This is a genomic window from Ensifer sp., from assembly GCF_035999135.1.
Lineage (GTDB): Bacteria > Pseudomonadota > Alphaproteobacteria > Rhizobiales > Rhizobiaceae > Ensifer.
The window spans coordinates 1-57,671 of the sequence record NZ_DASYGZ010000148.1 but is presented as its reverse complement, the minus strand read 5'-3'; the positions used below and the strand labels follow the sequence as shown (position 1 = coordinate 57,671).

The 57,671-nt window shown below is 63.0% G+C and carries 48 protein-coding genes (1 of these 48 running past the window's edge); 20 read left to right on the top strand and 28 right to left on the bottom strand.

The window, feature by feature from the left end; genetic code table 11:
* From VGO12_RS19630 to VGO12_RS19605, 6 genes are all read right to left on the bottom strand, one after another.
* Positions 1-1,950, bottom strand: the 5' portion of a protein-coding gene (locus tag VGO12_RS19630; RefSeq protein WP_327514435.1) for a beta-N-acetylhexosaminidase. 75 nt of this gene lie to the left of the window's left edge; only the first 1,950 of its 2,025 coding nucleotides appear in the window; its start codon is at positions 1,948-1,950; its stop codon lies beyond the left edge, outside the window.
* 79 nt (positions 1,951-2,029) lie between these two features.
* Entirely contained in the window at positions 2,030-2,968 is a 939-nt protein-coding gene (locus VGO12_RS19625) for an ABC transporter ATP-binding protein (protein WP_327514510.1), read from the bottom strand.
* Between the two features lie 5 nt (positions 2,969-2,973).
* Complete coding sequence (locus VGO12_RS19620; RefSeq protein WP_327514434.1) at positions 2,974-3,789, bottom strand: ABC transporter ATP-binding protein; 816 nt, start codon at positions 3,787-3,789, stop codon at positions 2,974-2,976.
* A complete protein-coding gene (locus tag VGO12_RS19615; RefSeq protein WP_327514433.1) occupies positions 3,786-4,688 on the bottom strand; it encodes an ABC transporter permease in 903 nt (300 codons plus the stop codon). Before VGO12_RS19615 ends, VGO12_RS19620 begins: the two co-directional genes overlap by 4 nt.
* A complete protein-coding gene (locus VGO12_RS19610; RefSeq protein ID WP_327514432.1) occupies positions 4,685-5,668 on the bottom strand; it encodes an ABC transporter permease in 984 nt (327 codons plus the stop codon). Before VGO12_RS19610 ends, VGO12_RS19615 begins: the two co-directional genes overlap by 4 nt.
* A gap of 19 nt (positions 5,669-5,687) precedes the next feature.
* A complete protein-coding gene (locus VGO12_RS19605; RefSeq protein ID WP_327514509.1) occupies positions 5,688-7,301 on the bottom strand; it encodes an ABC transporter substrate-binding protein in 1,614 nt (537 codons plus the stop codon).
* Between the two features lie 482 nt (positions 7,302-7,783).
* Here VGO12_RS19605 and VGO12_RS19600 point away from each other — a divergent pair, with 482 nt between their 5' ends.
* On the top strand, positions 7,784-8,929 hold the full coding sequence (locus tag VGO12_RS19600; RefSeq protein WP_327514431.1) for a serine hydrolase domain-containing protein: 1,146 nt from the start codon (positions 7,784-7,786) through the stop codon (positions 8,927-8,929).
* 99 nt (positions 8,930-9,028) lie between these two features.
* Here the strand turns inward: VGO12_RS19600 and VGO12_RS19595 are convergent, their stop codons facing one another.
* The 3 genes from VGO12_RS19595 to VGO12_RS19585 are packed head-to-tail and all read right to left on the bottom strand — an operon-like array spanning position 9,029 to position 14,044.
* A complete protein-coding gene (locus tag VGO12_RS19595; RefSeq protein ID WP_327514430.1) occupies positions 9,029-12,190 on the bottom strand; it encodes an efflux RND transporter permease subunit in 3,162 nt (1,053 codons plus the stop codon).
* A 26-nt stretch (positions 12,191-12,216) separates the two neighbouring features.
* Entirely contained in the window at positions 12,217-13,377 is a 1,161-nt protein-coding gene (locus VGO12_RS19590) for an efflux RND transporter periplasmic adaptor subunit (RefSeq protein WP_327514429.1), read from the bottom strand.
* A gap of 58 nt (positions 13,378-13,435) precedes the next feature.
* Positions 13,436-14,044, bottom strand: a complete 609-nt coding sequence (locus tag VGO12_RS19585; RefSeq protein ID WP_327514428.1) for a TetR family transcriptional regulator — start codon at positions 14,042-14,044, stop codon at positions 13,436-13,438.
* A gap of 410 nt (positions 14,045-14,454) precedes the next feature.
* Here VGO12_RS19585 and VGO12_RS19580 point away from each other — a divergent pair, with 410 nt between their 5' ends.
* On the top strand, positions 14,455-15,423 hold the full coding sequence (locus VGO12_RS19580; RefSeq protein ID WP_327514427.1) for a DUF808 domain-containing protein: 969 nt from the start codon (positions 14,455-14,457) through the stop codon (positions 15,421-15,423).
* Positions 15,424-15,485: 62 nt separating this feature from the next.
* On the opposite strand, the gene speB is transcribed toward VGO12_RS19580, so the two are convergent.
* On the bottom strand, positions 15,486-16,439 hold the full coding sequence (speB, locus tag VGO12_RS19575) for an agmatinase (RefSeq protein WP_327514426.1): 954 nt from the start codon (positions 16,437-16,439) through the stop codon (positions 15,486-15,488).
* Between the two features lie 240 nt (positions 16,440-16,679).
* Between speB and VGO12_RS19570 the strand changes: the two genes are divergently transcribed.
* Genes VGO12_RS19570 through VGO12_RS19555 form a run of 4 tightly spaced genes read left to right on the top strand, consistent with a single transcriptional unit; the run spans position 16,680 to position 20,600 of the window.
* The gene (locus tag VGO12_RS19570) at positions 16,680-17,786 is read left to right on the top strand and encodes an extracellular solute-binding protein (protein WP_327514425.1); all 1,107 of its coding nucleotides are present in this window, start codon (positions 16,680-16,682) and stop codon (positions 17,784-17,786) included.
* Positions 17,787-17,815: 29 nt separating this feature from the next.
* Complete coding sequence (locus VGO12_RS19565) at positions 17,816-18,883, top strand: ABC transporter ATP-binding protein (RefSeq protein ID WP_327514424.1); 1,068 nt, start codon at positions 17,816-17,818, stop codon at positions 18,881-18,883.
* Between the two features lie 9 nt (positions 18,884-18,892).
* Positions 18,893-19,795 (top strand): ABC transporter permease subunit, encoded by a 903-nt coding sequence (locus tag VGO12_RS19560; RefSeq protein WP_327514423.1) that lies wholly within the window; start codon positions 18,893-18,895, stop codon positions 19,793-19,795.
* 10 nt (positions 19,796-19,805) lie between these two features.
* A complete protein-coding gene (locus tag VGO12_RS19555) occupies positions 19,806-20,600 on the top strand; it encodes an ABC transporter permease (protein WP_327514422.1) in 795 nt (264 codons plus the stop codon).
* Between the two features lie 63 nt (positions 20,601-20,663).
* On the opposite strand, the gene VGO12_RS19550 is transcribed toward VGO12_RS19555, so the two are convergent.
* A complete protein-coding gene (locus VGO12_RS19550; protein WP_327514421.1) occupies positions 20,664-21,551 on the bottom strand; it encodes a helix-turn-helix transcriptional regulator in 888 nt (295 codons plus the stop codon).
* A 374-nt stretch (positions 21,552-21,925) separates the two neighbouring features.
* Here VGO12_RS19550 and VGO12_RS19545 point away from each other — a divergent pair, with 374 nt between their 5' ends.
* From VGO12_RS19545 to VGO12_RS19535, 3 genes are all read left to right on the top strand, one after another.
* Positions 21,926-22,303: a cupin domain-containing protein gene (locus VGO12_RS19545; protein WP_327514420.1), complete on the top strand. Its 378-nt coding sequence runs from the start codon at positions 21,926-21,928 to the stop codon at positions 22,301-22,303.
* Positions 22,304-22,317: 14 nt separating this feature from the next.
* Positions 22,318-23,712, top strand: coding sequence for an FAD-dependent oxidoreductase (locus VGO12_RS19540; RefSeq protein WP_327514419.1), 1,395 nt, complete (start codon positions 22,318-22,320; stop codon positions 23,710-23,712).
* A 231-nt stretch (positions 23,713-23,943) separates the two neighbouring features.
* Positions 23,944-26,931, top strand: a complete 2,988-nt coding sequence (locus VGO12_RS19535) for an autotransporter outer membrane beta-barrel domain-containing protein (protein WP_327514418.1) — start codon at positions 23,944-23,946, stop codon at positions 26,929-26,931.
* Between the two features lie 88 nt (positions 26,932-27,019).
* Here the strand turns inward: VGO12_RS19535 and VGO12_RS19530 are convergent, their stop codons facing one another.
* The 5 genes from VGO12_RS19530 to VGO12_RS19510 form a co-directional block, all read right to left on the bottom strand.
* On the bottom strand, positions 27,020-28,072 hold the full coding sequence (locus VGO12_RS19530) for an SGNH/GDSL hydrolase family protein (protein ID WP_327514417.1): 1,053 nt from the start codon (positions 28,070-28,072) through the stop codon (positions 27,020-27,022).
* A gap of 53 nt (positions 28,073-28,125) precedes the next feature.
* Positions 28,126-29,361 carry a hypothetical protein gene (locus VGO12_RS19525; RefSeq protein WP_327514416.1) on the bottom strand — a complete coding sequence of 412 codons (1,236 nt, stop codon included), beginning with the start codon at positions 29,359-29,361 and terminating at the stop codon, positions 28,126-28,128.
* Between the two features lie 63 nt (positions 29,362-29,424).
* Positions 29,425-29,901 carry a hypothetical protein gene (locus VGO12_RS19520; RefSeq protein WP_327514415.1) on the bottom strand — a complete coding sequence of 159 codons (477 nt, stop codon included), beginning with the start codon at positions 29,899-29,901 and terminating at the stop codon, positions 29,425-29,427.
* Between the two features lie 348 nt (positions 29,902-30,249).
* A complete protein-coding gene (locus VGO12_RS19515) occupies positions 30,250-30,930 on the bottom strand; it encodes a response regulator transcription factor (RefSeq protein ID WP_327514414.1) in 681 nt (226 codons plus the stop codon).
* Entirely contained in the window at positions 30,891-32,699 is a 1,809-nt protein-coding gene (locus VGO12_RS19510; RefSeq protein WP_327514413.1) for a sensor histidine kinase, read from the bottom strand. The genes VGO12_RS19515 and VGO12_RS19510 overlap by 40 nt, the downstream gene beginning before the upstream one ends.
* Before the next feature lie 496 nt (positions 32,700-33,195).
* On the opposite strand from VGO12_RS19510, the gene VGO12_RS19505 reads away from it, so the two are divergent.
* Genes VGO12_RS19505 through VGO12_RS19495 form a run of 3 tightly spaced genes read left to right on the top strand, consistent with a single transcriptional unit; the run spans position 33,196 to position 35,669 of the window.
* On the top strand, positions 33,196-33,627 hold the full coding sequence (locus VGO12_RS19505) for a hypothetical protein (protein WP_327514412.1): 432 nt from the start codon (positions 33,196-33,198) through the stop codon (positions 33,625-33,627).
* A gap of 48 nt (positions 33,628-33,675) precedes the next feature.
* Complete coding sequence (locus tag VGO12_RS19500) at positions 33,676-33,825, top strand: DUF5989 family protein (protein WP_327514411.1); 150 nt, start codon at positions 33,676-33,678, stop codon at positions 33,823-33,825.
* Positions 33,826-33,836: 11 nt separating this feature from the next.
* The gene (locus tag VGO12_RS19495; protein ID WP_327514410.1) at positions 33,837-35,669 is read left to right on the top strand and encodes a carbamoyltransferase; all 1,833 of its coding nucleotides are present in this window, start codon (positions 33,837-33,839) and stop codon (positions 35,667-35,669) included.
* A 114-nt stretch (positions 35,670-35,783) separates the two neighbouring features.
* Here the strand turns inward: VGO12_RS19495 and VGO12_RS19490 are convergent, their stop codons facing one another.
* The 3 genes from VGO12_RS19490 to VGO12_RS19480 all read right to left on the bottom strand — a co-directional run bounded on the left by VGO12_RS19490 (position 35,784) and on the right by VGO12_RS19480 (position 39,286).
* On the bottom strand, positions 35,784-36,722 hold the full coding sequence (locus tag VGO12_RS19490) for a LysR family transcriptional regulator (RefSeq protein ID WP_327514409.1): 939 nt from the start codon (positions 36,720-36,722) through the stop codon (positions 35,784-35,786).
* A gap of 143 nt (positions 36,723-36,865) precedes the next feature.
* Positions 36,866-38,569 carry an amidohydrolase gene (locus VGO12_RS19485; RefSeq protein WP_327514408.1) on the bottom strand — a complete coding sequence of 568 codons (1,704 nt, stop codon included), beginning with the start codon at positions 38,567-38,569 and terminating at the stop codon, positions 36,866-36,868.
* Positions 38,570-38,875: 306 nt separating this feature from the next.
* On the bottom strand, positions 38,876-39,286 hold the full coding sequence (locus tag VGO12_RS19480) for a hypothetical protein (protein WP_327514407.1): 411 nt from the start codon (positions 39,284-39,286) through the stop codon (positions 38,876-38,878).
* A gap of 327 nt (positions 39,287-39,613) precedes the next feature.
* On the opposite strand from VGO12_RS19480, the gene VGO12_RS19475 reads away from it, so the two are divergent.
* Positions 39,614-40,636, top strand: a complete 1,023-nt coding sequence (locus VGO12_RS19475; protein ID WP_327514508.1) for an LLM class flavin-dependent oxidoreductase — start codon at positions 39,614-39,616, stop codon at positions 40,634-40,636.
* A 35-nt stretch (positions 40,637-40,671) separates the two neighbouring features.
* On the opposite strand, the gene VGO12_RS19470 is transcribed toward VGO12_RS19475, so the two are convergent.
* From VGO12_RS19470 to VGO12_RS19445, 6 genes are all read right to left on the bottom strand, one after another.
* Entirely contained in the window at positions 40,672-40,971 is a 300-nt protein-coding gene (locus tag VGO12_RS19470; RefSeq protein ID WP_327514406.1) for a hypothetical protein, read from the bottom strand.
* A gap of 171 nt (positions 40,972-41,142) precedes the next feature.
* Positions 41,143-41,913 carry an ABC transporter ATP-binding protein gene (locus VGO12_RS19465; RefSeq protein WP_327514405.1) on the bottom strand — a complete coding sequence of 257 codons (771 nt, stop codon included), beginning with the start codon at positions 41,911-41,913 and terminating at the stop codon, positions 41,143-41,145.
* 9 nt (positions 41,914-41,922) lie between these two features.
* Entirely contained in the window at positions 41,923-42,906 is a 984-nt protein-coding gene (locus VGO12_RS19460) for an ABC transporter substrate-binding protein (RefSeq protein ID WP_327514404.1), read from the bottom strand.
* 39 nt (positions 42,907-42,945) lie between these two features.
* Positions 42,946-43,818, bottom strand: a complete 873-nt coding sequence (locus VGO12_RS19455; protein WP_327514403.1) for an ABC transporter permease — start codon at positions 43,816-43,818, stop codon at positions 42,946-42,948.
* 9 nt (positions 43,819-43,827) lie between these two features.
* Entirely contained in the window at positions 43,828-45,180 is a 1,353-nt protein-coding gene (locus VGO12_RS19450) for an LLM class flavin-dependent oxidoreductase (RefSeq protein WP_327514507.1), read from the bottom strand.
* A 282-nt stretch (positions 45,181-45,462) separates the two neighbouring features.
* Positions 45,463-46,350 (bottom strand): LysR family transcriptional regulator, encoded by an 888-nt coding sequence (locus VGO12_RS19445; RefSeq protein WP_327514402.1) that lies wholly within the window; start codon positions 46,348-46,350, stop codon positions 45,463-45,465.
* Between the two features lie 140 nt (positions 46,351-46,490).
* Between VGO12_RS19445 and VGO12_RS19440 the strand changes: the two genes are divergently transcribed.
* The 4 genes from VGO12_RS19440 to VGO12_RS19425 all read left to right on the top strand — a co-directional run bounded on the left by VGO12_RS19440 (position 46,491) and on the right by VGO12_RS19425 (position 50,077).
* Positions 46,491-47,336 carry an oxidoreductase gene (locus VGO12_RS19440; RefSeq protein WP_327514401.1) on the top strand — a complete coding sequence of 282 codons (846 nt, stop codon included), beginning with the start codon at positions 46,491-46,493 and terminating at the stop codon, positions 47,334-47,336.
* A 245-nt stretch (positions 47,337-47,581) separates the two neighbouring features.
* Positions 47,582-48,943 carry a dicarboxylate/amino acid:cation symporter gene (locus VGO12_RS19435; protein WP_327514400.1) on the top strand — a complete coding sequence of 454 codons (1,362 nt, stop codon included), beginning with the start codon at positions 47,582-47,584 and terminating at the stop codon, positions 48,941-48,943.
* Between the two features lie 296 nt (positions 48,944-49,239).
* On the top strand, positions 49,240-49,707 hold the full coding sequence (locus VGO12_RS19430) for an SRPBCC family protein (protein WP_327514399.1): 468 nt from the start codon (positions 49,240-49,242) through the stop codon (positions 49,705-49,707).
* Positions 49,708-49,840: 133 nt separating this feature from the next.
* On the top strand, positions 49,841-50,077 hold the full coding sequence (locus tag VGO12_RS19425) for a hypothetical protein (RefSeq protein ID WP_327514398.1): 237 nt from the start codon (positions 49,841-49,843) through the stop codon (positions 50,075-50,077).
* A gap of 71 nt (positions 50,078-50,148) precedes the next feature.
* Here the strand turns inward: VGO12_RS19425 and VGO12_RS19420 are convergent, their stop codons facing one another.
* Entirely contained in the window at positions 50,149-51,045 is an 897-nt protein-coding gene (locus VGO12_RS19420; RefSeq protein ID WP_327514397.1) for a LysR family transcriptional regulator, read from the bottom strand.
* Positions 51,046-51,236: 191 nt separating this feature from the next.
* Between VGO12_RS19420 and VGO12_RS19415 the strand changes: the two genes are divergently transcribed.
* Entirely contained in the window at positions 51,237-52,238 is a 1,002-nt protein-coding gene (locus VGO12_RS19415; protein WP_327514396.1) for an NADP-dependent oxidoreductase, read from the top strand.
* A gap of 116 nt (positions 52,239-52,354) precedes the next feature.
* Here VGO12_RS19415 and VGO12_RS19410 read toward each other — a convergent pair whose 3' ends face one another.
* Positions 52,355-55,144, bottom strand: coding sequence for a bifunctional aconitate hydratase 2/2-methylisocitrate dehydratase (locus VGO12_RS19410; protein ID WP_327514395.1), 2,790 nt, complete (start codon positions 55,142-55,144; stop codon positions 52,355-52,357).
* Positions 55,145-55,563: 419 nt separating this feature from the next.
* On the opposite strand from VGO12_RS19410, the gene VGO12_RS19405 reads away from it, so the two are divergent.
* Both VGO12_RS19405 and VGO12_RS19400 read left to right on the top strand, forming a co-directional pair.
* Complete coding sequence (locus VGO12_RS19405) at positions 55,564-55,959, top strand: hypothetical protein (protein ID WP_327514394.1); 396 nt, start codon at positions 55,564-55,566, stop codon at positions 55,957-55,959.
* Positions 55,960-56,049: 90 nt separating this feature from the next.
* Positions 56,050-56,187, top strand: coding sequence for a hypothetical protein (locus VGO12_RS19400; RefSeq protein WP_327514393.1), 138 nt, complete (start codon positions 56,050-56,052; stop codon positions 56,185-56,187).
* A gap of 396 nt (positions 56,188-56,583) precedes the next feature.
* Here the strand turns inward: VGO12_RS19400 and VGO12_RS19395 are convergent, their stop codons facing one another.
* Positions 56,584-57,069: a pyridoxamine 5'-phosphate oxidase family protein gene (locus VGO12_RS19395; RefSeq protein WP_327514392.1), complete on the bottom strand. Its 486-nt coding sequence runs from the start codon at positions 57,067-57,069 to the stop codon at positions 56,584-56,586.
* Positions 57,070-57,671: the final 602 nt, after the last annotated feature.

Sequence of the window (57,671 nt, the reverse complement as noted above, 5' to 3'; positions counted from 1 at the left end):
ATCCGGCCGGGTCCAGCCGGTTTCGGCAAGCGCCGACAGCCGCGGGAAGACGAGGCGATCGAAGACGGCGCGATCGGTCATCGGCTCGGACCAGATGCAGCACTGCACGCCGAGCAGATGCTTCTTCTGCGCGTCCGTCCAGCCTTCAACGGGGTCGAAGGTGTAGAGCTTTTCCGGGTCCGACCAGCCGGCCCAGCTGCCGCCCGGCTCCGACCAGGCCGGGCTGTTGGCCATGTCGAGATAGTAGACCTGGCCGGGGCAGACGACGATGTCGTAGCCTTCCTCGGCAAGCGCCGCCGAGGCCTCGACCGTGCGCCAGCCGAACAGCAGAGACTTTTTCTTGTCGATGACATTGCCGTGGGCCGCCTCCTGCCAGCCGCCGGTGACGCAATCGCGGCTGGCGAGGAACGCCTGGATGCGCGCGAGGAATTCGCCCTGGAGTACAGCCGCACCCGAGCCGTCGATCTCGTCGGCGCCATGGGTGTTGGTAACGACGTTCAGGCGCTTGGCGTGGGTCTCCGCCACCTCCTCACCGGCAACGGCGCGAAGGCGCGTGAGCGCCTCGGGCGACCCCGACCAGGCACCGAGCGGGACCTCGTCGGCGCCGACATGGATCGCCCGCATCGGGAAGAGTTCGATCAGCTCGTCGAAGATGGTCTCCAGCACGCGGTAGGTTTCTTCCCGCGCCGGGTTGAGGCAATTGTCCGGGAAACCCTGGACCGAGAAGTAGCTGCCCTGCTCTTCAGGGTCGCGCAGTTCCGGGATCGCCTGCAGCATCGCATAGGAGTGTCCGGGGATATCGATCTCCGGCATCACTTCGATGCCGAGGCTTGCGGCCAGCGCCACGATCTGCCGGATCGCCGCCTTGGTGTAGTAGCCGCCGGTCGGCTCAGGACCGGAACCGAGCAGCGGCGGGATCTTGCGGCCGTGACCGCGCCAGGCGCCGACTTCCGTCAGCGCCGGATAGGCGTCGATCTCGACGCGCCAGGCCTCGTCGTCGGTGAGGTGCCAATGGAAGCGGTTGAGCTTGTTCCAGGCCATCAGTTGCAAGAAGCGCTCGACTTCCGCCGTGCTGTAGAACTGTCGCGCCACATCGAGATGGGTGCCGCGCCAGGACAGCGCCGGCTCATCCCTGATTTCGCCGCCCGTCGGAAACACGAAGGTGCCCGGATGAAGCCGCGCGCCACGCAGGACCTGCCCGAGCGTGATCAGGCCGTAAAGCATGCCCGTCTCCGAGCTGCCGGAAACGGCGACGCCGGCGGGCGAAAAGCGGATCACGTAGGCTTCAGGGCCGAGATCGGCCGCCTTCGACAGCGATACCGGGAAACCGCCTTCTGCCGCCGGGCGGACGACGCCTTCGACCGGAAACAGGCTTGCGGCGAGATCGGCGAAGGCCTTTCCGGCACGCGCCGCCTCTTCTCCCTCCGGCTTCACGTCGAGACCGGGAGGCGCCAGCATATGGCCGGAGACCGAGACCGCCTGCGGCCACGGCACGATCGACACGGGCACCGGCGCAACCTTCGGCACCGGGTAGACGGCAGCGCCCCGCTTCAGCTCGGCGTTGTCGCCATGGGCGCGTGCGGCATGTACGGAGACCGGCGCCATCGTGCCGTCGACAAGCACCAGGAAGGCGGCATTGGCGCCATCGGTCCAGTGGCGCGGCTCGTAGCTCATGCCGTGCGCCTTGAGCGTCCAGGTCGCTCCGGGCTCCAGCTCAAGGTCCGCAGGTGCTGCAAACTCCGCATAGTTCGACAATCGGACCAGAAGCTGTCCACCCTCGATCTCGGCGGCAGGATCGATGCGCGCCGGACCGGAGACGCCAAGGCGAAAACCCTTGAGCAGCCGGTTCGAATTGTTGGTCAGCGTCAACGCGTAGACGGACTTGTCGGCGGTGCCGACCGGGACCCAAAGGGTCTCGAGCAGAAATTCAGATTTGGCGGCAAACGTCATCAAACGGCTCCATGAAAAATAAACTCTTTGCGACGGCCGAATGGCCGGCGAATGTTCTTGAGGGATGGCTGTCCTCGGTTCACATAGCTCCCGTCGGGGCTTGGCCAAGGGTGCGGACGAAATGGTTTTCGGCAACCGTCTCCACTGCGTCCGATGCAGGGCGGCTCGCGCGCCGCACCTCGTCGGCATGCGCAAGGAAGCGGGCGCTTTGCCCCGGCACGAACGGGCGGTCGGGGTCCGGCACGGCCGAAAGCAAAAGCTGGGTGTAGGGATGGCGCGGATTGCCGATCACGGCTTCGGTTTCGCCCCACTCCACCATCTGGCCCGCAAACATCACCACGATCTCCTCGGCGATGTGCGCAGCGGTCGCGATGTCATGGGTGATATAGAGCATGGCGAGGTTCCGCTCGCGCTTGATGCGCGCAAGAAGCTCCAGGATATCGAGCCTGATCGACACATCAAGCATCGACGTCGGCTCATCGGCGACGAGTACATCCGGTCCGACGGCAAGCGCGCGGGCGATGTTGACGCGCTGGCGCTGCCCGCCCGAGAGCTCATGCGGGAATTTCCGCGCTGTCACATCAGCATCGAGCCCGACATCGGCGAGCAGACGCGCGACCGCGGCTTTCGCCTCGCCGGCGTTGCGGGCATGGCCGTGCAACAACAGTGGCCGCGCAAGGTGGTGATAGATGGAAAACACCGGGTTGAGCGAGGCGAACGGGTCCTGGAACACCATCTGGATAGCGCGCCGACGCTCATTCTCCGCTGCACGATTGCCAGTTTCGGCGAGATCGATGCCGCGAAACTGCATCGTGCCGGCGCTTGGCGCGTCAAGCCGCGCGACAATGCGGGCGCAGGTCGTCTTGCCGCAGCCGGACTCGCCGACCAGCGCCAGGGCCCGCCCGGGTTTCAGCGACAGGGATACCCCCCTCAGCGCCTCGACGGCGCCGAACGTACGCCGGATGTCCTTGAGGCGGACAATCGCGTCTTGCTGATCAGGCACGGTCGACAATGGCATCACGTTCATTCGACGACCCCCAGGCTGCGGACGGAGTGCGGCAGTTGCGGGATCGCGCCCCAGAGTTTTCGCGTGTAGTCGTGCTTCGGCGCGCGGCTGATCTGACGGGTGTCGCCGACTTCGACCAGCTGCCCTTTCAGCATAACACCGATGCGGTGGCAGAGCTGCGCCATCAGGTGCAGGTCATGGGTGATGAACAGGACGGAAAAGCCGAGGCTTCGCTGCAGGTCAACCAGCTGCTCCAGGATCTCCCGCTGCACCACCACATCGAGCGCCGTCGTCGGCTCGTCCATGATGATCAGCTCCGGCTTCAGCGCCAGGCAGATCGCAATGACGATGCGCTGTCGCATACCGCCACTGAACTGGTGCGGATAGTCATCGAGGCGCGTGGCGGGAATACCGACAAGCCGGAACATCTCCTCGGCCCGCGCGCGAGCCTGCGGCCTGGTCGCGCCGGTGTGCTTGCGCAGCACGTCGAAGAACTGCGCCTCAACCCGCATCAGCGGGTTCAGCGAGTTCATGGCGCTCTGGAAGACCATGCCGATCCGCCGCCAGCGGACATCCTGAAGGGCCGCCTCCGGCATCTTCAGAAGATCCTGGCCATCCAGCAGGATTTCGCCACCGGCGACCCAGGCGGGCGCCTTCGACAGCCGGGTGATCGCATAGGCAATGGTGCTCTTGCCGCAGCCGGACTCGCCGGCAAGCCCGAAGAGTTCGCCGCGCTTCACGTCGAACGAGACGTCGTTGACGGCGCGGAAGGCACCCTGGTCGAGCAGATAGTCGACATTGAGATTGCGGATCTGAAGCAGCGGATCGCTCATCGGGCGGCCTCCAGTTGCCGGCGGCGCAGACGCGTGAGCCGCAGCCAGCGGCTGAGCGCCGGGCCGGATCGAAGCTGCGGATTGGCAATTTCGTCAAAGGTGAAGTTGACGAGCGCGAGACCAAGGCCGACAAGCGCGATGCCTGCGGCCGGAACGGCGATGTCCCACCAGGCGCCGACGATGATCGCCGAGGAATTCTGGGCGTTGTAGAGCATGGTGCCCCAGGTCACCCTGAGCGGATCGCCGAAGCCGAGATATTCAAGCGTCGTCTGGGCGACGATCGCATAGATGATGCTGCCGACGACGTTGATGCCGATCAGCGGCACCAGATTGGGCAGGATCTCCACAAAGATCACCCGCCAGTGCGGCTCGCCGACCATGCGCGCCGCCACCACGAATTCGCGCTGCCTGAGCGCCATGGTCTGCGACCGCGTCATGCGCGCACCCCAGGGCCAGGAGGTAAGCGCGATGATCGCCATGATCGCCATCGGCCCGACCGTGCCGGCAAAGGAGGCGAGCAGGATCAACAACGGGATGTTGGGAATGACCAGCACCGCATTTGTCGCGAGATCCAGTGTCGCGTCGGTGCGCCCGCCGAAATAGCCGGCGACGAGGCCGACGATCGTGCCAAGCGCGGTGATGGCAAGGCCGGTGGCAAAGCCGACGGCTAGCGACGGCCGCGCGCCCCAGACGAATTGCGAAAAGACGTCGCGCCCCATCTTCGTCGTGCCGAAATAGTGCTCGACGGTCGGCGGCTGGTGCGAACGGCCGACGCGCTCGCTCGGGTCACCTGGCGCCAGGATCGGCGCGAACAGCGCCATCAGGCAGAGCGTGACAATGATGATGAGACCGGCGACCGCTTTCTTCTGCCGCCAGAACAAGGAAAGGCCCCCATTCATGCCCTACCCTCCCTGATGCGCGGATCGACCACGCCGTAGATCATATCGACCAGCAGATTGGCGCCGAGCGTGGCGATCGTCATCAGGAGCAGCTGCCCCTGGATGACAGGATAATCGCGCGCAACGCTTGCCGTGTAGAGCGTCAGGCCGAGGCCGGGATAGTTGAAAACGATCTCGGTGACGATCGAACCGCCGAAGACAGCGCCCAGCATCAGCGCGAGGTTGGTCAGGACCGGCAGCATGGCATTGCGCGCCGCATAACCGAACATGACCGCCGTTTCCGAAAGACCCTTAGCGCGGCCCATGGTGACGTAATCCTCGCCAAGCACGGAAATCATACTGGAGCGCATCGTCGTCTGGAACTCGCCGATGAGATAGGGCGACAGCGTCAGCACCGGCATGACCGCATGCAGGAAGACGCTGCCGAAAAAGGTGAAGTTCAGCCCCGGATCGAGGCTGGGATCATAGGCGTAGCCGACCGGCAGCAGCCGGAGCGTCACCCCGAAGGTGAACAGCGTCGCAAGGGCGATGATCACCGGCGGCACCGCGATCAGGACGACGGAGAACGGCGAAACGAAGCTGTCGAAGCGGCCGCCGCGGCGCCAGGCGGAAACAGCACCGAGCAGCACGCCGATCGAGAGCGAGAAGATGATGGCCGTGACGACAAGGAACGCGGTCCACCCGGCCGAGCGGCCGAGAACCTCGACCACGGTCTGCGGATAGTATTTGACCGAGACGCCGAGATCGAAATGGGCGAGCCCGACGACGTAGTCGACGAACTGCCGCCAGATCGGCTGTTCGATCGCGCCGAAGCGCGCCTTGATCGCCTCGATGGCCGCGGGCGTTGCCCGCGGCCCGAGTTGGGCGATCATGCTGTCGACGGGGCTTCCCGGCATCATCCGGGGAACCGCGAAGTTCATGACGATCGCGAAGAGGAACGCCACGCAATAGACGGCAAGCCGTCGACGGGAAAGTCGCATCTCTGAAGCCCGCTGTCGCTTATTGCACGGGCTTCAGGCGGAGCAGGTGCACCAGCCGCATCCGGTTGTTGTCGTGATCCTCCGGGTTCATGACCGGCTCGTCCTTGGTGACCCAGCCTGTGAAGCGCTTGGTCGAGAACTGGTACCAGGTCGGGCCGTTGAAGACAGGCACGACGGGCAGGTTGTCAGCGACGATCAACTGCACCTTATCGAACAGCGTCTTGCGCTCCTCGTCTGTCGTCGCGCGTCGGTAGGCGTCGAAAGCCTTGTCGAGTTCGGGGTTCGAATAGCGCGACGGTGCGCTGGTGATGCGGCCGCCAAAGGCTGTCGACAGCGACTGGAAGTAGCCGCGGAACGGTGTCGGCCCGTCGGCCCGCGAATTCATCACCGCCTCGAAGCTGCCATCAAGAATCTGCTTTTGCCACTGCTCGTATTCGGGCGTAGCGACCGAGGCATTGACGCCGATCTTGCGCAGGCCCTCGGTTGCGATCTGCACGGCGTCGATCCAGTCGGTCCAACCGTTCGGGACGATGATCGGGAATGCGATCGGCTTGCCGCTCGGGGTGGTGCGGAAGCCATCGCCGTCCTTCTTGTAGCCGGCGTCGTCCAGCAGCTTGTTGGCCTTGTCGATGTTATAGGCCATCCACTCGTCCTGGGCACCCTCAGCCGCCTTGTTGCGCCAGCTGTCGAAGCGCGGCGGCAGGCCGCTTGCATGGGTGTTGACGACGGGGTAGCCGAAGCCGGCGATATCGACCATCGACGTGCGGTCCATCGCCAGGCTGAAGGCGCGGCGGAAGGTCATGTCGTTGAACGCCTCGGCGTTGCCGGCGTTCGACGACTTGAGGTTCATCTGGAACGACACGGTTTCCGCCGGCGGCTGCCAGTAGCCGTTGTGCTCAGCGTCAAGGCCGACATAGGTCTTGTCGATCTGCGGCAGGAACGAGCCGAACCAGTCGATCGAGCCCTCGGGCAACAGCGCCAGCATCTGGTCGTTGCCGGAGATCTGCGGCAGCTTCAGGCAATCGACCTTGAGCGAGGCGGCGTCCCAGTAATTGGGATTGCGGCACTGTTCGTAGACCTGCGGGGTAAAGCGGCGGATTTCGGTCATCGGACCGGAGCCGACGGGCGTCTCGTTCTTGAAGGCGAGCGGATCCTTCACATCCTTCCAGATGTGCTCGGGCACGACGGGAAAATCGGCCAGAGATTCCGGGAAGTGCGTATCGACGTCCTTGAGATTGATCTTCACTTCCGTCGGCGACGGCGCCTCCACCGAGGCGACCGTTTCGCCGACGCCGACGGTATCGACGGCCGGGTTCTTCAACATCATCTCGAGCGTGAACTTCATGTCGGCCGAGGTCAGCGGCTTGCCGTCGGACCACTTCACGCCGTCGCGCAGCGTATAGGTGATCGACTTCAGGTCGTCGGCAAACTTGTAGGCGGTCGCCAGCCGCCACACTGGTTTTCCGCCGTCGTAGTCATTGAAGATCACCAGCGGCTCATAGACGAAATCCATGGTGCTCTGGCGACGTCCACCAAGGTCGAACGGGTTGAAATTCTGCACCCAGCTCGTCTGTTCCTCGATGTGCATGGTGAGAACGGATTCGGCGCGAGCCTCAGCGGCGGCCACCATCATCAGTGCCGCAGCGACGGCCCCGAGACGCCATGGCGCCGCCCTCGTTTTTGTTTGTCCGGCTTCCCGAGCCGGACCCGAAAACCGCATTTCCTCGACTGCCGTCATGACGAATTCCCCCTCAGGTTTCGTTGATCGAACTATTAAGTCAAGTAATTTGACTTAACGATAAGTCCGTCAAAGTCGCGCTGTCAATCGGGGTCTTTTCGCCTTGGCTAAAGTTATGGTGGGAAGGGCCGAGTGGTATTTCGAAGTAGAATACCACTTGCCGGAAATCGTACGCGGCAGGGCGTAAAGACGCTCCATTTTGCGGCAGCGGTTCCTTCGACGAAGCGAAAACCACGGAGAATCACCGTGCGCCTCTGCCTCACGGGCACGTTGAAGAGCGGCGCTGCGAAAGACCCCGCGAAACTCAGTATAGCGTGCAACCGTCTTCATGCTATACTACTATTGCGTGTATTATTTTGGCACGAAGGAGCGTTGCGATGTTGAGTCAGAACGTGGTTGGAAAAACTGTCGAGCGTCTGTTTTCACCACTGGTGGCCGCCCCCGACAATCCGCAACCGAACAAATCGGTCGGCATCCTCGTCGGCGTCACGCTCGCCGGCGAGCGATACTACTACCGTTTCGGGACTGTTGCGCTCAACGAAGCCGGTGTCGTCGCGGCCAAGGACATCGTCTTCTTCATTGGCTCGAACACCAAGGTGGTCACGGCGACATTGCTGGCGCTGGCCGCCCGCGAGACCGATGGCCCGGTTACGCCCTATACCCATGTGAGCGCATTGCTGCCATCCGGCGTCACGGTCAAGCAGCCCCATGGCGACATCCTGCTCTGGCATCTCGCAACCCACAGCGCCGGCTTCCCGGACGGGATGTGCGGCCCGCGTCCGACCTTCGGAAACTACCCGTTTTCGTCGGAGAACCGGTTCCTTGAGACGTTCAAGCCCGCCTACGCACCAGGCAAGTACTGGGTCTACAGCAACCAGGGCTTCGGGCTTCTCGGCGTGCTCCTGTCGCACGCCTATGCCGGCGGCAGCGAAAGTGCCGCGTGGGACGAAAGCTACCAGAACTGGCCGGCCCTCGGCATCGGCAAGATCACCGCGCCGCTCGGCATGTCGACGACGCAGGTGGATTACGCGCGCGTGGCCGCCCAGGTCGCCGAGGGCTATACCTACAGCGACGAGGGCCAATCGCCGGCGTATCGTCCGGTGTCTCCACCCATGTGGGACATGACCTCGGCAGGGCTCGGAGCCGGCGCGTTGTCCTCCACCCTTAGCGACATGCTGACTTTCCTGGAGGCCGAAATCAGCCCGCCGGAAGGCTCGCTCGGCACAGCGATCAGGACGACGCAGCAACCCCATCCGCGCGACAACGCACTGTCGATGGGGCTCGGCTGGCAGCTCGGCAATGGATACCTCGACAAGAACGGCGCCCTTGCCGGCTACCAGAGCTACATGGCTTTCGATCCCGGCAACAGGCTCGGCGTATTCGTGTTTGGCAACACCAGCGGCGGTACGGCCGGCAACGTGCTCACGGGAACCGGACGCAAACTGCTTGGCGATCTCAGAGGGTTCGCAGCAACGCCATCGACCTTCCCGCACCCGGCGACAGTCCCGCAGTGCCCTGCCTAGCGGCGCGGCGCGAACGACCCGATCCTAGCGCGGGAGCGGGGGAAAGCAGCGAGCGACCGATTTCCCACACAAGCCCGCATAGACAGGCAGGTCGCAGCGCTACTCCGCTGCGATCGCCGGCGGATAAGGGACGACGGCAGCCTTGTCTTCGGTATCGGCCGCAACCTCCGCCTTCTCCGGCTCAGCGTCCTTTTTCTTCGGCTCGCGTCCGAAGAAAAGCGCGTAGCCGGCGGGCAGAACCAGGATCGTCAGCACGGTTGCGACCAGGATGCCGCCCATCATGGCGTAGGCGAGCGGGCCCCAGAAAACGCCACGCGAGATCGGGATCAGCGCCAGAACCGCGGTCAGCGCGGTCAGCGTGATCGGCCGGAAACGCCGCACGGCGGAGCCGATGATCGCCTCGGCCCGGTCCATGCCGGCGGCAATGTCCTGGTCGATCTGGTCGACCAGGATGATCGAGTTGCGCATGATGATGCCGAGCAGCGCGATGACGCCGAGGATCGCGACGAAGCCGAAGGGCGCGCCGCTGATCAAGAGTGCGGCGGCCGCGCCGATGATGCCGAGCGGACCGGTCGCGAGCACGAGCATCGCCTTGCCGAAATGCTGCAGCTGTATCATCAGGAGGATGACGATGACGCCGAGCATGATCGGCGCCTTGGCGGCGATCGAGGCCTGGCTCTCGGCCGAATCCTCGGCCCCACCCTGGATGGCGATCGAGTAACCGGCAGGCAGGCTGTCGCGCAGCGACTGCATCTCGCCGAACATCTTCATCGCCACGTCGTTCGGCTGCACGCCGTCAGGCAAGGTGCCGCGCACCGAGATCGTCGGCAGCCGGTCGCGCCGCCATTCGATGCCCTGTTCGAGCACGGGCACGACCTTGGCAACCTGGGACAACGGCACGAAACCGCCGAAGTCGGTGGGGATGTAGATCGAGTCGACAGAACTCAGCAGCTTGCGGCTGTCGGCCGGCTCGCGGGCGACGATCGCCACCGTCTCCTCGCCGTCGCGGAAGTTGTCCAGCGGCGCACCGGTCACGCTCGCCTGCAGCATCTGTCGGATACGTTGCGAGGTGACGCCAAGGGCGCGGGCGCGGTCCTGATCGATCACCAGCTTCATGCCCGGCACCGGCTCCAGCCAGTCGTCATGCACGGCGCCGAGAAGCGGGTTCTCGTGGAATTTCGCCTTTACCCGATCGGCGATGCGCCTGACTTCCTCGCGGTCCGGGCCCATGACGCGCATCTGCACCGGCCAGCCGGTCGGTGGGCCCAGGAAGAGACGATCGACCTTGGAGCGGATCGAAGGGAAGTCGGATGCGAGAATGCCACGCAACTTGCCGATCAGCCGCTCGCGGGCCGGCTCGTCCTTGGCCATGACAAGCAACTGGGCGAAGTTCGGATTGCGCAGCTGCTGGTCGAGCGGCAGGAAGAAGCGGGGGGCGCCCTCGCCGATATAGGTGGCGATGAAGCGCTTGTCCTCGTCGTCCATCATGCGGGCTTCAAGCGCCTTGGCCTGCTTTTCGACCTCCTTGATGCTGGTGCCCTCGGGCAGCCAGAGATCGACGAGGATTTCCGGGCGGGACGACTGCGGGAAGAAGTTCTTTGGAATGAACTGGAAGGCCCAGAGACTGGCGCCGAAGACGACGAGCGTCGTTGCAAGCACGATGACGCGGTGGCGTACCGCCCAGGTTACCGTCGTGCGCAGATGGCGATAGAAGCGCGTATCGAAGACGTCGTGATGGTTGCCGGCGTGGCTGCGCTGCTTCAGCAGCATATTGCCGAGCCAGGGCGTGAAATAGACGGCGACGAACCAGGAAACGACGAGCGCGATGCCGACGACATAAAACAGCGAGCGCACATACTCACCGGCGGTCGACGCTGCAAAGCCGACCGGAATGAAGCCGGCCGTTGTGATCAGCGTGCCCGTCAGCATCGGGAAGGCGGTCGAGGTATAGGCGAAGCTCGCGGCTTCCACCTTGACGAGCCCCTCTTCCAGCTTCCGCTCCATCATTTCGACGACGATCATGGCGTCGTCGACCAGCAGGCCGAGCGCGATGATGAGAGCGCCTAGCGAGATGCGCTGCAGGTCGATACCGAGTTCGTACATGATGGCGAAGGTGGCGGCGAGCACCAGCGGAATGGTGATCGCGATCACCAGGCCCGAACGCCAGCCGATCGACAGGAACGACACGACAAGCACGATCGCCAGGGCCTCGCCGAGCGCCTTCATGAATTCGCCGACCGCTTCCTTCACCACCTCCGGCTGGTTGGAGACCTGATCGACCTTGACGCCATAGGGCAGCGACGCCTCGAAGCGGCGATAGGTTTCCTCGACCGCCTTGCCGACATCCGTCACCTTGAAGCCCTTGGCCATGACGACGCCGATCTGCACGCTGTCTTGCCCGTTGAAGCGGAACTTGCGTTGGTAGGGGTCCTCGAGCCCGGCGCTCACGGTCGCGATATCGCCGAGACGGGTGACCTGCCCGCCGGCGCGAAGCGCGAGGTTCTTCAGGTCCTCCACCTTGTCGAGACTGCCTTCGACCGAAATGCGCACCGAGCGCGAACCCGTGTCAATGGCACCGGCGGGGTCGATGTTGTTCTGGCCGGCAATGGTGTTGCGCAGGTCATTCAGCGTCAGGCCGCGTTCGGCAAGCGCCTGCGAGGAAACATCGATATAGATCTTCTCCGGCTGGTCGCCGATGATCACGGCCTTCTCGACGCCCGGCGTCGTCAGCAGCATGTCGCGCGCCTGGATCGCGAATTTCTTCAGTTCCGGATAGCTGAAACCTTCGCCGCTCAGCGAATTGAGCGTGATGAAGGTATCGCCGAACTCATCATTGAAGTAGGGGCCAAGCAGGCCCTCCGGCAGCTCGCTGGCGATATCGCCGACCTTCTTGCGCACCTGATAGAAGGCATCGGCCACCTGCTGCGCGTTGGTGTCGCCCTCGACCTGCAGCGTGATGATCGCGCTGCCGGCACGGGTGTAGGAGCGCACGAAATCGAGATGCGGCGTTTCCTGTAGCTTGCGCTCGATCTTGTTGACGACCTGATCCTGCATCTCCTCGATCGAAGCGCCCGGCCAGAAAGCCTGCACGACCATGACGCGGAAGGTGAAGTCGGGATCTTCCTTCTGCCCCATGCGCATGAGGCCGAAGACGCCGGCGAGAATGATGAGGCCGAACAGGAAGCGCGCCATGCTCGGATGTGCGATCGCCCAGCGCGAAAGGTTGAAGGGCCGCTTTTCTTCGGAAGAGGAGGTCGTCATCGGCTCGGTTCCGCGGTTCGGGGCTGTCAGCGTACGAGGTGGGCTTCTTCGGCAGTCGTCGTCGCGACGGACTGCGTCGCAGCCGTCGCGCTCGAGATCGTCACCTTGAGGTCGTCAGTCATGAACTGCGTTCCGGCGGCAACGACGAGGTCGCCGACGTCAAGGCCCTCCGTGACGCGCACGCCGTCGGTGGTAAAGTCGGCGAGCGTGACGGGACGGCTGTGAACAAGCTCCGTGCCGCGGTCCACCACCCAGACGATCGGATATCCGTCCTTCTTGGCAAGCGCACTCAAGGGCACGGACACGAAGGGCGCACCATTGTCGGCGGACGCTTCCACGGTGGCCGTCATTCCGAGCAGAACCTTTTGATCATTCGGCAGACTGATCCGTACGGAGAATGTGCGCGACTGCTGGTCGGCGCTGCCGGCAACCTCACGCACCGTACCGTCGAGGATAAGACCCGCCTCGGACCAGATCCCGACCTTCACAGCTTGGCCGGCCCGAAAATTGGCGATCTCGGTCTCCGGCACCGCGACCTGCACTTCCTTTTCGCCTTCGACGGCCACCGTAGCAACGGGCGTGCCGGAACCGACGACCTGACCGACATCGGCATTGATCGACGTCACGATCCCCGGCCTGTCGGCAAACAGGCTGGTATAGGCCACCTGGTTCTTCGCCTGGGACAGGGCCGATTTCGCCGCGTCGCGCGTGGCGATCGCCTGGTTGTAGGTGAGCACCGCCTGGTCGAACTGCGCCTGCGAGGCAAACTTCTTGGCAAGCAGTTGCTCGACGCGATCGCGCACGAGTTTCACCGTCTCGACTTGCCGCTCGGCGGCATCCAGGTTGGCCGAGGCGCTGCGAACCGCCAGTTCGTAATCGGTGGCATCGACACGCGCGAGCAGATCGCCGACCTTGACCCGGTCGCCGACATTGGCGGCGCGCTCGACGATCTTGCCGTTGACGCGGAAGCCGAGGTTCATCTCGACGCGCGCCCGAACGGAGCCGGAATAGCTGAGCTGGCGCACGTTGTCGGCTTCAGCGATTTCGACGACCTTGACCGGGCGCACGACCGCGGCGGCCTCGGTCTTTTCCTCCGAGCAGCCGGAAAGGGTTACCGAGACGACCGACAGGAGTGCTGCTGTGGCAAAAAATGAAATACGGCGGCGACGTTCAATAGGCATCAACATATTCGCACTCCCAAAAAATAGGCCGACACGGCGAAACGCGGTGACGGGAGTATTTCGGCTAGGCCTTCAGCGCCCTGATCGCGAAATCGATCAGCTCGTCCGGGCCGACGCGGTCGGACTTGTTCAGACACTGGGCAACCATCTGCGGATGGCAGAGCGAGATGGTCGCAGCGCCAAAGCAGCGGGACGCGAGATCGGCATCCTGCTCACGAAATTCACCGGCCGCGATGCCTTCGCGAATGACATCGGCAATGCGCGCATCGATGCGGCTGATATGCCTGTCGATGCAGTGCCACTCGCGCTCGATGGCCACGACCACCATCTCGTGCACCTTCGTGTCGTCGAGCATGAGCTCGACCGTCATCTGGAATTGAGCGTGCACATAACGGCGCAGGCGCTCGCTCGCGCTGACGGGCTGGCGGAAGATCTCGTCGGCCATCTGATAGCTGTTGGCGAGCATGCGATCGCACAGGGCCTGGTGGATCTCGGTCTTGGACGCGAAGAACCGGTAGATGTTCGCCGGCGACATACCGAGTTCGCGGGCAATGTCGGCGACATTGGTCTTGCTGTAACCAAAGTGCCGGAACAGGCCCTCGGCAGCATCGAGAATGCGCGTGATGTTGTCCTGTCGCGTCTGGTCGGCGACGATTTCGCTGAGCACCGGCATCAGCTTGCCTTTCGATTTACGACTGACGAATTTTGTATTTCGTCAGTCGTAAATCGAAAGATGTCATTCGTCAATGGCAGAGAGTGCGTCCGGGATCACATTTGGTAAACGCAGCCGGATCAAGGGGCTCGCCGCGGCGAGCAGCGTCTCCGGGGCGACATCATCCGGCACGTGAATGCGACGCCCAGATCAACCTTTGCCACAATTTGAAGGTGCTTCTGATTGACCTCGAAAGGCTCCCGTTTCATCCCCTCGCGCGCAGCCGTCCGGCCGGCTTCGCACGGCCCACCAGTTGAAAATTGTATCGCCTGACACAACGTGCCGCCGTTGACTTGACACGCCATGGTGGTTATCGGCGGTTCTGCTGCCGCACGTTTCCGGGCTGTTGTTGAAAAGAGGATCCGCAAGTCATGGCCACCGGTCTCATCGCCCTGCTCGACGACATCGCCGCAATTGCAAAGCTGGCGGCCGCCTCGCTCGACGATGTTGCGGCGCAAACGGCAAAGGCGGGCGCAAAGGCAGCCGGCGTCGTCATCGACGATGCGGCGGTGACGCCACGCTATGTCGTCGGCCTCAGCCCCGAGCGCGAGCTGCCGATCATCGCGCGCATTGCCTACGGCTCGCTCAAGAACAAGCTCATCTTCCTTTTGCCCGGCGCGCTTCTGCTGGGCTATTTCGCGCCCTGGGCGATCACGCCGCTTTTAATGCTGGGCGGCATCTACCTCTGCTACGAAGGGGCCGAGAAGCTTTATGGCGCGGTCTTTCCGCATGCCGCCCACGCCCATGAAGAGACGGTGCTCGGAAAGACGAGCGACCCGGCAACGCTTGAAAACGAGAAGGTCGCGGGCGCGGTGCGCACCGATTTCATCCTGTCGGCCGAAATCATGGCGTTGACACTGTCGACGGTCGCCGACGCCGGCGTCTACATGCAGGGCGGCGTTCTCGCGGCCGTCGGCATCCTGATCACGCTCGCCGTCTACGGCGTGGTTGCCCTGATCGTCAAAGCCGACGATGCCGGCGTCGCGCTGGCCAGGAACTCTCTCTCGCCGCTGCGCCTGCTCGGACGCGGGCTTGTGCTCGGCATGCCGATTTTCCTGAAGGTCCTTGCCGCGATCGGCACTGCGGCCATGCTCTGGGTCGGCGGCAGCATTCTCGTGCATGGCATGGCCCAACTGGGCCAGGCGGGGCCCGAGCATCTCATCCACGACCTTGCCGTAGCGGTCGCCAACGCGATTTCGGTCGCTCCGGCGCTCGTTGCCTGGGTGGTTACCTCGGGGATCCAGGCACTGCTCGCGATTGTCGTCGGAGCGGCCACCATCGTCGTGATGGGCAATGTCGTCGCACCGATCTGGAGCCGGCTGCGCCCGGCCAAGGGCTAGTCGTTGAGAGACCCCCCGGGGACAGAGGGCCGCCGCCGGCGACCTCCCTCCGGTTCAGGGCTCTAGCGCTTGTACTTCACGCCCGGCAGCACGCAGAGCATCTCGTAGAGCAGGTTTGCGGCGGTAATCGCGGTGGTTCCGGTCGTATCGAAGGGCGGGCTGACCTCGACGAGGTCGGCGCCGACGAGATTGAGGCCGCGGCAACCGCGAATGATCTCGATCGCCTGAATGATCGTCAGCCCGCCGATCTCCGGCGTACCGGTGCCTGGCGCATAGGCCGGATCGAGGCTGTCGATATCGAAGGTGAGGTAGGTCTTGTGATTGCCGATCTTCGCGCGGATGCCTTCGATCAGCGGCACGAGAGACTTGTGCCAGCACTCCTCGGCTGGAACGACGGTGAAACCCTTGTCCCGTGACCAGTCGAAATCATCGGATGCATAGCCCGTACCGCGCAGCCCGATCTGGAACACCAGGTCGGGCTTGAGGCAGCCGTCCTCGAAAGCGCGACGGAAGGGGGTGCCATGGGCGATCTTCTCCCCGAACATTGTGTCGTTGATATCCGCATGGGCATCGACATGGATCAGAGCGACCGGGCCATGCTTCTCGGCGATCGCCTTCAGGATCGGATAGCTGATGGTGTGATCTCCACCGAGCGTCAGCGGGATGCAATCGTGCTTGAGGATCTGCGCGATGTTGCGGGTGATGATCTCCATGTTGGCCGGAAGGTTGAAGGTGTTGATGGCAATGTCGCCGACATCGGCCACCTGCAGGCTTTCGAAGGGTGCAGCGCCCGTTGCCATGTTGTAAGGCCGGATCATCACGGATTCGGCGCGGATCTGGCGCGGCCCGTAGCGCGTTCCCGAACGGTTGGACGCGCCGATATCCATGGGGATGCCGACGAAGCAGGCATCGAGGCCCTCGGCCGACGCAGCGGCCGGCAGCCGCATCATCGTGCCCGGACCGCCGAAGCGGGGCATGTCGTTGCCGCCGAGCGGCTGGTTGAATTTCTCTTCCATCGAAGCTCTCCCTTTTGATTTCGCCGGAACCCTATCAGGCGCTGCAGGCCGAGAAATGCCCGACGATCGAATCTTACTTCGATCGCCGTCAAACCAACATGTCTGAACAGCCAAGGCAGGTGTCGATCGCCATGTACGACGGCGCATCGCCGGCCGCACCTAGCCAAAGGGAGTGTTGCCCTTAAAGGACCCGCCAATCACTTTGGCGAAAACAAAAATACGCAGCTCTTGGGAGGAACCATGCAAAACCTAACTCGCGCCACGCTGCGCTCCATGTTCGCGGCATCACTCGCCGTCCTTGCGGCCTCGACATCGGCCCAGGCGCAGGACAAGCTGTTCATCTACAATTTCTCCGACTATTTCGCCGAAGACACGATCGCGAATTTCCAGGCCCGAACCGGTGTCGAGACAAGGGTGGATTTCTACGATTCGCTCGAAGTGCTCGAAACCCGGCTTCTTGCCGGCGGCAGCGGCTTCGACGTCGCCTTTCCGAGCGCCACGGTCGGCGAACGCCTTGTTCAGTCCGGTGCCCTGAAGCCGATCGATCCCGCGAGCCTGAAGAACTACAGCAACCTCGACAAGGACCTGTTGAAGCTCGTCGCCGAGCATGACCCCGACAACAAGTACCTCGTTCCCTACATGTGGCTGACCACCGGTGTCGCCTACAACGCCAAGCTCGTCGCCGAGCGCCTGCCGGACGCCCCCACCAACAGCCTCGACATGTTCTTCAAGCCGGAGGTCGCGGAAAAATTCCAGGACTGCGGCATCGGCATTGTCGACGCGCCGAACGAGGTCATCCCGATCGCGCTCAACTATCTCGGCCTCGACCCCTACTCCACCAAGCCGGATGATCTCGAAAAGGCAAAGGAGCTGCTGCTCAAGCTCCGCCCCTTCATCCGCCACATGCAGAGCGGCCAGCTCGTGGCCGACATGGCTTCCGGCCAGCTGTGCCTGGCGCTGATGTGGAGCGGCGACGCCGGCATTGCCGCTGCCCGCGCCGAGGAAGCCGAGACCGGCGTGACCGTGGATTATTCGATCCCGAAGGAAGGTACGATCATCTCCTTCGACACGATGGCGATCCCGGCCGACGCGCCGGATGCGGACCAGGCGCTCGCCTTCATCGACTACATCCTCGAGCCGAAGACGGTGGCGGCGATCAGCAATCACGTCTTTTACGCCAACGCCAATGCCGCGGCGACAGCAGAGGTCGATGCCGCCATCCGCGACAATCCCAACATCTATCCGCCTGCCGAAGTCCGCTCCAAGCTCTTCGTCGACAAGTCGCTGCCGCCGCGCCAGACGCGCGAGCGCACCCGCGTCTGGTCGGCCTTCAGGGCCGGCCAATAGGCGATCCGTCAACAGCAGGACCAGATCCCGTGCAATCCTATATTTCGATCGAGAACCTGGCGAAGTCCTATGGCGTCGTCAGTGCCGTCAAGAACATCAACCTCGGCATCGAGAAGGGAGAGTTCTTCTCCCTTCTCGGACCATCGGGCTGCGGAAAATCGACGCTGCTTCGGATGATCGCCGGCTTCGAGACGCCGACGTCGGGCGCCATCAGGCTGGAGGGGGCCGACGTCACCGACGTGCCGGCACACAAGCGCCCGACCAATATGATGTTCCAGTCCTATGCGCTGTTTCCGCACCTGACGGTCGGCAGGAACATCGCCTTCGGCTTGCAGCAGGATCGCCTGGACAGGAGCGAGATCAGGAAGCGCATCGACGAAGTGGCCGAAAAGCTGCAACTGACCGCGCTGCTCGACCGCAAGCCGGCACAGCTTTCCGGCGGCCAGCGCCAGCGCGTCGCGCTCGCCCGCGCGCTCGTCAAGCGACCGAAGGTTCTGCTCCTCGACGAACCGCTCGGCGCGCTCGACAAGAACCTGCGCACCGAAACCCAGCTCGAGCTCGTACGCCTGCAACGGGAACTCGGCCTCACCTTCATCATCGTCACCCATGACCAGCATGAGGCCATGACCGTTTCCACCCGCATCGCCATCATGAAGCAGGGCCAGGTGCTGCAGGTCGGCACGCCGTCCGAGGTCTATGAAACGCCGCAATCGCGCTATGTGGCAAAATTCCTCGGCGAGACCAATGTCTTTGCCGGCGGCAAGGCGGAGCGCGACGGTAATGTACTTTCGATCGAGAGTGGCGAAGCGGGCGGCCATGTGCACGCCGCCTTTACCGACCGGATCGCGCTCGACGCACCGTACTGGGTCTCCGTGCGCCCCGAACGGGTGAAGCTGGCAACCGCCGGCAACGGCATCGAGGGCATTGTCGAGCAACTCACCTACACCGGCGTCGAGCGGCACTACCGGGTCCGCCTGAAGACCGGTGCGACGCTCGATGCGCGCCGGGTCAACCACGGCGCAGAGAGCGACCTTGCGATCGGCGATCGTGTCTTTGCGAGCTGGCCGCCGCAGGCAAGCCGCCTCCTGGCCGAATAGGAGGTCGCGATGTCTTTCGTTACGACCACACCCAAGAAGGTCAACTGGGGCGGCCGCCTGCTGATCGCCATTCCCTATACCTGGCTTCTGGTCTTGTTTCTGGCACCCTTCGCGCTGGTTGCCGTCATCAGCCTTTCGACCGTGCGCCTCGGCATGCCGCCCTTCGAGCCCCTGACCGCCTGGGACGGGTCGATCCTCAGCCTGCGGCTGAATTTCGAGAATTTCCTCTACGTCCTGACCGACGACACCTATCTGCTGGCCTATCTCACCAGCCTCAAGGTCGCGGCCATTTCGACCGCCATCATGCTGTTGATCGCCTATCCGCTCGCCTACGGCATTGCGTCCTGCTCGCCTTCCTCCCGGTCGCTGCTGGTCTTCCTGGTGATCGTGCCGTTCTGGAGCTCGATGCTGATCCGGGTCTACTCGTGGATGAGCATTCTCAGGAACGACGGGCTGTTGAACGCGCTTCTCCTGAAACTTGGGCTGATCGCCGAACCCTTGCGCATCCTCAACACCGAGACCGCGATCTATATCGGCATCGTCTACACCTACCTGCCCTTCATGGTCCTGCCGATCTATTCGAGCCTGGCGAGCGCCGACCGCACGCTGATCGAGGCGGCGCGCGATCTCGGCTGCTCGCGAGTGTCCGCATTCTGGCGCGTCACCTTCCCCTTGAGCCTGCCGGGTGTCGCCGCGGGCTGCGCGCTTGTGTTCATCCCTGTCGTCGGCGAATTCGTTATCCCGGACCTTTTGGGTGGCGCCGACACGCAGATGATCGGTCGCGCCATCTGGCTCGAGTTCTTCAACAACCGCGACTGGCCGATGGCGGCGGCCGTGACGATCGTGCTGCTCGCACTGCTCGTCGTGCCGATCGTCTACTTCCAGTCGCGCCAATCACGCAGCCGAACTTGAGGAAATGGCCATGACGAAACCAAGCTGGTTCAATCGCCTGTCGATCCTGTTCGGCCTTGCCTTCCTCTATCTGCCGATCGTCGTGCTCGTCGTCTACAGCTTCAACGGCTCAAAGCTCGTGACCGTCTGGGGCGGCTTCTCGACGCAATGGTATGCGACGGTTCTCAACAATCCTTCGATCGTGGAGGGTGCCAAGGTCAGCTTCCTCGTCGCGGCCGTCTCGGCAACCGCCGCCACCATCCTCGGCACACTTGCCGCTGTCGTCATGGTGCGGCTGAGGCGCTTCCGCGGCCGGGCCCTCTTCAACGGCATGCTGCTTGCGCCGATGGTGATGCCGGAGGTGGTGATGGCCGTGTCGATGCTGCTGATGTTCGTGACGCTCGGGATCGACCGTGGGCCGCTCACCATCACGCTCGCTCACACCACATTCACGCTCTGCTTTGCCACCGTCGTGCTGCAATCGCGGCTGGTCGAACTCGACTCTTCGCTCGAGGAAGCCGCGCGCGATCTCGGCTGCCCGCCGGCCAGAGCCTTCGTCAGCGTCGCCCTGCCGAACATGATCCCCGCGATCGTTTCGGCCTGGCTGCTGTCCTTCACCCTGTCGCTCGACGACCTCGTGATATCGAGCTTCACCACCGGGCCGGGCGCATCGACGCTGCCGATGAAGATCTACTCACAGATCAAGTTCGGCGTAACGCCGGAGATCAACGCGATCTCGACGATCATCCTCGGCGTTGTCGTGCTCGGGCTTGTCGGCGCGCAACTGGTTTCACGGCGCTCCGAAAAAGCAGAACGCACCGCCTGAAGGGCGGTGCGTCAGGCCGGATGAGAAATGCGAAGCGCCACGCAGATGCGCAACGGGCTGGCGTCAATGCGGGGTACGGCCCGTGCCGGGCGCAAGGTAGGTCGAAAGCGGATCCTCAAAGGCGGTGCGCGCCGAAGAGACTGCGTCGATGAACAACGAGAACAGCGCCGTCTGCGAGGTGATGTCGAGCTTGGCGTAGAGGTTGCGGCGATGCAGCTTGACCGTCGCCGGCGAAATGCCGAGCTTCTCGGCGGCCCCCTTGACCGAGTACCCCCGCAGGATCATTTGCGCGACCTGGCACTCGCGGTCGGTCAAAAGGCTGCGGCCAAAGTTGCGGATCGCCTGCGCCAGCGCGCTCTGCAACGGCGAACCATCGTCATCGCCGAGGCTCTCGGGCCGCAGATCACGGAAGTGCCTGAGCACGGCCATGCTGAGAAGCGGTGCGGCGGACTGCAGGAAGTCCTGGTCTTCGGGGCTGAAGGCGGCGTGCGCGTGGCGCCTTGCGAGCGAGATCGCAATCTTGGTGTCGGCATCGATGCTGACGAAGACATTGAATTCGTCGTGTAGGCCGGAATGGCGATAATAGTCGCGATAATATTGCGAACGATCGTAGGACGGATCGATCTGCCTGAGGCGATAGAGGCCGTCATCCCCATTGTCGAGCGCCAGCCGGTAGAACGGGTCCATCTGATAGGGCCCCTGGAGATAGGCGCGAATGTCCGAAAGCCCCTTGTCCGTGCGCCAGTCGTTGAACAGGATCTTCGGCGCCGCACCGCGCCGATAGAGCAGCATCAGGCCCGCGTCGACGGCGATATGCCGCTTGAGCGTTTCGGCCATGCGATCCTGGAAATCGGCGCAGCCGACGCTCGTCATCAGCGAAAGCGCCAGATCGCCCATCCCCGACGATGGCTGGCCGGCCTTGCCGAGCTTGATGATCGTGTTGTCGTCCATGATGTTCTCCTCCGCGGGTACATTAGGCGAAGGTTTATTTCGTCGCAAGTAACGGAATTTCACTACGGGATTTCCAAAACTGAATTTTGTCCGCACAAAACCACCGCAAACATGTCGGAAGCGCTGGAAAACAAGGGATCTGCCCAGATGCCGACGCCATGTTCCAGCTATTGAACCTAGCCCTTTGGCGTATTCCGGACGCCGGCACACCCCCCTAGAAAACAAGGCAGGCCGGACGCTGAAGCGGCGGCAGGTGAAGCGGGAAGGACCGTCCGGGCGATCCGGACGAAAAGCCGTTCCGAGTCAAACGCAACATTGAAGGCGAGCGGCGCGGGGGCGTCCCCACCGTTGGCCTATTGAGAACTGGAGTAAACATGTCGAAGGTCATCAAACTTGGGCGCAACGGTGTCGGCCTGCGCGAGCTTGAGAAATGCAGCGTCGTCCCGCCGGAAGCGATCCTCACCGGTTTTGCCGACGAGCTTGGAGACGTGCACTTCGAAAGCCCCGACAAGGCCGTCGTCATCGGCACCTGGCAATCGACGCCCTATGCGGAGATGCTCTCCTATCCCGATGGCAACGAATACAGCGTCATCCTTTCCGGCAAGGTCGCGATCACCAATCCGGACGGTTCGGTCGAGACCTTCTCCGCCGGCGAAAGCTACATCCTGCCGGCTGGCGTCGAGGTGCGTTTCGAAGTGATCGAGACCATGCGCAAGGTCTACGTCCTCTACACCGCCCCTGCTGCAAACTGATGTGAGCGCTCCCCATGACCAAGGTAAGAAGCAAAGCACTTGCGGATGTGAAGATGACGCCTTTCTGGCTCGACCGGCCGGATGCGCCCGAGCCCACGGAGCGACTGTCGCGCCATCTGAAGGCTGACCTCGTCGTCGTCGGTGGCGGCTTTACCGGGTTGTGGGGCGCCATCCAGGCCAAGCAGCGCCAGCCTGAAATCGACGTCGTCCTGATCGAGAAGGGTTCGGTCGCAAACGGCGCCTCGGGCAGGCCTGGCGGCGTGGTCTCGACCTCGGTGATGCACGGACTGTCCAACGCCGTGCGCATCTTTCCGAAGGACATCGCCGCGCTCGAAAAGCTCGGCCAGGACAACATGCACGGCTTCCTGCAGACCCTTGAAGAACACAGCATCGACTGTCATGCCGAATGGGGTGGGGAACTGACGGTCGCCGTCGACGACGCCCATATCGAGGCGCTGCACGAGGAGCACGAACTCCACCTGAAATACGGCCACCAGGCGGTGTTCCTCGACCAAAACGCCGTGCGTACGGAAATCAGCTCGCCGCGTTACAAGGCCGGCGTCTGGTCGAAACACATCTGCGGAACCGTGCATCCGGCCCTTCTTGCCTTTGGGCTGAAGCGGGTGGCGCTCGCCCTCGGCGTCCAGATGTTCGAAAACACCGAACTGACCGGGCTTGAAGATCTCGGCAACGGCATGAAGGCAACGACGCCCTCGGGCAGCGTCACCGCACCGAAGGTCCTGCTCGCCACCAACGCGTTTGCCTCCGGACACAGGAAGATCAAGAACCGGGTCGTGGCCGTTCGCGATCGGGTGCTGGCGACCGAACCGCTCTCGGCGGCGCAGATGGCATCGATCGGCTGGAACCATCGGCAGGGCGTCTACGACACCCGCACACAGATGAACTACATGCGGCTGACCAAGGACAACCGCATCATCTTCGGCGGGCGCCTTGCCTATGCCTTTGCCGGCGATCCTTTCCCGTCGGTCGACAAGGAACTCGATACCTACGAGCCGCTGGCAGCCGCCTTCTTCGACACCTTCCCGCAGCTTGAAGACTTAAGCTTCAGCCATGCCTGGAGCGGTCCGATCGATCTGAGCACCCGCATGGCCGTGCATTTCCAGCGCTACTTCGCCGACAAGGTCGTCTATGCCGGCGGCTACTCCGGCTTCGGCGTATCGGCCTCCCGCTTCGGCGCCCGCATCGCACTCGATATCCTTGACGGCTCGAAAACGCCGGAAAGCCGGCTCGACTTCGCCACCAGCCTGCCGAACGCCATTCCGCCCGAACCGTTCCGCTGGCTTGGCGCGCAGATCACCATGTATGCGCTCGACACCGCCGACAAATCCGGCGGCTGGCGCAGACCGTGGCTGAAGATGGTCTCCGCCATGGGCTTTCCTCTCAGCTGATACCGGCCAATCCGCCGCAAACTGACCGCCGGGCGTGATGGAGAACCGCGACGTCCGGCGGCAGCAGGCCACGTCGATCCGGCCCCTTGCCGCCGATGCGGCGATCGCGCGCCCTTTCACCGAGCGGCCGCCGCGCCAGCTGTGGTAGCAAATTGTTAACCATGATTAGATACCCGAGGTCATCAATCCCGCTGGCTGATTCGCGAGCGTTTGTGAGCCTCGGTGCCATCCATGCGAACAACACCGCTTGCGGTCCACTCCCGGCGTCTCGGCCTTTTCACGGCACTGGCCTCCCTTGCGCTGACCATCCCTTCGCTTGCCCAATCGGTCTGGACCGGCAACAGCGACAACGAGTTCAGCAACGGCGCAAACTGGACCCCTGCCCTGCCCGGCAAGGACGATGCGGCCGAGGTGAACCGCGGCTCTCCGCAGGTGACGGCCGATCCGACGATCCGCCAGCTCGGGGTCGATGGCGGCAATGTCACGATCACCAATACCGGGGCGCTCACCGTCACTGACGGAAGCACACTGACGTCCGGCAGCATCAGCATCAATGCAGGCGGCGTGCTCAATTCGGACGTCGACCTGAACGGCGGCGCCCTGTCGATCGACGGCGATCTCAACGGCAATCTGAACCTCAACAGCGGCAACGTCTCGGTCAACGGGACACTCGACAGTGCCGTCGTCGGAACGGCGACGGCACTCAGCAACAACGGCACCGTCGGCGGCGTCAACGTTTCGGCCGGCGGCACGTTCGTCAACAACAGCGGCGCGGTTGCCGGTGCAACGGTCAATGCCGGCACGGCCTCCAATGCCGGCACGCTCGGGTCGCTCACCAACGCCAGCGGCAACTTTACCAACAACACCGGCGGCACGATCACCGGCAAGACGACCGTTGCGGGCGGCACGGTCACCAACAACTTCGTCGTGACCGATGCCGACGTCGAGGCCGCGGCCACCTTCGTCAACAACAACGGCGCGACTGCCGGCAATGTCACCAATGCCGGCACGGTGACAAATGCGGGCACGATCGCCTCGGTGCGCAACAATGCCGGCGACTTCACCAACAACTTCGGCGGCGAAGTGACGGGTGAAACGACCGTGTCGGGCGGCAGCGTGACCAACAACGCCAAGCTCGGCGCTGTATCCGTCGGCACCGCGGGCACGTTCACCAACACCAGCGGGTCGACGGCCGGCTCCGTCACCAACAGCGGCGCCGCGTCGAACGCAGGCACGATCGCCGCCCTGACCAACACGGGCGGGACTTTCTCCAACAACGCCGGCGGCACGGTCACGGGCAAGACCACGGTCGCGGGTGGAACCGTTACCAACAATTTCGTCGTCACGGATGCCGACGTCGCCGCCGCTGCGGCTTTCGTCAACAACAGCGGCGCCACGGCCGGCAACATCACGAACGCCGGGGCCGTCTCGAACGCCGGCACGGTTGCCTCGCTCCGGAACAACGCCGGGACGTTCACCAACAACGGCGGCGGCCAGGTGACCGGCACGACGATGGTCGCCGGCGGCACTGTCGTCAACAACGCCGAACTTGCAGACGTCGATGTCGGCGCAGGCGGCACCTTCACCAACAACAGCGGCGCGGTTGCCGCTGCGGTCACGAATGCCGGAACCGCCTCGAACGACGGGACGATCGCTTCGCTTGCCAACACCGGCGGGATGTTTTCCAACACCGGTACGATCAGTGGCGGAGCGACGATCGCCGGCGGCGAGCTTGTCAATCAGGGGACGATCGCGGGCAAGATCGACGTCTTCGATGGCGGACTGCTTTCCGGCAGCGGCATCGTCGGGGGGATGACCGTCAATGCCGGCGGCACGATCGCGCCGGGCCCGGGTTTCGCAACGGTCGCGGTCAATGGCGATCTGACGCTGCGATCCGGCTCGGCCTATCAGGTCGATGTCGATGCCACCGGGCTGTCCGACCGGCTTGCCGTTTCGGGCGGGCTGGTGATCGAAGGCGCGAGACTCGACATACTAGCCGCGGGCGGCACCTATGCGCCGACGACGTCCTACACGATCCTGACCGCTGGCAGCGTCACGGGCGCCTTTGGCGAAGTGAACAACAACCTCGCGTTCCTGTCGCCGACCTTGACCTACAACTTGACCAGCATCGACCTCCGGCTCGATCGGAACGCTGTCGCCTTCGCCGACCTCGCGCAAACGGCAAACACACGCGCCGTTGCCAACGCTGTCGAGGCGCTGGGAACGTCGAACCCGTTGTTTCTGGCCGTCGTGTCACTGGATGACGAAACCGCCAGCCAGGCGTTTCCGCAGTTGACGGGTGAGGTGCACGCCTCGGTCAAAAGCCAGCTTCTGTGGGATAGCCGCTTTCCGCGGGAAGCCATCCTCGAGCGGACCAGCACTGCCGCCGCGTACCGATTGCCGCCATCGGATGATGGCGTCTTCTGGACGGCAGGCTTTGCCGCCTCAGGCAGCTTGCCCGGCGATGGCAACGCAACAGGGATCGATGCGCGCACAAACGGTGTCATCCTGGGTGCGGACTGGATCGCTTCCGACGATTGGCGGCTCGGCGGCATTCTTGGCTACAGCCATCTCGCGCTTCAGCCGGAGGCAAGCGTGGATGCCTACCACGCCGGGCTCTATGCCTCAGGGCCGATCGGGCCACTCGACCTTGCAGCCGGTGCGATCTACTCGCACAACGATGTATCGACCCGGCGCGATGTTTCCTTCGGCACCTTCTCCGACAAGCTGACCGCTGACTACGACAGCACCGTCACGCAGGTTTTTGCGGATCTCTCCTGGACGCTCGAGGCGGACGAAGTGCGGCTTCAGCCGTTTGCGAACCTTGCCTATATCAGGCTCGACACCAACGCTTTCCGGGAAACGGGCGGCGCCGCGGCCCTGTCGGCGGACGATGCGACCGACCAACTGGCGGTCACGACAATCGGCCTGCGCTGGTGGGCGGACCTGCCGGTGGACGACCTGCCGATTGCGGCGTCCGGCCTCATCGGCTGGCGGCATGGCATGGGCGACCTGACGCCGTCATCACGGCTGATCCTTGCCGACACCAGCCCCTTCACCATCGCCGGCGTGCCTGTGGCGCGCGACGCGCTGGTGGTGGAAGCGGGTTTTTCCGCCAGGCTCTCAGACACCGCCCGGCTGGCGCTGACCTATGTCGGAGAATTCGGCAACGGGGTGCAATCCAACGCGGGGCGGGCAAACCTGATCGTGAATTTCTAGAGCGCATTGCCGCAATGAAGAGGCGCCGCGGTCAACAGGCCGCGGCGCCGTTAAAGCCCGTTCGAACCCGGGCGTCTCCGACTGCCGTTTATTTGCCGACGGTGGCGACGGAGGCCGTATTGGCGAAGAGGTCGGGATAGGCTTGGGTCAGCGTCTGTGCGATCGCACCGGCGAAGCGTTCATTGGCGGTCCTGTTCGGATGCGCGTCCGCGGGCGACACCCAGAGCGTCTCCGGCACGAGATCCTCGACCGACGGACGCAGATCAAGGAAGGGGACGCCTTCGCTTGCGGCAATCTTTTCTACAGCGCCGGTCACTTCCGGGAAGGGATACTGCTTGAGTTCGTGCAGCTCGGGATAATTGACGAACACGAGCTTGATGCCGTTTTCCTTGCAGTACTGTGCAAGCCGCTGCATCGCCGCCTGCGCGTCATTCCATCCGGGCTGCCCATTTTCATAAAGGCCGCGATAGTACGCCTTCCAGTCCGCCCGACCGAGGAAGATGCGCGAGATCTTGTCGACCGCCGAAGCCAGCACGACGTAGGCCTGGGAATATTCCCCCCACCCGACCTTGTGTCTGCGCGGCGTCGGCTCGGCATCATTGATGAAATAGTTGAGGACGACGACGTCCGGCTTCAGCGTGTATCCCTTGGTCAGGAAATAGGCGACTTCCATCTGCGAATTGTAATTGCCGACGCCTGTGTTGATGACCTCGTATTTGCGCGCACCCGAGGCCGCGCCATTGAGCACGGTCTCCAGCAGTCTCGATGGCGTGTCCTCTTCCTTCACGCCCCAGCCGAAGGTCAGAGAGTCTCCAAGCATCATCACACGCACGGCGCCATCGGCAACCGGCGGCACTTCCCTGTTGCGCAGTCCGATCGAGTTGATGCTGACCGGCACGCCCATGAAGAACCCGCTGGCGTTCGGAATATGCTCGTGGCCGATGGCCGGCTCGGCGCTGACGCGCTTGAGGTCGCGGGCGTATTTCCACATCTCAAGGTCAAAATCCATGCCGTTGTCGAACACGGTTCTCGCCAGGCCTTCGATCATCAGACCGCAGAGGGCAAGACTGAAGCCGGCGGCAAGAATGGCGAGCAGCGCGCGCTTCAGCACGGAGGACCTTGGTACGCTGTTCTGTTCCATTTGAACGGCTCGCGATGCATGGGAATTCATCTGTCTTCCTTTCAGCCCCACCATTATGATCCGGCCTGCGAAACCTGCGTGCAAACGGGCTCGACCGGAGCGGATTTTACGAATTCGTGTTTGCCAACCGCCAGGACCTTGCCGCCGCTCCAGGTGTTGAGCAGCCACTCGTCAACCGTCTCTGCCACCAGGAAATGCCCGAGCGGAGAAAGATGCTTGTCGCCGATGCCATAGGTCTTCATCGGGTCGTTGGCGGCGAGCTTTTCAGTCGGATCGACCACATAGACACCCGGCGTCGCGGCCGCGAATGCATTGATCATCTCGCGCTGCTTTTCCGGCTCCAGACCGTCGTCACGGCCGGCGAGCTCCGCCCAGCCAGGCAGCACCACGACCAGCAGGTCGGCGCCATTTTCGCGGGCGTCGTCGGCAAGGCGCGCGAACAGCCGTCGCGTCAGTTCGATGGCGTGGCCCATGTCGCGCCTGGAAGCCCGGTCACCGACATAGGGTCTCAGAAGCGTCGAATAGAACCAGTTGTAAAGCTTGCTGTTCTGCCAAAGATAGAGGTGCGCCTGCAGGGCAAGGCTCGGCTTCTTCGTACCGCTGCCGGCCGGCTCGACGGTGATCTCCGCAGACGTTGGCGTCAGCACGGCGCGCTCGGCGTTGTCCTCGATATCGGTGCTGAGAGAAAGGCCGACGACGACCAGCTTGTGCGGAATGACGCGGCCCTTATCCTCGTAAAGCCTGATCTCGTTCGGCTGACCGTAGCCGCCGGTGCCGTAATTCTTGAAGAGCAGCTGCGGATGCCAGGCGTTCAGGAGCGAGCTGAAGGTCTCGCTTTCCTTGACGAGCGAACCACGCACCATGGAATCGCCAAGAACGATCACGGGCGCCCCGGCGCCCACCGCATTGTCGCGGAAGCCGTCGCTGTTGATCTGCACACGGTTCCAAGGGTCGAGCGGACTGAAGCGCTCGAAATAGCTGTTGCCCGGTATTTCGGTGTAGCCATAGAGGGCGTGCGGCTGATGCCGCGCCCGCGGCACGCCGCAGTAGACGTACTCGCCTTCGCCGACCGGAAGCTGCAGAGTTGGCACGAAGCGCAGAAGCATCTCGCACAGGAGAATGGCGACAAGGCCCGAGACGACGATGATCAAGCCATCGATCGTACCGGCGAGATTGCGCGAACGGCGCACGCGTTGCAAAACGCCCGCCGATTTGTCCTGCCCGATGAAATCGGAAGGCGAGGCGGTCGGATTGTTGAGTGAGTCCTGGCTTTCGACTTTTCGGGACATGTTGGAGGACACCTGATTTGCGATCTTGTTAAGTCACTTACGGGTTACGTCGCTTTGTTCTGATCAGGCGCTTCCGGCTTCGCGAAGATACGAGCGCGCCAGACTGGCCAGATAGGTAATTGTCCTTCTTTGAACCTTGGCCGCCGTCGCTGCACGCTTCAGCTCGCCGGATTTCGAAAGCCTGATGCGCTTGGAGGCGTCGGGCCTCAGCAATTCGATCGACCGCAGCAGGCAGGGCAGCACCCCGTAGCCGGTCAGAAGATCCCGGAACATGGCGGTCGCGGCGTAGACAACGTCGGCGGCCGCCACCGCCTCGCGCACACGGGCGTCGTCGGAGATTTTGACGTACAGCACACCTGGAATGAGAAGAGGCAACGTCGGCACCACGGGATCCAGCACACGATTGACCGCCGCCGGCGTCACCTCATTCAAGATGAAGACGGTAAGCTGCTTCTGGCTCAAACGATAACCCTTTATGATTATCTCGACCGGAAGCCGACCGTCCGTTTCGGCTATTTCAATAACACTTTGAACATGCATAGTGGCTCTCCAAAACAGAGAAGAACACCGAGAATAATTTTTTGATTACGACAACATTTATCGATTTTTTATACAGCGACATGAGCTTCTGAGGTTCGCACTTCTCTGTCGGAGACGCCTTACAATTTGAACTCTATCTCAGGATTCCCGTCCTGAATATATCCAGATGGATATACTCCGAGCCACTTTCTTCGATTGTTTTGCGCATGATTGCGGGTTGGGACCGCCACCAACCGGCTGGAGCGACGACATGGAAGGGCCCTGCCGTGTGACCAGCCGGTGCCTTGCGCAAGGTCAGAAGCGAGCGTTGCCCGCCTCAGCGCGCAACGCTCGCTTTTTTCGGGGAGTTCACGAGGTGCTTTTCGGAAGCCGGCTTGCCAGGTTGGCCAGTTCGACGCGCGTCGAGATGCCGAGCTTGCTGTAGATGCTGTGGAGGTGCAGCTTGACGGTGCCGGGAGAAATGCCGAGCTTGGCGCCGATCTCCTTGCTGCGGATGCCGGAGGCCGCCAGGCGCGATACCTCGATTTCGCGCTGGGTCAAAAGGTCGAGCCCGGGCGTGTGTACGGTCTCCTGAATGCGGATCCGGTCAAGCGCGGACCTCAGCGCCTGATCCTGCAAATAGGTCTTGCCCGCGGCCACCGCATCGATGCAATCGAGCAGGGTATCGGGCGCCTGCTCCTTGAGCACGATGCCGTTCACACCAAGCTTCATGGCCTCGGCAATCTGGTTGTCGGCGATGTCGGCGGTCAGGATGATGATGGCGATCCGTTGTCCGTGGCTACGCAGCCGGCGGATGAATTCGAGCCCGTCCATCTGCGGCATGCGCAGGTCGGCGACGACGATGTCGACGGCCTGTTCGGCGAGGATCTGCAGCGCATCGTCGGCGCGCTCGCAGGTCGCGACCACCTGCCAGCCGGGCACGGTCTCGATCAGGCGACGCAGCCCGTCGAGAACGATCCGGTGATCGTCGACGACGATTGCACGCAGTGTCACTGCGGCATCGGCAGCATGACGACGACCCGTGTCCATTCCGCTATCCTTTCGATCGCAAGTTTTCCACCGCGCGCAGCCGCGCGTTCACGCAGGCTGCGGGGTCCGATTTTTTCCCGCTCCAGCTCGGCATGATCGAGGCGCTCACCGTAGCCAAAACCGATGCCGTCATCGTCGATCGTCAACACGATCGAACCGTCGTCAACCCGGACCACGATCCGGACCGTCTGCGCCTCGCCATGCCTCACGGCATTGGCAGTCGCTTCAGAGGTCATGCGCGCGAGCTCGTAGGTGAGCGCCAGCGGCAGGTCGATGCCCGACGGCGGATCAAACGCGATTGACACGTCGATCTGCCACTGTTGCCTCAGCCGCGCCGCCAGCGCCTCGAGCTGCCGTTCGAGATGCATTTCACCGGCGACCTGCAGGTTGCCGCCCGGCTCGAGGGCACGGATGAAGCCGCGAAGCTCGCGCTGCTCGTCCTGCAGCATGGCCTGGATCGTGTCGAGGCGCTCGGCAAGGACCTCCGGCGGCACGTCGGTAAGCTTTCTGAGCGACTGGAGATGCAGCGCGGTGCCGGCAAGGGCCTGCAGTACCCCGTCATGCAGGTCGCGGCCGATGCGGATGCGCTCATCCACCGCCGCCTCGTCACTCAGCCGCCGCACTAGGATGGCCTGTTCGAACAGAGCCTTGACGCGGTCGGCAATGATCTCAGCGATGGCGACATCGTCCAGCGTGAGCGCAGGCGGTTCCAGAGCAAAAAGGCGTGCCTGGAGATCGTCGACCTGGAAATAGGTCGAGACCGCGGACGTGATCTTGAAAGTTTCGACCAGCGCAGGCGAGATCGGTGGGTCGGCGTCGGCCCATTGATGAAAGCGCCCCTCGCCGACATGGATAAGGAGGCGACCGCTCGCAGCGTCGGAGATCAGCAGGCTGCTGCGCTGCAGTTTCTCGTCCGTCCAGGAGCCGAAGGCGTCCGGAGGCATCTGGATGACCTCGAGCTCGCCCTCCGTCCACACCGCCACATAGGTCCAGGGTTCTTCGGCGTCGGTCCACAACAGCAGTGCGCGCGGCACCAGCATGACATGGGCGGCATAATCGAGTGCGGCGCGTGCCGGCCACTCGCGCCCCCTCGGCTGGGCCGGCGTTCGCTGAACAAGGCGCAACAGCTCGGCCCTGACGGCTTCCTGGTGCGCGCCGAGCCACACCAGCAAGGCTGCCGCCACGAAGATGAAAAGAAGCCGCGATGCGTTGGTCGTCGTGTCCGAATCCGGGTCGAGCAGGTCGCTGCTGTCGAAGTATCCGAGGTAGAGCAACGCCGCAAAGCAGACGAGGCCGGTATAAAGCGCCCCGCGCCAGCGCCAGTGCAGGGTCGCCGACAGCAGTGTGAACGGCATGAACATGAAGAACGGGCTGGCCGGACCGTCGGTCATCGACATGAACGTGGCGAGGGCCGCAACATCGATGATATGGCGCACCAGCGTGCCGCGGACCCGCGAAATCTCCGTGCGCCAGACCAGAAAGGCGGCTGCGACCGCGTAGAACAGATAGCCGTACAGAAGAAAATAGATCGGCTCGGGCGGCAAGGGAACGTGCGCGGAATCGAGCCACGCGATCCAGACGCTGCCGGCGGCAAGCAGGATGCGCCCGACGGCGATCACCTTGTCGGATCGGGCGCGGAAGGTGTTTGCCCAGACCTTGCGACCCGAAGCCTGGTCGCCGTCGACGGACGGTCGCGGCGGCTGCCGCAGGAAGGCGCCCGCCGGGCCTAAGCGCCGGGCGCTGAAACGGTCTGACGGCTCCAGCCTCATGCCTTGTCTCCGCCTTCGGCCGACCCGCGGAACGCTAACATGATGCGCGCGACGATCCAGAATGAACAAAGTGTCGACCGCCAGGCTGAGACAACCGCATCTTCAACGATATGGCCAGCGCAGATCCTGGAGCCGCTAAAACGCTTACCTTCTCAAGTGTCGCAAGCATACGCTTGTCTCGTCACGCGCTCAATTGCATTCGACCGCGAGTATATCCAAGGTTAGGACGCGATCGGCGCCCGCCTCATCTTCGCTCGTCCCGAAGGCCAGCCCGGAACACTGGAAGCGTCCGCGCCCAGTCCTCAATAAGTCCCCGATTTCAGCATGAGCAGCCAAGAAAACGAACGGTATATGACGGTCTATATCCATTGGCATATTGACCAAACTGGGCGTTTGCCGCTCATATTCACTCAATATAAATTACTAATTCGTTTTCAAATCTCGGCACAGTGAAGATTGTGCGTATTTTTAGCTAACCGCTTTGAGATGGATAGCAATGAGTATTTCTCACGGACCACTGCATGAGAAGCCCCTGGAAGGGCCTTCGAACAGAAGCTTCGGCTACACCGTCGGCGGCATCCTGCTCGCGATCGCGATCATAAAAGCGTGGCGACATTCCGAGGTGACGGTGATCGCTGGCGGGCTTGGCCTGATCGGCGCCGTACTCGTCATCCTGGCCCTGGTCGCACCGTCAAGCCTGACACGTGCCAACCATCTCTGGATGAAGCTCGGCCTCGTGCTGTTCAAGATCGTCAATCCGGTTGTGATGTTCCTGATCTACGTCACGACCTTCGTGCCGATCGGCTTTTATCTCCGGCTGCGCGGCAATGACGCGCTGAGCGAACAGTTCGACAGGAACGCCAAGACCTATTGGATCGACAAGCCAGAGGCCGGCGCGGCCGAGGCGACGATGAAAAACCAGTTCTGAATTTTTTGAAGAACCTAACCATTACTGTATCGGACAGAGGACACGAAAATGGACCTTGCTAAGGAACTCCTCTCATACATGGGCAACCGTAAGAAATACTGGTTGCTGCCGATCTTGATCATGACGACCATTTTCGGGACCCTGGTGGTACTGACGCAGGGAACGGCTGTCGCCCCCTTCATCTATACGCTGTTCTGAGGCGGCCCATCGTGCGGATCCTCGGTATCTCGGCATTTTACCACGACAGCGCGGCTGCGCTCGTCGAGGACGGGCGGATCGTTGCCGCCGCCCAGGAAGAACGCTTTACGCGCCGGAAACACGATCCCGACTTTCCGGCGCGGGCAATCGAATACTGCCTGGCGGAAGCGGGCTGCACCATGAACGACATCGATCATGTCGTGTTCTACGAAAAGCCGTTCCTGAAGTTCGAACGATTGGTCGAGACCTATCTTGCGACCGTTCCCCACGGCTTCAGTTCGTTCCGCGTCGCAATGCCGGTCTGGATCAAGGAAAAGCTCTTCCAGAAGAAGATGCTGCGCAAGGATCTCGGCAAGCTAGCCGGCAAGAAGGAATGGGACGGATCGTTGCTCTTCACCGAGCATCACCAGTCCCACGCGGCAAGCGCCTTCTTTCCCTCGCCCTTCTCCTCGGCGGCGGTCCTCACCATGGACGGCGTCGGCGAATGGTGCACGACGTCGCTCGCCCATGGCCGCGACAATCGTCTCGACTTCCTGAAGGAAGTGCACTTCCCGCACTCCCTCGGCCTGCTCTATTCGGCCTTCACCTATTACACCGGGTTCAAGGTCAATTCGGGCGAGTACAAGGTCATGGGGCTTGCCCCCTATGGGCGCCCGCGTTTTGCCCAGACGATCCTCGACAATCTGATCGACCTCAAGGAAGACGGTTCCTTCCGTCTCGACCAGCACTATTTCGGTTATTGCACCGGCCTCAGAATGACCAAGCCGGCCTTTCACGATCTCTTCGGCGGCGAGCCGCGCAAGCCGGAATCGCCGCTGACGCAACGTGAAATGGACCTCGCGGCCTCGGTTCAGGCCGTGACCGAAGAGGCCGTAATGCGGCTCGCCCGCTTTGCAAGACGCCAGACGGGCGAGAAGAATCTCTGCCTTGCCGGCGGCGTCGCACTCAACTGCGTGGCCAATGGCAAGCTGCTGAAAGCCGGGATCTTCGACGACATCTGGATCCAGCCTGCCGCCGGCGACGCGGGCGGGGCGCTTGGCGCGGCACTGTCCGTCTGGCACGAATACCTCGGAAGCACACGCACGCCCAAGGACGGCGATGCGATGTCCGGGTCCTATCTCGGACCGGCCTTCGAGCAGGGCGAGGTCGAGCAGCGGCTTGCCGCTGCCGGCGCCAAGTTCGAGGTGCTGTCGGACGAGGACGTCACCTCGTCCACAGTCTCGGCGCTGGCCGAGGAAAAGGCCGTCGGCTGGATGCAGGGCCGCATGGAGTTCGGTCCACGCGCACTCGGCGGGCGCTCCATCCTTGGCGACGCACGCTCGCCGACGATGCAGAAGATGCTCAATCTCAAGGTCAAGTACCGCGAGAGCTTCCGGCCCTTCGCACCATCGGTCAGGCGCGAGGATGTCGCTGATTGGTTCGACATCGACAAGGACAGCCCCTACATGCTGCTCGTCGGCGATGTGCTGGAAAGCCGCCGCCTGCATGCCAACCATCCGCAGGAAAACCTGTTCGGCATCGACCTCTTGAATGTGCCGCGCTCCGAGATTCCGGCGGTGACGCATGTCGATTATTCCGCCCGCATCCAGACGGTGCACCGCGAAACCAATCCGCGTTACTGGGAGCTTTTGACACGCTTCAAGGCACGGACGGGCTGCCCGGTTCTCGTCAATACCAGCTTCAACGTGCGCGGCGAGCCGATCGTCTGCAACCCGGAAGACGCCTATCGCTGCTTCATGGGTACGGAGATCGAACGGCTTGTCGTCGGCAACTGCGTGCTGAAGAAGGAAGACCAGCCGGCGCACCTGAAGCAGGACTACAAGGAAAACTTCGAGCTCGACTAGTCAGCCGTACGATCTCGATGGGCCGAAGGACGCTCCGGAAACCGGTTTCCTGGGCGTCTTTTGGCGTTTTGTGCTTGCACCTTTGCCCGCACGGATCCCGGTTGAACCAGCTTGTTAACGGCCGGCGGACATGCGCGGCGCGCTGCGAGACGATTGTCGCACGCCAAATTCACGCGTCAGCAGCTTTACAAAAAACGGGATCAGTCCCGACTTTGCGCGCGCCTTGTCGAAGGCCGCCTGGAACGGCGCCCTGTAGCTGAAGAGATCAGGCCGGATCGGCCGCAGCAGGCCCTCCTCGACGTAACGGCCGGCAAAATGATCGGGCAGATAGCCGAGATATCGCCCGGACAGGATCAGCCGCGCCTCCGCCTCCATGTCGCTGACGGTCGCGCGCGGGTTGGCGATCGAGAAGATCTTCAGGTCGCGGGCGTTCCAGTAGGATCGGCCGATCAGGTTGTAGGAGCGAATGTCGTCGATCTCGATCTCGCTGTCGGGGCGCGAGAACAGCGGATGCCCGGCTCCGCAGTAGAAGCGCTGGGTCTCTTCGTAGAGATCGATATATTCCAGCCCGAGTGTGGTGCGTGGAAAGCTGGCGATCGCCACATGGAGATCGCCGGTAATCACGTCACGTAGCAGTTCGTGCGGGGGGCGCGTGACGATCGAAAGCGCCACTTCCGGCGCTTCGTCCGTCATCCGGGCAAAGACGGCATTGAGGCAGGACGCCGGATCCGACAGCGTGTTGTCGATGAGACCGATCGACAACGTTCCGTTCAACTGATGCTGCAGCCCCTTCATGCGCAGGTCGAACTGATCGATGGAACCGAACAGCCGCTTGGCTTCCTCATAGACCGCGCGCCCTTCCTCCGTCAGGCGGAAACCGGACCGCCCGCGCTGGCAAAGCGTCAGGCCGAGACGGCCCTCGAGCGCCGAAATATGATTGGAGATGGTCGAGAGCGACAGGTTGAGTTCCCCTTGCGCCGCCGCGAATCCCCCCGCCTCCACGATCGTCACATAGATGCGAAGCAGCCTCACATCCAACTGGTCCAGTGCCATTCCTCAGCGCCTTTACCTTGAGAAAGATCCAAGTGAAGCGCAATTATTGTGTATTTTCATGCACTAAGCCAGGTGATTTTAGGCAATTCGACCGGCGCCAAGGGGGCGCCGGTCGGTGATCGCTGATTGTCCGTGGATGCTTGTCAGGGCTGGCGATAGACCTCGTTGCCGGCCAAATAGGTCGCTTCGACCTTGCGTTCGCGGATCGAGCGGTCAAGCGGATCGGGCAACGTGCCATCGATGACGACGAAGTCGGCCCATTTGCCTTCGCTGATCGACCCGATCTCACCGCCCCAGGGCGTCATGTCGGCGCCCGCCTGCGTGAGGCCATGCAGCGCCTGATCGAAGGTGACGGCCTGTTCCGGGTGCCACGGCCCGTCGCCGAGGCCGAACGGGCTTTCGCGGAAAACGGCGTCGTTGATCTGGGCGAGCGGGCTCAGCGGCGACGTCGGCCAGTCCGAGCCGAACACCAGCGGCACACCGGCATCGAGCATCGAGTGCCAGACATAGGCGCGCGGCTCCCGGTCGGTGCCGATCCGCTCGGTGATGTATTTGCCGATCGTGCCGGTCGCATGGTTGGGCTGCATCGAGGCGACGACGCCGAGGTCCTTGAACCGCTGGATATCCTTGGTCTCCACCACCTCGATGTGCTCGATGCGGTTCGGCTGCGGCCGCGGCACCGAGGCTTCGGCAAAGGCGTCGAGCACGAGGCTGACGCCGCCATCGCCGATTGCGTGCACCGCTGTCGGGAAGCCGTTTTCGTTGGATGCCTTGATGGCGGCAGCGAGCTGCTCCTTGGTTTCGAACGGCTTGCCCTTCCACCCGTGCTGGTCGGAATAGTCCTCATGCATGTAGGCCGTGCGGGTCGACAGCACCCCGTCGATCACCGACTTGGTGTAACCGAGCTTCAGGAGCGGCCCTTTCTTCTCCTGTTCACCGGAGTCTGCGGCAACCTTGTCGACCTCGGCGCGGTCTTTGACGGCGCCGGCAATCTTCTTCGGATCGCCCTCGAAGAAGCCGTACCAGACGCGCAGCGGCAACTTCTTTTCGGCAAGGATAGCCGCATAGTCGTGCACGGCAGCGAGATCGGACATGTCGTTGACGCCGGTGATGCCGAGGCTGTTGGCGTATTTCATCGTCTTCAAAAGGGCTTCGCGCCGCTCCGCATCGGCAACCGCCGGCCGGTGCTTCTCGACGAGATCGCCGGCGCTTTCAAGCAGAATGCCGCTCGGTTCTCCCTTGTCGTTGAGCACGACCTCGCCGCCTTCCGCGACCTTCGACGTTGCGGTGACGCCGCCGACCTCGAGCGCCTTGGAATTGACCCAGTAGGAATGGAAGTCGATGTCGCGCAGGATGACGACGCGGTCCGGCACCACGGCGTCGAGATCCTCCTTGGTCGGCAGCTTGCCTTCGCCGAGCGTGTAGTCCCAGCCGCCCCCCATCAGCCAGACGCCCTTCGGCAGCCGTGCGTCGGCCTCCTTGATGTTTTCGAGCCAGGTCTTCTTGTCGGGGATGTAGGAGAGATCGACACCGGTCACCATGTCCATGCCGGATGTCAGATGGGTGTGGCCGTCGATAAAGCCCGGCGTCACGGTCTTGCCGCCGGCATCGATCACCTTCGTCTGAGCGTCGGCCAGCGCCTTGATCTCGTCATTGCTGCCTGTGGCGATGAATTTGCCGTTCTCGACGGCGAAGGCCTGAACCTTGGGCTTTCCCGCATCAACGGTGCGCACATCGCCGTTGAGCACGATCAGATCGGGGGCCGCCCATGCCGACGTGCCGGCGCCAACCATGATCGCCAGGATCGATGTCGCGCCCAGCGCCCGCGTAATTGCTGCCAGTGTCATCAAGTCTCTCCTCTCGCGACTGCATCCCTCCACCCCCGGCGAGCCGCGACACCGGCGTTGAAGGATGATGCTCGAAGTCGAGGATGCAGCGTATACGCCTTCGGGCTAGGTTGGCGCGGGCGACGAGGATCCTGGGAAAAAATCCAGCCGTACGGCGCCGGTCGGCCTGACCGGGCCGATACCGACGCGCACGCATGTCCGATCCTACCGCGGCAATCACCAGGATCTGCCGCAGGCAGAGACAACTTGAAACGTCAGGGAAGCTCGGGCAAGCGCCCTCTCTTCCCTGTCTGGGGCCGTTCAGGCTCAGGTAAACAGCGCCTTGAGGCGCGGCCACAGGCCAATCGCGGCGCGCACCCGCCTGGCGGCATAGGCCGCCCGGACGGAACTGCCGAAATTGCAGTCGCAGACGATGTCGTGCAACTGGTGGTCCGAGAGCTCGAAGAACCGTTTTGCCTCGCCGTAGCTGTCGTCACCAAGGCCCGCAAGGCGCAACTGCGTATCCTCGAAGGCGACGGTCATCGGCGAGCCACTCACCTGCATGGTGTGCCTGACGGCGGCAGATGCATGTTCGGTACCGGAAAGCGTGCCCAGCCGGCGGCCGGGATTGCTTTCCAGGAGTTCGGCCCAACGCTGGAGCCGTTCCGTTCTCGTCATGGCGGGATCGGGACGGATTTCGGCACGCTCTTGCAACTGCTCAATCGTTTGATGCTTCATCGTCGTCTCTCCTGATCCGAAGATGCGACCGCGGTACGAGCCCCTCCGCACAGAGATCGCCGTCTCTGCAACTCGCCAGCGGGACCGCGGTTCCGTTGCCCGAAAAAAAAAGAAAGCTTGCGTGTATCGCCGCGCGAGAACTGCCCCGGGCCTCAACCATCACAGGCGAAAACGCCGGATTTCCAGGCGCTGCGTGACGGAACGCCTCCCTGGCCGATCACGGCGCCTCAAACCTGCGTTCACGCCGAAGTCACCGACCGCCGCCTGTATCGCAAGCCGGAATCGTGTCATGAAGCGACCGGCTTTACCGGACAGGGCGACACGACCATGAAGAAGATCGGCTTTCTTTCCTTCGGACATTGGACACCGTCGCCGCAGTCCCAGACGCGATCGGCAGCCGACGCGCTGCTGCAGTCGATCGACCTTGCCGTCGCCGCCGAGGAGCTGGGTGCCGACGGTGCCTATTTCCGGGTCCATCACTTTGCCCGCCAGCTCGCCTCGCCCTTCCCGCTGCTGGCGGCGATCGGCGCGAAGACCAGCCGGATCGAGATCGGCACCGCCGTCATCGACATGCGCTATGAAAACCCGCTCTATATGGCCGAGGACGCGGGGGCTGCCGATCTCATTGCCGGCGGACGGCTGCAATTGGGCATCAGCCGCGGTTCTCCCGAACAGGTGATCGACGGCTGGCGCCATTTCGGCTACCAGCCGGCCGAGGGCGAGAGCGACAGCGACATGGCCAGGCGCCATGCGGAAGTGTTTCTGGACGTGCTGCGTGGCGAAGGCTTCGCCCAGCCAAATCCGCGACCAATGTTTCCCAACCCGCCGGGCCTGCTGCGTGTCGAGCCGCATTCGGATGGGCTGAGAGAGCGCATCTGGTGGGGCGCGAGCTCGAACGCCACGGCCGTCTGGGCGGCGAAGCTCGGCATGAACCTGCAAAGCTCGACATTGAAGGATGACGAAACCGGCCTTCCCTTCCATGTCCAGCAGGCCGACCAGATCCGCGCCTACCGCGAGGCGTGGAAGGCGGCCGGACACGCGCGCGAACCGCGCGTTTCCGTCAGCCGCAGCATTTTTGCTTTGGTGGACGATCGCGATCGCGCCTATTTCGGCGGCCCCAACCACCAGGAAGACAAGATCGGCTTCATCGACGACAAGACGCGGGCAATCTTTGGGCGCAGCTACGCCGCGTCACCGGACGTGCTTGCCGAGCAGCTGGCCAAGGACGAGGCGATCGCCGAGGCCGATACGCTGCTCCTGACCGTGCCGAACCAGCTTGGCGTCGACTACAATGCCCACGTCATCGAGGCGTTCCTGACGCATGTCGCGCCGGCTCTCGGCTGGCGATAGCGGCCGGCGGTCAGGTCTGGAGAACGGATGTCGGCTCAGGGAACGGGCGCCGGATGCGCGATCCCCTGGTAGTAATCGCCTTCACCGCCACCCCAATATTCATTGGTGTAGCGCTCGCGTTCGTCGCCCAGGGTCTGTGCCGGCGGACGGTAGACATAGCCATAGGGACCGCCCATCGGCACCGGCTCCATGTAGACGCTGCCGGTGGGCATCGGATCGACATAGACCGCACCGGGGGCCGGCTCGTAGTAGTAATTGTCAGCCATGGCCGGGGTCGCCGATGCGCCCAGCGCGACGGCAAATGCAGCCAATGATATCTTCGCGTGAATTTTCATGGCGCTGCTCCTCTCTCCGTTCGCCATTGTGCACGCCTCCCGAAATGCGAGGCACGCTCAGGCTCCAGGAAAACGCATAACGTCCGACCGCGCGAAGCGTTCCGTCACCGGGCATTGTCGCCCGCCGGTCCCGCGGATTGGCACGTCGAGCAGCGTCGCTCGCCGCGTGCGTCAATGCAGCCCGAAGACGCGTAAGAGCTCCTCGCGGTGGCGGACGAACTCCGGCGCGCTGCGATCGCGCGGGCGCGACAGGTCAATTTCGATCAGCCGCGGCTCGCCGCCCTTTTCGCGCGGCAGGATCAGGATCCGGTCGGCAAGATAGATCGCCTCCTCGAGATCGTGGGTCACGAGCACCGTCGTGACGTCCTCGTCGCGCCAGATGCGGGCAAGCTCCTGCTGCATGCTGATCTTGGTCATGGCGTCGAGCGCGCCCAGCGGCTCGTCGAGAAGCAGGATCTCGGGCTGGACGGCGAGCGCGCGCGCGATACCGACACGTTGAGCCATGCCGCCGGAGAGCTGCCGGGGATAGGCATGCTCGAACTGCTGCAGGCCGACGAGCTCAACATAGTGCTTCGCCCGACTGCGGGCCTCGTTGCGCGACAGGCCGCGCGTCTCCAGCCCGAAGCCGACATTGTCGAGAACGCTCAGCCACGGCAGCAGGCGCGGCTCCTGGAAGATGACGGCGCGCTCGGCACCGACACCGCGAACCGTCTTGCCGTCGATCCTGACCTCGCCGGCGTCCGCGTCCTCAAGCCCCGCCAGGACCCGGAGCAAGGTCGTCTTGCCGGAGCCGCTGGCGCCGACGATCGCCAGCGTTTCACCGGGCCGGATATCAAGGTTGATGTCTTTCAGAACGGGCAACGGGGCACCGTTCAGGCGGTAGGTCTTGGTGAGGTGGCGGATCGCCACATCTCCACGGCGGGGTTCCCTGGGAGCGCTCATGACCGGTCCTCAGTTGCTGGCTGCCGGAGCATCGACGGCAAAGAGCACGTCCTTGGGTGCGATCTGCCCCTGCTTCAGCTTGCCTTCCCGCACCAGAACGTCGATCCAGAACTGCAGGTCATGATCGACCGGAAGGCCGCCGGCCCGCACCCCGTAGCCGCGAAAATACTGCGCGATCTCTGGATTTTCGCCACGCTCCTTCAGCGCCTTCGCAAATATCTTCTTGGTCTCCTCCGGGTGCTCGCGGGCATAGTCGAGCGCGCGCGCCGACTGAAGAACGAAAGTCTTCGCCGCCTCCGGATGCGCCGTGACGAAGTCGCGCCTCAGCACCACGAAGCCGCCGGCGATATCCCCGAGCACATCCGTGTCGTCGAAGACGGCACGCAGACCGCCGTTCTTGCGCGCAGCCCCCTCGAAGGTGGTCTGCCAGTAGCCGAAGGCCGAGATATCGACCTGGCCGGAGCGCAGGACCTGTTCGAGCTGGGGACCCGGGACGACGATCTGGTTGGCCGCATCCGAGGGCAGGCCGACCGAATGCAACGCTTCGCGAATGGTATAGTCGAGATGCGCGCCCAGCGTGTTGACGGCGATGCTCTTGCCGGCGATGTCCTTGATGCTCCTGATCGGGCTGTCTTCAAGCACATAGAAGATCGACTGGACCTCGTCATTGATGCCATTCGACGGATAGGCGGCGACGAAGTCGTTGCCGCTGATGATCGAGTTGAGCACGGCCGAGGTGGCGGCGCTGCCGATCTCGACGTCGCCCGAGGCGAGCGCGATCAGGGAGGCCGGGCCGCCGGTCGCATAGCCGACATTCTCGATCGTGATGCCGGTTCCGTCGAAGTAGCCGAGTTCCTGGGCGAATTCGTGGGCCGACAACCCACCCTGGCTGGCAAGAAAGCGCAGCTTGACGTCGTCAGCGGCAGCCGCAGGGGCGGCGAGCCCGAAAGCGAGCGTGACCGAGAGCAGCAGATTGCGGGGATGGAAGGTCATTTCGATTTCCTTTCCGAAGAGAAGACGTAAAGCGGAGGATCAGTCGGTGGGTTGCGACCAGCGGCAAAGATTGCGTTGCAGCAGGACGAGCAAGGCGTTGGCCGCAAGCCCAAGCAGGGCAAGCAGCAGGATCGCGGCAAACATCAGCGGGATCTGGAAGTTGTACTGCGCATTCATCACCTGGAAGCCGATGCCCTTGTTCGCGCCGATCATTTCGGCGGCGATCAGGAGAAGGAGCGCCGTGGTCGCCGAGAGCCGCAGCCCCACGAAGATCGCCGGAACTGAGGCCGGCAGCACGACGCGGCGAAAGATCGAAAGCGGTCCGGCGCCATAGGTCCTGGCCATCTCGATCAGCTTCTTGTCGACCTCCTTGACGCCCGCGATGGTGGACAGAAGGATCGGAAACAGCGTCGCCCAGAAGATCACGAAGACCTTGGAGGTCTCGCCGAGGCCAAGAAGCAGGATGAAGACCGGGTAGAGCGCCAGCGCCGAGGTCTGGCGGAAAAGCTGCAGGATCGGATCGAGCGCCTGCTCGACGAGGCGGACCTGCCCCATGAACAGGCCAAGGGGGATGCCCACCGCCACGGCCGCCGCAAAGGCAATGCCGGACCGCTGCAGGCTGATGGCGATGTCGTCCAGCAGTGCGCCGCTGGCAAGGCCATCCCAAAGGGCGTTGACGATCACGCTCAGCGGCGGGAAGACAGCCGGATTGACCCAGCCGAGCGTGCTCGAAAGCTGCCAGAGCGCGAGGAAAGCGACGACGACGCCGTAGCGCGCGACAAGAGGACCGAAGAGACCATTCGAGCGGGCCGGGATGACAGCTGCAGTCGAAAGCGGCTTGGCAGTGCGGCTGACCCGACGCGTTAGCCCCAAGCCGGCCGAGAAAAACGGGTTGGTGTTTTCAAAGGACATGATCGCACCTCACTCAGCTGCCTGGATCGCCGATCTGGCGGCCGTCCAGCGGTTGACGGGGAAGGGCAGGCCGAGGTTTTCGCGGAGCGTCCTGCCTTCATAGGCCGTGCGAAACAGGCCGCGACGCTGCAATTGCGGAATCACCAGGTCGACGAAATCGTCGAGTGCCGTCGGAAACCACGGCGGCAGGATGTTGAAGCCGTCGGCGGCCTCGTTTTCGAACCACTCCTGCAATGTGTCTGCGATCTGCTCGGCCGAGCCGACGATCGTGTAGTGGCCGCGCGCCGACGCGATCCACTGGTAGAGCTGGCGAATGCTGAAATTGTTCTCGTCAGCAATCTGGCGGATCAGCGCCTGCCTGCTCTTCATGCCCTCGGTCGGCGGCGCCGGCGGCAACGGGCCGTCGAGGTCGTAGCCATGAAGGTCCAGCGTCCCGCCGGTCAGGCCGTTGAGCAGGCCGATGCCATCCTCTTCGACGATCAGCGACGTCAGCCGCTCGTATTTTTCCTGCGCTTCGGCCTCGGTCCGGCCGACGAAGGGCGAGACACCTGGCATGATCAGGATGTGATCCGGATTGCGGCCAAGGCCGCGGGCCCGCGCCTTGATGTCGCGATAGAATTCCTGGGCCGTTTCGATGTGCTGGTGCGCCGTGAAGATCACTTCGGCCGTTGCGGCCGCGAGCCCTCGACCGTCGTCGGATTGCCCTGCCTGGACGATGACAGGATGCCCTTGCGGCGAGCGCGCGATGTTGAGCGGACCGCGCACCTTGAAGTGTTCGCCGCGGTGATCCGTGCCATGCAGTTTCGTCTGATCGAAGAAGACGCCCGTCCTCTTGTCGCGGATAAAGGCATCGTCTTCAAAGCTGTCCCACAGCTTCTTGACGACGTCGACATGTTCGGCCGCGCGGCGATACCGCTCGGCATGGGGAAGCTGGGTGTCGCGGTTGAAATTCTGCGCCGTCGGATCGCCGGTCGTCGTCACGACGTTCCAGCCGGCACGACCGCCGGAGATCAGGTCGAGCGAGGCGAACTTGCGCGCCGTGGTATAGGGTTCCTCATAGGTGGTGGACGACGTCGCGATGAAGCCGAGATGGGTGGTGAGCGGTGCCAGCGCCGAAAACAACGTCACCGGTTCGAACCCCGCCACGCGGGCATTGCCACCCTCGCGCGCACCGCCAAAGCCGATCGCCAGCCCGTCTGCCAGGAAATAGGCGTCGAACAGGCCACGTTCGGCCGTCAGCGCCAGCTGCTTGTGAAATTCGAAGCTGGTCGCACCGTCAGCCGGCTGGTCCGGGTGCCGCCAGGCCGCGATGTGCTGTCCACCACCGGGAAGAAAGGCTCCAAGCCGGATCTTGCGTGTGATCTCAACCCTCTCTCTTTTCGCAGCGAACCCGCGCGGGTCCACATGTCGCGTTGTGACGCCGGCGCCTCCGGGAGGGAGACGCCAAGCCGCGACCACATAGACAAAATACATTATCCATCAATTTTATAGAGAACTGAGTTTTCGCGGCTCTCGGCCACGGTGAAATGTTTTTGCTAATATGCGGCCAATGTGTGCGCCACAGCGGGTTTTCCGGGCGCTACACTCTTTCAGCGATTAATCGCTTCGGGACCGGCATGGCGTGCCTTGGCGACGAACAATGCGTCACGCCTCCTTGATGGTATCGATCAAGGCGCGAAAACCGGCCGAAGGATGCCGGCGACTGGGGTAGTAGAGATAAAGCGGCTCTTCGGGCTGGCACCAGGCGTCGAGGACCTGGATGAGCTCACCGCTTGCAATCTGCTTTTCGACGCGATTTTCCCAGACATAGGCGAGCGCAACGCCGCTTTCGGCCGCCTCCACCATCAGTTCGTGATCGTCCAGCGACAGTGGCCCGCTTGGATGGAACGTCACGGGTTGACCGTCCCTCTCGAACTCCCAGGCATAGCGCGCGCCGGAGGGAAACATGTTCTGGATGCAAAGGTGGCGCTTCAGGTCATGCGGCGTCTCAGGTATCGGCCGGCGCGCGAAATAGGCGAGCGAGCCGACGACCACGAGACGCAGGCGCTGCTTCAGCCTCAGGGCGATCATGCCTTCGCTGACCCGCTCGCCGAACCGGATGCCGGCATCGAACCCTTCGCCGACGATATCGACGAGGCGGTCCGTGGCGCTGATTTCGAGCTGCAGGTTGGGATTGTTTTCAAGCAGCGGCCCGATGACATGGCCGATGACAAAGGGGGCGATCGAGTTCGGGACATTGATCCGGACGCGACCGAAGGGCGTGTCGCGGAACTTGTTGAGCGCATCGAGCGCCGACGCGATCTCGCCAAAAGCCGGATCGACATAGGATCGCAGCAGTTCACCGGCCTCCGTCAACGAAACGCTGCGCGTCGTTCGATTGAGCAATCGAATGCCGATCCGGCTTTCGAGACTGAGCACCGCGTGGCTGATGGCGGACGCCGTGACGCCCCTCTCCTCGCCCGCCTTGCGGAAACTCCTGTGCCGGGCGACGGCCGCGAAGGCCGCCAGTTCCGCAAGCTCCGATGCACGCATTACTGAACACCATTCATCATAGTTTCGAGAATAACGAATCTTATGCAGCGAAGCGGATTGCGTCAAATTCCTCTCGTCAGCACGGGATGCGGACGCCAACCGGCTCCGAAGAACCCGTCAAACCCTTGAAGGAGTTCGTCATGAAAGTCTGGTTCATTACGGGTGCATCGCGCGGCCTCGGCGCTCTGATGGCAAAGGAAGCGCTCAACGCGGGCGACGCGGTCGTCGCCACTGCCCGCAATCCGAAAACGGTCACCGAACAGCTCGGCACCCACCCCAATCTGCTCGCCGTCGCGCTGGATGTCACCGATGAAGCCCAGGCGAGACAAGCGGCCGCCGCCGCCGTCCAGCGTTTCGGCCGCATCGACATTCTCGTCAACAATGCCGGCTACGGCTTGCTCGGCGCCGTCGAGGAGGCAACGGCTGAGGAAGTCGAAAAGCTCTACGCCACCAACGTCTTCGGCCTGCTCAAGGTGACGCGCGCCGTCCTGCCCCACATGCGCCGGCAGCGCTCGGGCCACATCCTGAACTTCTCCTCGATCGGCGGCTATTTCGGATATCCCGGCTGGGGCGTTTATGGCTCGACCAAGTTCGCCGTCGAAGGGCTGTCGGAATCGCTTGCAGCCGAGGTTCAGCCCTTCGGCATCAATGTGACGATCGTCGAGCCCGGCTTCTTCCGCACCGACTTTCTCGCCGACAACTCGCTGGCGGTCAGCGCCGCCGCGATCCCGGACTATGTCGGCACGCCGGCCGGCAACATGCGCGACTTCGCAGCCGGTGCGAACCATGCCCAGCCTGGCAACCCGCAGAAGCTCGCGGCCGGTATCGTGACCCTGGTGAATGCGAAGAACCCGCCGCTCCGTATGCCGTTCGGCAGCGACACGGTTTCAGTGATCGAGGAGCAGAACGCCAGCGTCGCGAAGGAACTCGCCGAGTGGCGCGACCTGGCCCTTTCCACGGATTTCGCCACCGACGCAGCCGCCTGATCCCCCGCCGATCCGGCTCCGCTTTTCGACCGACGAGCGGAGCCGGAAACAGCCCGACGACCTATTCGTCCGGCTACGTCCTGCGTCTTGCGCGCCCGTACGGAGCCGCGAAAATTATTCCACTCGAAGCGGCTTGCGTGACAAAGCGTTTCTTATCTTCCAACCGACACTCGATTAATTCTTGAGCACTTTGGTCGGCTATTGCCCAAGAAATCGCCGACGTCACCAATTCGAGAGTGCAGCACGTGTCCCAAACAACCACCAAATCTCCATCGAAGCCGCTCTACGCCTCGTTCGGTTTCCAGGTCCTCGCCGCCATGGTCATCGGCCTCCTTCTCGGCCTGATCGCTCGCAACATGGGCGCCGACGCCGCTGGCAACCCGAACTGGCTGACCGTCACGCTGCAGACGATCGGCTCGATCTTCGTGCAATTGCTGCGCGCCCTCGTGCCGCCGCTGGTCTTTACCGCCATCGTCGCCTCGATCGCCAACCTGGCGACGCTGCAGAATGCCGCCAAGCTCGTCTGGCAGACGCTGCTCTGGTTTGCGATCACCTCGCTCATCGCCGTCGTCATCGCCATTGCGCTTGGCCTTGCCATTCAGCCGGGTATCGGCTCTGCGGTTTCGCAGGAAGCCGCCAAGGCTCCCTCCTATGCCGGCTCCTGGCTCGATTTCCTGAAGGGCCTCGTGCCCGCCAATGTGCTCGGGCTTGAAGCCAGCACCAAGCTGACCGACAGCGGCGCCAGCACCTCTCTCAATTTCAACGTGCTGCAGATCCTGGTTGTTTCGATCGCCGTCGGCGCTGCTGCGCTGAAGGTCGGCGATGCAGCGAAGCCCTTCCTTGCCTTCAACCAGTCGCTGCTCGCGATCGTGCGCAAGATCCTGTGGTGGGTCATCCGCCTGACGCCGATCGGCACCATCGGCCTGCTCGGCCGCGCCGTCGCCCAATACGGCTGGGAAACCCTGGCGCAGCTGACCTGGTATACCGCCGCCGTCTATATCGGCCTCGCCATCGTGCTCTTCGTCGTCTATCCCGCGCTGCTCGTCGCCCACGGGCTGAAGCCATCGCGCTTCTTTGCCGGCGCATGGCCGGCGATCCAGCTCGCCTTCGTTTCGCGCTCCTCGGTCGGCACCCTTCCCGTCACCGAAACGGTGACCGAAAAGAGCCTTGGCGTGCCGCGCGAATATGCTGCCTTCGCCGTGCCGCTCGGCGCGACCACCAAGATGGACGGGTGCGCCGCCATCTATCCGGCGATCTCGGCAATCTTCATCGCCCAGTTCTTCGGCCTGCCGCTCGGCATCCAGGAATATGTGCTGATCGTGTTCGTCTCGGTGCTCGGTTCCGCGGCAACGGCTGGCCTCACGGGCGCAACCGTGATGCTGACGCTGACGCTGTCGACACTCGGCCTGCCGCTTGAAGGTGTCGGACTGCTCTTGGCCATCGACCCGATCCTCGACATGGGACGCACCGCCGTCAACGTTGCCGGCCAGGCCCTGGTGCCGACGATCGTCGCCAAGCGCGAAGGCATTCTTGATGAGACCGTCTACAACGGCGACAAGGTCGTCGACGATCTCGAGCCGTTTGCCGCAGGCGCTCGCGCCGCCTGACAATTCGGCGCGGGGGCATGCGGGCCACGGACACCCGCATGCCCCCTACTGTCGACGGACAGGAGGCCGACTCCGGATACTTGCTCGTTCGACCCGGTTCATGGCCGCCATTGGCAAGTCCGTGCGAAATCGCCCTGCCGGCGAGACGGCCAAGCTTGCGCAAACAAATCGACAGGTGGATCCTTCATAGGGATCACGACCGCGTCCCGGGCTCGATCACATGCGCTGGCAGGGCAGCCCCAGCCTCCCATTTGCCGGCGTTCTGCGGCCGGCCCGGCTGTTGCAGAGGGCAAGCCATGTCTCTCACCGAATTTCATCTCGTCACGCAGTGGATCATCGACGCTTCTGTCGATGATGTTTGGCGGGAGCTGAGCACGCCGGAGGCGTGGCCGGACTGGTGGCCATCGGTCAAACGGGTCTCTCTGTTGCGCGCGGGAGACGAGCACGGCGTCGGGGCTGTTCGCCACCTGCAATGGGTGACCGCCCTGCCTTATGTACTGTCGTTCGAGATGGAGACGGTGAAGGTCGAGCCACAGTCACTGATCGAAGGCAGGGCCTCGGGCGAACTCGACGGTATCGGCCGCTGGACGCTGGAGCCCGACGGCAGCCGCTGCCGCGTACGCTACGACTGGATCGTCGAGGTGACAAAACCCTGGATGATCCGGCTTTCGTTCGTCCTCAAGCCCGTATTCCGCTGGAACCATGGCGTCGTCATGGAACGCGGCCGGCGCGGTCTCGTTAAACGCGTTGCTCAACAGCGATAGCTGCCCAACCGAGCGCGCCAACGCCGCCTCCCCCTCCGCACGGGCGATACGCCTAGCTCCATTTGAGTAAGCGGGTAATCATTGCTCCTCGATTCTGCCTGTGTTGCTATCGGGCCTCAACGAGAGAGGCGCCATGTTCAATGAAATCGACATTCCGTGCCCCGAGTGCGGTCATGAAAACAGCCAACGCGTCGCCTGGGTGAAAGCCAATGACGAACTCCCGTGCGAGCAATGCGGAAGCGCCATCGCGCTCGAGGACGAAAAGCACCTGCTGGTGATCGAACAGGCGACTGCCAACATCGCGAAGCTCAGGCGGTCGCTCGCCAAGTTTCGAAACTACTCGACCGGGGCCACGCGAAAGCGTCGATGAACTTGTGAAGCGCTCGGCCGATCGAAGGCCGCGCCACGCCCCTGATCGCTGCTACGGTCGCTTCGTCCAGACTACGAAGGATCCAAAGACTGGACCTCTTCCTTGATGATCGCACCCAGGCGGCGGGCGCCTGGGCCGGCCGCATCCGGATCGGGATAGACCAGATACATCGCGCCCCAGCGCTCAGCCCCGTCCTTCAGCGGCAGCGGCTTCAACTGCCCGGCGGAGAGTTCCTCGCGGATCCAGTCTTCCGGATACCAGGCAAACCCCATGCCCATGCAGGCGGCACGAATGGAGGTCGCCTTGTGGCCGACCGTCAAGCGTCGCTCCGTAACATTCCAGACACTTGGGCGTTGCCGCTGCAGGCCGCTGTCGCGGATCACCAGATGACGATGGCCTTTCAGGTCCTCCATTCCGAGTTCCCGACCCAATTGGTGCAGCGGATGAAACGGGGCGGCGGCGGCCACGGCGCGGTAGCGCAGGATGACGTCACCCGTGTGCCCTGTCGGCAGGTTGTCGGCGCATATGGCCAGGTCCACTGCACCGGACAGCAGCAACTCGTCCGTTCCGCCCATGACGCTTTCGTACAGCTCGATGCGCGTTTCCGGCGCTTCCTCGCCGAACCGCTCGATGCAGCGCAGGAGCAACCATGTTGGAAACAGCCCCTCGACCGCAAGGCTCAGCATCTGCTCATGGCCCTTGGCGAGGTTCTGCGCCGCCCGTTCCAGGCGTGTCGCCTCGTCGACCAGTGATTTGCCACGGCGATAGAGGATCCGGCCCTCGGTGGTGAGCAGCGCCTTTCGGCCTTCTATCGCAAAGACGGCGACCTCAAGCCGTTCCTCGATCTGCCGCACGGCATAACTGATGGTCGATTGCGACTTGTTCAACACCTCGGCTGCCTGCGCGAAACCGCCCGCCTCGACGACAGCAATGAAGGCACGCCACTGGTCCAGGGAAATCCGCAACATTCATCGATCCGTTCGATATATATGCCGTAAACATCGAACTTTTTTATCGTCCTGGCAGATGTTTGTATAGGCCCAACAAGACACGCAGCTGAGACCTTTCGCAATGCCCGATCGCCGGAGCAAGAGCCGGCGCGCGCCTCCCTATGCCCTTCCCCGTCAACACATCAGACCCCATCAAAGAGGAGCCAGACATGTCTATCGAAGTCCGCGAGATCCACCTGAGAAGACGCCCCATCGGCCTTCCCACGCCTGAACATTTCGACCTCGTCAGCAACCGCATCCGCGAGCCGGAGCCCGGCCAGCTCCTGGTCCGCAACACCTGGATGTCGGTCGACCCCTATATGCGCGGCCGCATGGACGAGCGGAAAAGCTACATTGCGCCCTTCCGGCTTGGCGAAGCGATGGACGGAGCCGCCGTCGGCGTGGTCGAGTTTTCCAACGATCCTGCTTTTTCCGTCGGGGATGCGGTCGTTCATTTTGCCGGCTGGCGCGACTTCGCGGTGATCGATGCGGCCACGGCACGCAGGATCGACCCGGAGCTGCCGGCCCAGGCCTATCTTGGAGCACTGGGCTTTCCTGGCCTCACCGCCTATGTGGGGCTGACGAGGATCGCCAATGCCAGGCAAGGCGAAACCATCTTCGTTTCGGCCGCCAGCGGCGCCGTCGGCAGCATCGTCGCGCAGATCGCCAAGCTCGGGGGCCTGCGGGTGATCGCCTCGGTCGGATCGGCGGACAAGGCCGCGTGGCTCCGCAACGAGATCGGTGTCGATGCCGTCATCAACTATCGCGAGACGGCAGATCTGACCGCGGCCCTTGCGGCCGCAGCCCCGGAGGGCATTCACATCTACTTCGACAATGTCGGCGGCGATCACCTCGAAGCGGCCCTGGCCGCGGCCCAGACCCATGCGCGCTTCGTCCTCTGCGGCATGATCTCCGGCTACAACTCGGATGCGCCGGCGAGCGGTCCGCGCAACATTTTTCAGGCGATCGAGAAACGCATCCGCCTGCAGGGCCTGATCGTTTCCGACCATATCGACCTCATCCCGGAGTTCGAGCGCAAGATGGGCGTGTGGATCAAGGAAGGAAAGGTTGCGCTTCGCGAGACGGTAGTCGACGGCCTCGACAATGCCCCGGATGCCTTCATCGGCCTCTTCAAGGGCGCCAACACCGGCAAGATGCTGGTGCGGCTCTGACACGCCGCGGCTGCGCAAGCAGGGCGCATTGGAGGAATGCCTCACCGGTTGACGATGCGCGTCGTACGGGGCGAAGCGAAGGCAGGGGGCGGTACAGCCCCCTGCCTTCAAGCATCTTAGTAGTGGACGGATGCCGCATCGATCCGCGGCGCCTTCGGCGGGGCGAACTTTGTCAGGTCAATCCCGTCGACTGCGCTTCGGTACTCTTCCACGCTCGGGGTGCGGCCAAGGATTGCCGACAGCACCACGACCGGGGTCGAGGCCAAAAGCGATTCACCCTTCTTCTCGGCCGTGTCTTCCACGACGCGGCCCTGGAACAGACGGGTCGAGGTGGCGAGAACGGTATCGCCCTTCTCCGCCTTTTCCTGGTTGCCCATGCAAAGGTTGCAGCCCGGGCGCTCGAGATAGAGGATGTTCTCGTATTCGGTCCGGTTGCTGGTCTTCGGCTTCAGATCATCGAACTCGAAGCCCGAATACTTCTGCAGGATTTCCCAGTCGCCTTCGGCCTTCAGCTCGTCGATGATGTTGTAGGTCGGGGCGGCGACGACCAGCGGCGCCTTGAACTCGACCTTGCCCTCTGACTTCTCGATATTCTTCAGCATCTGCGCGACGATCTTCATGTCGCCCTTGTGCACCATGCACGAGCCGACGAAGCCGAGGTCCACCTTCTTGGTGCCGCCGTAGTACGAGACCGGGCGGATCGTGTCGTGGGTGTAGCGCTTGGATACGTCGGCGTTGTTGACGTCCGGGTCGGCGATCATCGGCTCGTCGATGACGTCGAGGTCGACGACGACTTCGGCGAAGTACTTCGCGTTGGCGTCGGGAGAAAGCGCCGGCTTCTCGCCCGAACGGATCTCGGCGATACGCGCATCTGCCTTGGCAATCAGGCCCTTGAGCGTACCCGCGGCATTTTCCATGCCCTTGTCGATCATGATCTGGATGCGCGACTTGGCGATTTCGAGCGACTCGATCAGCGTCTCGTCCTGCGAAATGCAGATCGAGGCCTTGGCCTTCATCTCGGCCGTCCAGTCGGTGAAGGTGAAGGCCTGATCGGCGAGAAGCGTGCCGATGTGCACTTCGATGATCCGGCCCTGGAAGACGTTGTCGCCACACTGCTTGAGCATCTGCGCCTGGGTGGCGTGCACCACGTCGCGGAAGTCCATATAGGGCTGCATCGTACCTTTGAAGGTCACCTTGACCGATTGCGGGATCGGCATCGTCGCCTCGCCGGTGGCGAGCGCCAGCGCCACCGTGCCGGAGTCGGCGCCGAAGGCAACGCCCTTGGACATGCGGGTGTGGCTGTCGCCGCCGATGATGATCGCCCAGTCATCCACGGTGATGTCGTTCAGCACTTTGTGGATCACGTCCGTCATCGAATGGTAGAGGCCCTTCGGGTCGCGGGCGGTGATCAGGCCGAAATTGTTCATGAAGCTCATGAGCTTCGGAATGTTCGCCTGAGCCTTCTTGTCCCAGACGGAGGCCGTATGGCAACCCGACTGATAGGCGCCGTCCACCAGCGGCGAGATGACGGTGGCCGCCATCGCCTCGAGCTCCTGCGCGGTCATCAGGCCGGTCGTATCCTGGGAGCCGACGATGTTGACCTTGACGCGCACGTCCGAGCCGGCATGCAGGACCTTGCCCGGCGTCACGCCTACGGCGTTGCGGTTGAAGATCTTCTCGACAGCCGTCAGGCCCTGGCCCTCGACCGTGATTTCCTTGTTCGGCGCAAAGACCGGCGTCGCCTCGATGCCGAGGGTCTGCGCCGCAAACGTCTGGAGTTTCTTGCCGAAGACGATGGCATAGGAGCTGCCGGCCTTCATGAACTCCATCTTCTGCGGCGTGAACGCTGCAGCGACGTCGACCAGTTCCTGCCCGGCCTCGTCGCGGAGCTTCTTGTTCTTCACGTCGAGCTTCAGGACAGTTCCGGTCTCGACCGAGAACTTCTGCTCGAGGATCGGGTTGCCGTCGTTGTTGAGGATCGGCTTGCCGTCTTCGCCTGTCTTCTTGACCCAGTTCTTCAGGTTGACGCCGATGCCGCCGGTCACGTCGACCGTCGTCGCAAAGATCGGCGAGATGCCGTTGGTGCCGGCGACCACAGGGGCGTAGTTGACGAAGGGCACATAGGGGCTGGCCTGCTTGCCTGTCCAGAGCGCCACGTTGTTGACGCCTGACATGCGCGACGAGCCCACGCCCATCGTGCCCTTTTCGGCAATCATCATCACCCGCTTGTCCGGATGCTGCTTCTGCAACGCCACGATTTCCTGCTGGGCCTCGGGCGAGATCATACATTGGCCGTGCAGTTCACGATCCGAGCGCGAGTGCGCCTGGTTGCCCGGAGACAAGAGGTCGGTCGAGATATCGCCTTCGGCCGCGATGAAGGTCACGACCTTGATTTCGTCCTCGACATCCGGGAGCTTGGTGAAGAATTCGGCCTTCGCATAGCTTTCAAGCACGCCCTTGGCGACCGCATTGCCGGCCTTGAAGGCGTCGCGCAGACGGAACATGTCCGCGTCGTAGAGGAAGACCTGGGTCTTCAGAACGTCGCCAGCCTTTGCTGCCATCGCGGCGTCATCGCCAAGTGCGATGTCCAGCAGCACTTCGACCGAAGGGCCACCCTTCATGTGCGACAGCAGCTCGAGGGCAAATTCGGGAGAAATTTCCGGGACGATTGTCGCGCCGAGAATGATCTTCTTCAGGAACGCGGCCTTGACGCCCGCAGCGCTCGTGGTGCCCGGCAACGTGTTGTAGATGAAGAATTTCAGGGCGTCGGCCCGGTGCTCGTTACCGGCATCCTCGATCAGCGTCAGGATTTCGCTGATGAGTGCGCCGTCATCGATCGGCTTGGGAGCGAGGTTTTGAGTTTCTCTGCTTTTGATCTCAGCCAGGTAGTCCAAGTAAAGTGTCATCGCAATCCCAACGTCCTGAGGTTATGGCGCTGAGACGCAGCGCCACCAGACTGTTTGTCAATCAGCCAAGGTTTTATGCGTTTCGAGTACGTCAACCAGGACCGGCTGACAAGCTACTGCTGGTCAGTAAAAAAGTCGTAGTCCGGATTCAATCGGTTTGATGAATTTGGTCGCGCGCAGGCTGCTGCACCGAACCGGTCGGGGCTGTCGATCTTATTCCGCCTCGCTTGCCGATCTGGCGAAGCCTTCATCGCTGCTCCCGACGCAACCGGACGAACGGGACGGCTTGCAACCCCGCCAAAAGCGGCATGCACCCTCCATGAAAACTGCACGTATCCTGCGTGGAACCTCAGACAAGATGGTTCACATCGATCGCATTGAACGGGCCGACGCGGTCCGACGATGGAAGGAAACGATCGATGACGCTCAATCTCACCGTTGCCGCGCTGGCACTGACCGTGATCGCGGCTGCTTCAAGCGTCGAGGCGGCCGACCTCGGCAATGCGGCCGCGGCGAACTCCATCGATTTCGCCAATGTGGATCGCTGCACCGGTTTTTACGCAGGCGCCCACGTCGGCGCCGGTTCCTCCAGCCAGAAGGGCGACAAGCGCAAGTTCAACGGCGGCGTGCAGGCGCGCTGTAACCGGCAGTTCGGCCAGTTCGTCGTTGGCGGCGAACTGGAGGCAGCACACGCCGGCGGTCCGCAGTATCATGTCGGCAACGGTGGCGCCTTGCGCCAGACCTGGAGCGGGACTGCCCGGGCCAAGGCGGGTTACGCGCTCGACAACGTGTTGCTCTATGGCACGCTCGGGTGACCACAGCACGCTTCCAGGGCAAGGGCACGGTCACGTCAGGCGATCGCTGGCACGCGGGCTGGTCCGTATGGCGCCGGCGCGGAGATGGCGTTGACCGAGGATATGTCGGCAAAACTCGAATACACCCAGACGCGCTTCAATCGCGTCGGAACCACGATCGGCGGCGTGAAAGGTTCGGACAACCTGATCAACCATTCCGTCAAGGCGGGTTCGAACATCCGCTTCTGATCCGGAAAACGGCCGGTTCTGCCGTCCCGCAGCCACGGTCGGGCGAGTGAAAGGGAACTCGTCAACGGGGCGGCGTCTCAAAGGGCGCCGCCCTTTCGTCGAGGCGCCTGAAAGACGTAACCGGCAACAGGTCGCCGGCAGCGGACGACAACAATCAACCCCCTCGCGCGCCGGGCTTCCTGGAGGCCGTCCCGATATCCACGCGACCGGCCAAGGCCAAGCGCCCCTTCGCTTCGAAAACGGCCGACGTCCGCGCATGGTGGTGCTGCTCGGCCAAGTATTCGCCATTGTCCCGGCAATCGGAAGCGCAGGAAGCGAGTTTCGACCGCCGACGCGCCTGGTGCGATCACCGAGCGAGTCAAGTAAGGATTTGCCCCCTGCCAACTTCGGCGAGAACTAATTTAAGTCCACGTCGGCGGCGTTGTCTTTGTACTCGACCTTCGGGTCGGCGCCGAACAAAATCTTTACGGCTGCCCATATGCTGGACGCATCTTTCCAGATTTCGGCGTGTTCTGCGTCGAACCTCAGTAGCACAAGTTTTGGATCGTCCTTTCCGCCGTCGTACCAGGCAGCAATGTAGGGGTTCCAGAGCCGGTCGATATTTTCCCTCCTCCCGTCGACAGACAGGTTGCCATGAATGGCTGCAAAGACGTCGTGTCCCTTTGAGGCGAAGGTGGCGATCGCGCGCCCTCGTCCCGCAAGTTCCGTCACCAGCGAGGAGTCGATGGAGGTAAAAAACCACATTGGCCCATGATCTTCTTCGATGAGTGCCGTCATCGGTCGCGTATGGCCATCGGCGACTCCGCATAGCCCCAGCATTACCGTGCGATCAGACTTCAGAGCTTTCCAGAATTTTCCTTTCAGATCTTCCTCATTCGCCATGACGCTCTCCAATTCGCTCAAGACTGGCCCGGTTCAGACCATCTGATGGCTAATGGTTACGGCCAGACAAAGTTCCGTCGCGGCAAAGTGGACGATGGCACCGGCCCGAACGGGTGGAGGCTCACAGAGGCTGGCAGCCCTAAAAGCAACTTGAGGCCAATGGCGACCTGGAACTCAACCTTGACGAGAAGCGGGCTCTTACATGCGATCGCAGAGGCACGAAACCTCAACATGTTCTGAACGCAACAATGGCTTGCTCCCCGCACCGTCGCAGGCGTCTCTTAGAACCGGCTCGATGGATACCGCTGGTCCGCAACGTCTGAGCCGGAAAGACCGGTTTCGGCTGCTGACCGCCAATCGCGCATGGGGCGACATGGCTGGCAGGGCAAGGTCGAGCGCCATCGGCAAATGGGCGCCAGGCGGCCATAGCCGCTGGTTGGCGGAGGCATTCTCGAAGGCCCGGTCCCAGAAACGCCAAAAGCCCCCTTGCATTTCTGCTTGGGGGCTTTTTTGATTTGGTTGCGGGGGCAGGATTTGCGGATATCTGTCCCGCTTCGTCGGCTGCGCCTCCTTGCGGGCCCCTGAAGAGGTGTTAACTCCTC

Bases quoted from the DNA above. Each gene is read 5' to 3' on its own strand.
- VGO12_RS19625 (WP_327514510.1), bottom strand. From the start codon at position 2,968: ATGCCATTGTCGACCGTGCCTGATCAGCAAGACGCGATTGTCCGCCTC.
- VGO12_RS19620 (WP_327514434.1), bottom strand. From the start codon at position 3,789: ATGAGCGATCCGCTGCTTCAGATCCGCAATCTCAATGTCGACTATCTG.
- VGO12_RS19615 (WP_327514433.1), bottom strand. From the start codon at position 4,688: ATGAATGGGGGCCTTTCCTTGTTCTGGCGGCAGAAGAAAGCGGTCGCC.
- VGO12_RS19610 (WP_327514432.1), bottom strand. From the start codon at position 5,668: ATGCGACTTTCCCGTCGACGGCTTGCCGTCTATTGCGTGGCGTTCCTC.
- VGO12_RS19605 (WP_327514509.1), bottom strand. From the start codon at position 7,301: ATGATGGTGGCCGCCGCTGAGGCTCGCGCCGAATCCGTTCTCACCATG.
- VGO12_RS19600 (WP_327514431.1), top strand. From the start codon at position 7,784: ATGTTGAGTCAGAACGTGGTTGGAAAAACTGTCGAGCGTCTGTTTTCA.
- VGO12_RS19595 (WP_327514430.1), bottom strand. From the start codon at position 12,190: ATGACGACCTCCTCTTCCGAAGAAAAGCGGCCCTTCAACCTTTCGCGC.
- VGO12_RS19590 (WP_327514429.1), bottom strand. From the start codon at position 13,377: ATGTTGATGCCTATTGAACGTCGCCGCCGTATTTCATTTTTTGCCACA.
- VGO12_RS19585 (WP_327514428.1), bottom strand. From the start codon at position 14,044: ATGCCGGTGCTCAGCGAAATCGTCGCCGACCAGACGCGACAGGACAAC.
- VGO12_RS19580 (WP_327514427.1), top strand. From the start codon at position 14,455: ATGGCCACCGGTCTCATCGCCCTGCTCGACGACATCGCCGCAATTGCA.
- speB (WP_327514426.1), bottom strand. From the start codon at position 16,439: ATGGAAGAGAAATTCAACCAGCCGCTCGGCGGCAACGACATGCCCCGC.
- VGO12_RS19570 (WP_327514425.1), top strand. From the start codon at position 16,680: ATGCAAAACCTAACTCGCGCCACGCTGCGCTCCATGTTCGCGGCATCA.
- VGO12_RS19560 (WP_327514423.1), top strand. From the start codon at position 18,893: ATGTCTTTCGTTACGACCACACCCAAGAAGGTCAACTGGGGCGGCCGC.
- VGO12_RS19555 (WP_327514422.1), top strand. From the start codon at position 19,806: ATGACGAAACCAAGCTGGTTCAATCGCCTGTCGATCCTGTTCGGCCTT.
- VGO12_RS19550 (WP_327514421.1), bottom strand. From the start codon at position 21,551: ATGGACGACAACACGATCATCAAGCTCGGCAAGGCCGGCCAGCCATCG.
- VGO12_RS19545 (WP_327514420.1), top strand. From the start codon at position 21,926: ATGTCGAAGGTCATCAAACTTGGGCGCAACGGTGTCGGCCTGCGCGAG.
- VGO12_RS19540 (WP_327514419.1), top strand. From the start codon at position 22,318: ATGACCAAGGTAAGAAGCAAAGCACTTGCGGATGTGAAGATGACGCCT.
- VGO12_RS19535 (WP_327514418.1), top strand. From the start codon at position 23,944: ATGCGAACAACACCGCTTGCGGTCCACTCCCGGCGTCTCGGCCTTTTC.
- VGO12_RS19530 (WP_327514417.1), bottom strand. From the start codon at position 28,072: ATGGAACAGAACAGCGTACCAAGGTCCTCCGTGCTGAAGCGCGCGCTG.
- VGO12_RS19525 (WP_327514416.1), bottom strand. From the start codon at position 29,361: ATGTCCCGAAAAGTCGAAAGCCAGGACTCACTCAACAATCCGACCGCC.
- VGO12_RS19520 (WP_327514415.1), bottom strand. From the start codon at position 29,901: ATGCATGTTCAAAGTGTTATTGAAATAGCCGAAACGGACGGTCGGCTT.
- VGO12_RS19515 (WP_327514414.1), bottom strand. From the start codon at position 30,930: ATGGACACGGGTCGTCGTCATGCTGCCGATGCCGCAGTGACACTGCGT.
- VGO12_RS19510 (WP_327514413.1), bottom strand. From the start codon at position 32,699: ATGAGGCTGGAGCCGTCAGACCGTTTCAGCGCCCGGCGCTTAGGCCCG.
- VGO12_RS19505 (WP_327514412.1), top strand. From the start codon at position 33,196: ATGAGTATTTCTCACGGACCACTGCATGAGAAGCCCCTGGAAGGGCCT.
- VGO12_RS19500 (WP_327514411.1), top strand. From the start codon at position 33,676: ATGGACCTTGCTAAGGAACTCCTCTCATACATGGGCAACCGTAAGAAA.
- VGO12_RS19490 (WP_327514409.1), bottom strand. From the start codon at position 36,722: ATGGCACTGGACCAGTTGGATGTGAGGCTGCTTCGCATCTATGTGACG.
- VGO12_RS19485 (WP_327514408.1), bottom strand. From the start codon at position 38,569: ATGACACTGGCAGCAATTACGCGGGCGCTGGGCGCGACATCGATCCTG.
- VGO12_RS19480 (WP_327514407.1), bottom strand. From the start codon at position 39,286: ATGAAGCATCAAACGATTGAGCAGTTGCAAGAGCGTGCCGAAATCCGT.
- VGO12_RS19475 (WP_327514508.1), top strand. From the start codon at position 39,614: ATGAAGAAGATCGGCTTTCTTTCCTTCGGACATTGGACACCGTCGCCG.
- VGO12_RS19470 (WP_327514406.1), bottom strand. From the start codon at position 40,971: ATGAAAATTCACGCGAAGATATCATTGGCTGCATTTGCCGTCGCGCTG.
- VGO12_RS19465 (WP_327514405.1), bottom strand. From the start codon at position 41,913: ATGAGCGCTCCCAGGGAACCCCGCCGTGGAGATGTGGCGATCCGCCAC.
- VGO12_RS19460 (WP_327514404.1), bottom strand. From the start codon at position 42,906: ATGACCTTCCATCCCCGCAATCTGCTGCTCTCGGTCACGCTCGCTTTC.
- VGO12_RS19455 (WP_327514403.1), bottom strand. From the start codon at position 43,818: ATGTCCTTTGAAAACACCAACCCGTTTTTCTCGGCCGGCTTGGGGCTA.
- VGO12_RS19445 (WP_327514402.1), bottom strand. From the start codon at position 46,350: ATGCGTGCATCGGAGCTTGCGGAACTGGCGGCCTTCGCGGCCGTCGCC.
- VGO12_RS19440 (WP_327514401.1), top strand. From the start codon at position 46,491: ATGAAAGTCTGGTTCATTACGGGTGCATCGCGCGGCCTCGGCGCTCTG.
- VGO12_RS19430 (WP_327514399.1), top strand. From the start codon at position 49,240: ATGTCTCTCACCGAATTTCATCTCGTCACGCAGTGGATCATCGACGCT.
- VGO12_RS19425 (WP_327514398.1), top strand. From the start codon at position 49,841: ATGTTCAATGAAATCGACATTCCGTGCCCCGAGTGCGGTCATGAAAAC.
- VGO12_RS19420 (WP_327514397.1), bottom strand. From the start codon at position 51,045: ATGTTGCGGATTTCCCTGGACCAGTGGCGTGCCTTCATTGCTGTCGTC.
- VGO12_RS19415 (WP_327514396.1), top strand. From the start codon at position 51,237: ATGTCTATCGAAGTCCGCGAGATCCACCTGAGAAGACGCCCCATCGGC.
- VGO12_RS19410 (WP_327514395.1), bottom strand. From the start codon at position 55,144: ATGACACTTTACTTGGACTACCTGGCTGAGATCAAAAGCAGAGAAACT.
- VGO12_RS19405 (WP_327514394.1), top strand. From the start codon at position 55,564: ATGACGCTCAATCTCACCGTTGCCGCGCTGGCACTGACCGTGATCGCG.
- VGO12_RS19395 (WP_327514392.1), bottom strand. From the start codon at position 57,069: ATGGCGAATGAGGAAGATCTGAAAGGAAAATTCTGGAAAGCTCTGAAG.